Origin of the sequence: Endobacterium panacihumi (assembly GCF_050847465.1) — a bacterium.
GTDB lineage: Bacteria > Pseudomonadota > Alphaproteobacteria > Rhizobiales > Rhizobiaceae > Neorhizobium > Neorhizobium panacihumi.
In genome coordinates, this window is sequence record NZ_JBOZRA010000005.1 from 1 (window position 1) to 57671 (window position 57671).

41 protein-coding genes and 1 riboswitch (1 of these 42 running past the window's edge) are annotated in these 57671 nt (G+C 60.7%); of the genes, 25 read left to right on the plus strand and 16 right to left on the minus strand.

Annotated features, from left to right (window positions below):
- Positions 1 to 185: hypothetical protein (locus tag ACRQ1B_RS20115; protein ID WP_432295815.1), on the plus strand; the 185-nt coding region annotated here is incomplete at its 5' end.
- Positions 186 to 272: 87 nt separating this feature from the next.
- Here the strand turns inward: ACRQ1B_RS20115 and ACRQ1B_RS20120 are convergent.
- The gene (locus tag ACRQ1B_RS20120) at positions 273 to 533 is read right to left on the minus strand and encodes a helix-turn-helix domain-containing protein (protein ID WP_432295816.1); all 261 of its coding nucleotides are present in this window, start codon (positions 531 to 533) and stop codon (positions 273 to 275) included.
- A gap of 147 nt (positions 534 to 680) precedes the next feature.
- On the opposite strand from ACRQ1B_RS20120, the gene ACRQ1B_RS20125 reads away from it, so the two are divergent.
- The 8 genes from ACRQ1B_RS20125 (at position 681) to ACRQ1B_RS20160 (ending at position 11321) form a co-directional block, all read left to right on the plus strand.
- Positions 681 to 3587 carry a monovalent cation/H+ antiporter subunit A gene (locus ACRQ1B_RS20125; protein WP_432296134.1) on the plus strand — a complete coding sequence of 969 codons (2907 nt, stop codon included), beginning with the start codon at positions 681 to 683 and terminating at the stop codon, positions 3585 to 3587.
- Positions 3587 to 3925: a Na+/H+ antiporter subunit C gene (locus ACRQ1B_RS20130; protein ID WP_432295817.1), complete on the plus strand. Its 339-nt coding sequence runs from the start codon at positions 3587 to 3589 to the stop codon at positions 3923 to 3925. Before ACRQ1B_RS20125 ends, ACRQ1B_RS20130 begins: the two co-directional genes overlap by 1 nt.
- A complete protein-coding gene (locus ACRQ1B_RS20135; RefSeq protein ID WP_432295818.1) occupies positions 3922 to 5553 on the plus strand; it encodes a monovalent cation/H+ antiporter subunit D in 1632 nt (543 codons plus the stop codon). Before ACRQ1B_RS20130 ends, ACRQ1B_RS20135 begins: the two co-directional genes overlap by 4 nt.
- Positions 5553 to 6029, plus strand: coding sequence for a Na+/H+ antiporter subunit E (locus ACRQ1B_RS20140; RefSeq protein ID WP_432295819.1), 477 nt, complete (start codon positions 5553 to 5555; stop codon positions 6027 to 6029). The genes ACRQ1B_RS20135 and ACRQ1B_RS20140 overlap by 1 nt, the downstream gene beginning before the upstream one ends.
- Complete coding sequence (locus ACRQ1B_RS20145) at positions 6026 to 6307, plus strand: K+/H+ antiporter subunit F (RefSeq protein ID WP_432295820.1); 282 nt, start codon at positions 6026 to 6028, stop codon at positions 6305 to 6307. The genes ACRQ1B_RS20140 and ACRQ1B_RS20145 overlap by 4 nt, the downstream gene beginning before the upstream one ends.
- Positions 6307 to 6669 carry a monovalent cation/H(+) antiporter subunit G gene (gene mnhG / locus ACRQ1B_RS20150; protein WP_432295821.1) on the plus strand — a complete coding sequence of 121 codons (363 nt, stop codon included), beginning with the start codon at positions 6307 to 6309 and terminating at the stop codon, positions 6667 to 6669. The genes ACRQ1B_RS20145 and mnhG overlap by 1 nt, the downstream gene beginning before the upstream one ends.
- Before the next feature lie 122 nt (positions 6670 to 6791).
- Positions 6792 to 8159 carry an FAD/NAD(P)-binding protein gene (locus tag ACRQ1B_RS20155; RefSeq protein WP_432295822.1) on the plus strand — a complete coding sequence of 456 codons (1368 nt, stop codon included), beginning with the start codon at positions 6792 to 6794 and terminating at the stop codon, positions 8157 to 8159.
- Positions 8160 to 8291: 132 nt separating this feature from the next.
- Positions 8292 to 11321, plus strand: coding sequence for a PAS domain-containing protein (locus ACRQ1B_RS20160; protein ID WP_432295823.1), 3030 nt, complete (start codon positions 8292 to 8294; stop codon positions 11319 to 11321).
- 56 nt (positions 11322 to 11377) lie between these two features.
- On the opposite strand, the gene ACRQ1B_RS20165 is transcribed toward ACRQ1B_RS20160, so the two are convergent.
- On the minus strand, positions 11378 to 13408 hold the full coding sequence (locus ACRQ1B_RS20165; protein WP_432295824.1) for an O-linked N-acetylglucosamine transferase, SPINDLY family protein: 2031 nt from the start codon (positions 13406 to 13408) through the stop codon (positions 11378 to 11380).
- Positions 13409 to 13568: 160 nt separating this feature from the next.
- On the minus strand, positions 13569 to 20252 hold the full coding sequence (locus ACRQ1B_RS20170; protein WP_432295825.1) for a beta strand repeat-containing protein: 6684 nt from the start codon (positions 20250 to 20252) through the stop codon (positions 13569 to 13571).
- A gap of 339 nt (positions 20253 to 20591) precedes the next feature.
- On the opposite strand from ACRQ1B_RS20170, the gene ACRQ1B_RS20175 reads away from it, so the two are divergent.
- The 6 genes from ACRQ1B_RS20175 (at position 20592) to ACRQ1B_RS20200 (ending at position 26853) form a co-directional block, all read left to right on the plus strand.
- On the plus strand, positions 20592 to 21941 hold the full coding sequence (locus tag ACRQ1B_RS20175; RefSeq protein ID WP_432295826.1) for a substrate-binding protein: 1350 nt from the start codon (positions 20592 to 20594) through the stop codon (positions 21939 to 21941).
- 104 nt (positions 21942 to 22045) lie between these two features.
- Positions 22046 to 23071, plus strand: a complete 1026-nt coding sequence (locus tag ACRQ1B_RS20180; protein WP_432295827.1) for a branched-chain amino acid ABC transporter permease — start codon at positions 22046 to 22048, stop codon at positions 23069 to 23071.
- A gap of 4 nt (positions 23072 to 23075) precedes the next feature.
- The gene (locus tag ACRQ1B_RS20185; RefSeq protein ID WP_432295828.1) at positions 23076 to 24245 is read left to right on the plus strand and encodes a branched-chain amino acid ABC transporter permease; all 1170 of its coding nucleotides are present in this window, start codon (positions 23076 to 23078) and stop codon (positions 24243 to 24245) included.
- A 5-nt stretch (positions 24246 to 24250) separates the two neighbouring features.
- Complete coding sequence (locus tag ACRQ1B_RS20190) at positions 24251 to 25018, plus strand: ABC transporter ATP-binding protein (RefSeq protein WP_432295829.1); 768 nt, start codon at positions 24251 to 24253, stop codon at positions 25016 to 25018.
- Positions 25019 to 25059: 41 nt separating this feature from the next.
- Positions 25060 to 25782: an ABC transporter ATP-binding protein gene (locus ACRQ1B_RS20195; RefSeq protein WP_432295830.1), complete on the plus strand. Its 723-nt coding sequence runs from the start codon at positions 25060 to 25062 to the stop codon at positions 25780 to 25782.
- Between the two features lie 156 nt (positions 25783 to 25938).
- A complete protein-coding gene (locus ACRQ1B_RS20200) occupies positions 25939 to 26853 on the plus strand; it encodes a methylenetetrahydrofolate reductase (RefSeq protein WP_432295831.1) in 915 nt (304 codons plus the stop codon).
- A gap of 9 nt (positions 26854 to 26862) precedes the next feature.
- Here the strand turns inward: ACRQ1B_RS20200 and ACRQ1B_RS20205 are convergent, their stop codons facing one another.
- A complete protein-coding gene (locus tag ACRQ1B_RS20205) occupies positions 26863 to 27528 on the minus strand; it encodes a sulfite oxidase-like oxidoreductase (protein ID WP_432295832.1) in 666 nt (221 codons plus the stop codon).
- Positions 27529 to 27729: 201 nt separating this feature from the next.
- Here ACRQ1B_RS20205 and ACRQ1B_RS20210 point away from each other — a divergent pair, with 201 nt between their 5' ends.
- Both ACRQ1B_RS20210 and pbpC read left to right on the plus strand, forming a co-directional pair.
- Positions 27730 to 33180 (plus strand): alpha-2-macroglobulin family protein, encoded by a 5451-nt coding sequence (locus ACRQ1B_RS20210; RefSeq protein ID WP_432295833.1) that lies wholly within the window; start codon positions 27730 to 27732, stop codon positions 33178 to 33180.
- A complete protein-coding gene (gene pbpC / locus ACRQ1B_RS20215; RefSeq protein WP_432295834.1) occupies positions 33180 to 35264 on the plus strand; it encodes a penicillin-binding protein 1C in 2085 nt (694 codons plus the stop codon). Before ACRQ1B_RS20210 ends, pbpC begins: the two co-directional genes overlap by 1 nt.
- Before the next feature lie 146 nt (positions 35265 to 35410).
- Here pbpC and ACRQ1B_RS20220 read toward each other — a convergent pair whose 3' ends face one another.
- Positions 35411 to 36736 (minus strand): cobyrinic acid a,c-diamide synthase CobB, encoded by a 1326-nt coding sequence (locus ACRQ1B_RS20220; protein ID WP_432295835.1) that lies wholly within the window; start codon positions 36734 to 36736, stop codon positions 35411 to 35413.
- Positions 36737 to 36850: 114 nt separating this feature from the next.
- Between ACRQ1B_RS20220 and ACRQ1B_RS20225 the strand changes: the two genes are divergently transcribed.
- The gene (locus tag ACRQ1B_RS20225; protein WP_432296135.1) at positions 36851 to 37990 is read left to right on the plus strand and encodes a cobalt-precorrin-5B (C(1))-methyltransferase; all 1140 of its coding nucleotides are present in this window, start codon (positions 36851 to 36853) and stop codon (positions 37988 to 37990) included.
- Here ACRQ1B_RS20225 and cobM read toward each other — a convergent pair.
- From cobM to cbiE, 3 genes are read right to left on the minus strand one after another with little or no spacing between them, the layout of a single operon-like run.
- A complete protein-coding gene (gene cobM / locus ACRQ1B_RS20230) occupies positions 37936 to 38718 on the minus strand; it encodes a precorrin-4 C(11)-methyltransferase (RefSeq protein WP_432295836.1) in 783 nt (260 codons plus the stop codon). The two genes, ACRQ1B_RS20225 and cobM, sit on opposite strands and share 55 nt — an antisense overlap.
- Positions 38719 to 38722: 4 nt before the next feature.
- A complete protein-coding gene (locus ACRQ1B_RS20235) occupies positions 38723 to 39160 on the minus strand; it encodes a cobalamin biosynthesis protein (RefSeq protein WP_432295837.1) in 438 nt (145 codons plus the stop codon).
- Entirely contained in the window at positions 39157 to 40398 is a 1242-nt protein-coding gene (cbiE, locus tag ACRQ1B_RS20240; RefSeq protein WP_432295838.1) for a precorrin-6y C5,15-methyltransferase (decarboxylating) subunit CbiE, read from the minus strand. The genes ACRQ1B_RS20235 and cbiE overlap by 4 nt, the downstream gene beginning before the upstream one ends.
- 1 nt (position 40399) lies before the next feature.
- Between cbiE and ACRQ1B_RS20245 the strand changes: the two genes are divergently transcribed.
- Positions 40400 to 41161, plus strand: a complete 762-nt coding sequence (locus ACRQ1B_RS20245; RefSeq protein ID WP_432295839.1) for a cobalt-precorrin-6A reductase — start codon at positions 40400 to 40402, stop codon at positions 41159 to 41161.
- On the opposite strand, the gene ACRQ1B_RS20250 is transcribed toward ACRQ1B_RS20245, so the two are convergent.
- Genes ACRQ1B_RS20250 through ACRQ1B_RS20280 form a run of 7 tightly spaced genes read right to left on the minus strand, consistent with a single transcriptional unit; the run spans position 41131 to position 49484 of the window.
- Complete coding sequence (locus tag ACRQ1B_RS20250; protein ID WP_432296136.1) at positions 41131 to 41889, minus strand: precorrin-3B C(17)-methyltransferase; 759 nt, start codon at positions 41887 to 41889, stop codon at positions 41131 to 41133. The two genes, ACRQ1B_RS20245 and ACRQ1B_RS20250, sit on opposite strands and share 31 nt — an antisense overlap.
- 8 nt (positions 41890 to 41897) lie before the next feature.
- Complete coding sequence (locus ACRQ1B_RS20255) at positions 41898 to 42635, minus strand: precorrin-2 C(20)-methyltransferase (RefSeq protein ID WP_432295840.1); 738 nt, start codon at positions 42633 to 42635, stop codon at positions 41898 to 41900.
- Positions 42632 to 43264 carry a precorrin-8X methylmutase gene (locus ACRQ1B_RS20260; RefSeq protein ID WP_432295841.1) on the minus strand — a complete coding sequence of 211 codons (633 nt, stop codon included), beginning with the start codon at positions 43262 to 43264 and terminating at the stop codon, positions 42632 to 42634. The genes ACRQ1B_RS20255 and ACRQ1B_RS20260 overlap by 4 nt, the downstream gene beginning before the upstream one ends.
- The gene (gene cobG / locus ACRQ1B_RS20265; RefSeq protein ID WP_432295842.1) at positions 43261 to 44619 is read right to left on the minus strand and encodes a precorrin-3B synthase; all 1359 of its coding nucleotides are present in this window, start codon (positions 44617 to 44619) and stop codon (positions 43261 to 43263) included. Before cobG ends, ACRQ1B_RS20260 begins: the two co-directional genes overlap by 4 nt.
- Positions 44616 to 48005, minus strand: a complete 3390-nt coding sequence (cobN, locus tag ACRQ1B_RS20270; protein ID WP_432295843.1) for a cobaltochelatase subunit CobN — start codon at positions 48003 to 48005, stop codon at positions 44616 to 44618. The genes cobG and cobN overlap by 4 nt, the downstream gene beginning before the upstream one ends.
- Positions 48005 to 49042 (minus strand): cobalamin biosynthesis protein CobW, encoded by a 1038-nt coding sequence (cobW, locus tag ACRQ1B_RS20275; RefSeq protein WP_432295845.1) that lies wholly within the window; start codon positions 49040 to 49042, stop codon positions 48005 to 48007. Before cobW ends, cobN begins: the two co-directional genes overlap by 1 nt.
- Positions 49043 to 49064: 22 nt before the next feature.
- On the minus strand, positions 49065 to 49484 hold the full coding sequence (locus tag ACRQ1B_RS20280) for a DUF1636 family protein (RefSeq protein WP_432295846.1): 420 nt from the start codon (positions 49482 to 49484) through the stop codon (positions 49065 to 49067).
- 102 nt (positions 49485 to 49586) lie between these two features.
- Positions 49587 to 49793, minus strand: a riboswitch (cobalamin riboswitch).
- A gap of 114 nt (positions 49794 to 49907) precedes the next feature.
- Here ACRQ1B_RS20280 and cobO point away from each other — a divergent pair.
- Positions 49908 to 50522 carry a cob(I)yrinic acid a,c-diamide adenosyltransferase gene (gene cobO / locus ACRQ1B_RS20285; protein ID WP_432295847.1) on the plus strand — a complete coding sequence of 205 codons (615 nt, stop codon included), beginning with the start codon at positions 49908 to 49910 and terminating at the stop codon, positions 50520 to 50522.
- Between the two features lie 8 nt (positions 50523 to 50530).
- Complete coding sequence (locus ACRQ1B_RS20290; RefSeq protein ID WP_432295848.1) at positions 50531 to 51988, plus strand: cobyric acid synthase; 1458 nt, start codon at positions 50531 to 50533, stop codon at positions 51986 to 51988.
- Here the strand turns inward: ACRQ1B_RS20290 and cbiB are convergent.
- Positions 51972 to 52949: an adenosylcobinamide-phosphate synthase CbiB gene (gene cbiB / locus ACRQ1B_RS20295; protein ID WP_432295849.1), complete on the minus strand. Its 978-nt coding sequence runs from the start codon at positions 52947 to 52949 to the stop codon at positions 51972 to 51974. The genes ACRQ1B_RS20290 and cbiB overlap by 17 nt on opposite strands.
- Here cbiB and cobD point away from each other — a divergent pair.
- The 4 genes from cobD to ACRQ1B_RS20315 form a co-directional block, all read left to right on the plus strand.
- Positions 52948 to 54000, plus strand: a complete 1053-nt coding sequence (gene cobD, locus ACRQ1B_RS20300) for a threonine-phosphate decarboxylase CobD (RefSeq protein ID WP_432295850.1) — start codon at positions 52948 to 52950, stop codon at positions 53998 to 54000. The two genes, cbiB and cobD, sit on opposite strands and share 2 nt — an antisense overlap.
- A gap of 52 nt (positions 54001 to 54052) precedes the next feature.
- Positions 54053 to 55483: a M20 family metallopeptidase gene (locus ACRQ1B_RS20305; protein ID WP_432295852.1), complete on the plus strand. Its 1431-nt coding sequence runs from the start codon at positions 54053 to 54055 to the stop codon at positions 55481 to 55483.
- A gap of 71 nt (positions 55484 to 55554) precedes the next feature.
- The gene (gene cls, locus ACRQ1B_RS20310; protein ID WP_432295853.1) at positions 55555 to 57039 is read left to right on the plus strand and encodes a cardiolipin synthase; all 1485 of its coding nucleotides are present in this window, start codon (positions 55555 to 55557) and stop codon (positions 57037 to 57039) included.
- A gap of 88 nt (positions 57040 to 57127) precedes the next feature.
- Positions 57128 to 57671: the 5' portion of an endonuclease/exonuclease/phosphatase family protein gene (locus ACRQ1B_RS20315; RefSeq protein ID WP_432295854.1), read on the plus strand. 305 nt of this gene lie beyond the right edge of the window; 544 of the gene's 849 nt are visible here — the first part of the coding sequence; it begins with the start codon at positions 57128 to 57130; the stop codon falls past the right edge of the window.

Sequence of the window (57671 nt, forward strand, 5' to 3'; positions counted from 1 at the left end):
CAGGTTCAAATCCTGCCCCCGCAACCAAAACAAATATCCCCGAAAATTTAAAAAAACCAAGTCAACAAAACAAACCCAGACATCGTGCCCCTACGCCGTCGAAGCAGCGACCCAACGCTAAACACAACAGTGACAGAGGGCAGGGGCAGTTCAGCCGCTTTCATCTGGGCGTTCGTTCCGCTTGATGCGGGCGGAGGAGCCTGCCTGCATTTAGCATCGTGAGAGGCGGATGCGCCTCCCAGAAAGGCGCCTGGATGCGCAAAATGTCCCGACTATTGTTCGACGGATTTTGCACACACGCCAAAATGATCGCCGTCCATGCGTACAAAGGCCAGCCCAGCGCTTTCAAACGCCAGCCGCAGCTGTGCTTCCGTCGCGCGATGGACATCATGCCGATCTCCCTCATAGTCGCGGATGGTGCTGCGGGACACGCCTGAGCGATCCGCCAGATCCATTTGAGTCCAGTCGAGAAAGCCGCGTGCGGCCCGACACAGCGCTGGCGTCAATATCTTGCAGTGGTCGCCTTGACCCATCGTTTAAAGCTGCCCATATTGGTCAATATCTTTCATATATGGCATTTTCGATTCGCCGACCAGTGTTGCTTTTTGCAATAACGACAGGGACGGATTTTTGCCGGGACAAAAAGGGGACAGGATATTGGGATAACGTCGGGGCCATATATACTTTCACTCCTGCTGGCCTTGCCCTTTGCTGGAAGCCTGCTTTCCGCCGCCCTGCTGAACAGCTCGTCCCGCAGCCTGCCGTCCTTTATCGCTGGAATTGTTGCTCTTGGCTGTCTGGTGGCGTCTCTTGCTGCCTATCCGGCAATTGCAGCTGGCGAAATTCTGCGTGCCAACATCCAGTGGCTTCCGCAGTTCGGTCTCGAATTCGCCCTGCGCATGGATGGTTTTGCCTGGCTGTTCAGCGTGCTGATCAGCGGCATCGGTCTGCTCGTCGTCATCTATGCGCGTTATTACATGTCCGAGGATGACCCGGTTCCGCGGTTCTTCTCCTTCCTGCTTGCCTTCATGGGCGCGATGCTCGGCATCGTCATCTCCGGCAATGTCATCCTGCTCTCGGTGTTCTGGGAGCTGACCAGCATATTTTCCTTCCTTCTGATCAGCTATTGGCACAATAGTGCTGCGGCACGTGACGGTGCCCGTATGGCGCTGACCATCACCGGTATCGGTGGCTTCTGCCTGCTGATCGGCGTTCTCCTGCTCGGCAACATCGTCGGCAGTTACGATCTCGACAAAATCCTGGCCTCCGGCGACATTATCCGCAACCATCCGCTCTATCTGATGGCGCTGATCTTCATCCTGCTCGGCGCGCTGACGAAGAGCGCGCAGTTTCCCTTCCATTTCTGGCTGCCCAATGCCATGGCGGCGCCGACGCCCGTTTCCGCCTTTCTGCATTCGGCGACGATGGTGAAGGCTGGTGTCTTCCTGCTGGTGCGGTTCTGGCCGGCGCTGGCGGGTACGTATGAATGGTTCTGGATCGTTGGGGCGGCGGGCATTATCACGCTGCTGCTTGGTGCCTATTTCGCCATGTTCCAGCAGGACCTGAAGGGTCTGCTCGCCTATTCGACAATCAGCCACCTCGGTCTCATCACCACGCTTCTGAGCCTCGGCAGCCCACTTGCGACGGTCGCCGCAATCTTTCACATGGTCAATCATGCCACGTTCAAGGCGTCGCTGTTCATGGCCGCCGGCATCATCGATCATGAGACCGGCACGCGTGACATGCGGCGTTTGAGCGGGCTTTATGCGTTTCTGCCCATCACTGGCACGCTTGCCATGGTCGCAAGTGCTGCCATGGCCGGTGTGCCGCTGCTGAACGGATTTCTCTCCAAGGAAATGTTCTTTGCCGAGGCGGTGGAAACGCATGCGGATTCCATTCTCGACCGCGCTCTTCCTTATGTTGCCACGCTTGCGGGTGCGTTCAGCGTCGCCTATTCGCTGCGTTTTATCCATACGGTCTTTTTTGGCAAGCCGCCGGCCGATCTGCCGAAACCGGCACCGCACGAGCCGCCGCGCTGGATGCGTTTTCCGATCGAGTTCCTGGTCGTCATCTGCCTGATCGTCGGCATCGCGCCATCCTACTCCATCGGCCCGTTCCTGCATGTTGCCGTCATCAGCGTGCTTGGTGCTGATACGCCGGAATACAGCCTGTCCATCTGGCACGGTTTTAATATTCCGCTGATCATGAGCATTGTCGCCCTTGTGGGCGGGACCGTCATCTATTTCGTCCTGAGGCGGTATCTCGCGTCCTGTGCCGATGGTCCGCCGGTGTTTCGTCGTCTGCGCGGCCAGCGTATTTTCGAGCGTATTCTGGTCGAAGTGTCCTGGCGTTGGGCGCGTCTGGCCGAGCAGCGGCTCGGCACGCGAAAGCTGCAGCCGCAATTGCGTTGGGTTGTGTTCACCGGCTTTCTAGCAGGCATGCTTCCCCTGATCATGTCCGGCTTCGAACCGCGGCCCTTTGCCTTTTCGGGTGTCGATCCGATGTTTGCCGTGTTGTGGGCACTCGGGATCTGCCTTGCCATCGGCACAGCCTATATGGCCAAATACCACCGCCTTGCTTCACTGGTCATGCTGGGAGGCGTCGGTCTCATCGTTTGCCTTACCTTCGTCTGGCTCTCCGCTCCAGATCTGGCCGTCACCCAGCTTCTGGTGGAGATCGTCACGACGGTTCTTATTCTGCTTGGCCTGCGTTGGCTTCCCAAGCGTAACGAGGGTGTCGATGACGCGATTACATTGCGCGCGCGCTTTCGCCGTTTCCGCGACCTTGCCTTGGCCATCGTGTGTGGCGTCGGAATGACGTTCGTTTCTTATGCCGTCATGACCATGCCGGTACCGGATGCGATCGCCAACTACTTCCTCGAAAACGCCTATAGCCAAGGCGGCGGGCGCAATGTTGTCAACGTCATTCTGGTGGATTTCCGCGGCTTCGATACGTTGGGTGAAATCACCGTGCTCGGCATTGTGGCACTGACGGTTTATGCGCTGCTGCGTCGTTTCCGTCCGGCCGCCGACAGCATGAGCATGCCCGAACAGCAGTTGATCCAGAACCGTTTCGACGAGGAACGGCCGGAACGTTCGGCGGGCGATACGGTGAAGGAATACCTTCTCGTACCATCGATCATCATGCAGTGGATGTTCCCGGTGCTGATCACCTTTGCGGTCTATATCTTCATGCGCGGGCATGATCTGCCGGGCGGCGGTTTTTCCGCCGGTCTGACCATGTCGATTGCCTTCCTGCTGCAATATCTCGCCGGTGGTACCCGCTGGGCGGAAGACCGTATTCGCATCCTGCCATTGCGCTGGATGGGCGCCGGCATTCTGACGGCGACAATCACCGGCATAGGCGCATGGTTCCTCGGCTATCCGTTCCTGACCTCGCATTCGCGTTACATCGATTTGCCGGTCATCGGCAAAATGCCGGCAGCAACAGCCTTGTTGTTTGACCTCGGTGTCTTCCTGCTGGTAGTTGGTTCAACTGTGCTTATTCTCGTCGCATTGGCGCACCAATCCATTCGTATCAACCGTCTGCGTGCCATCGAGGCAGACAAGGCGAAGGGAGAGGCCTGATGGAAATCATCCTGTCCATCGCCATCGGCGTCATGACCACCTGCGGTGTCTGGCTGCTTTTGCGCCCGCGCACCTATCAGGTGATTGTCGGGCTCTCGATGCTGTCCTACGCGGTCAATCTGTTCATCTTCGGCGTCGGTGGCGTGAAAACCAATGTGCCGCCACTGCTGACGGATGACGCCGCGATCGGTGCGCTTGCCGATCCGGTCCCGCAGGCGCTGGTACTCACCGCCATCGTCATCGGTTTTGCCACGACGGCGCTGTTCCTTGTTGTACTCCTGGCATCGCGAGGCCTCACCGGCACCGACCATGTCGACGGAAGGGGAGACCGCAAATGAACGGCTGGGCTCACCATCTCATCATCGCGCCTGTTCTGCTGCCGGTGGCCGCGGCTGCGATCCTTCTCTTCATAGACGAACGCAGCCGCATGACGAAAGGGCTGATCAGCCTTGCCGCTGCCCTGCTGCTCGTCGTCATCTCTTTCGTCCTTTTCCGCATCGAAAGTGGGCCGAACGATTTCGAGGGCGTTTATCTGCTTGGCAACTGGGCCGCACCCTTCGGCATCGTGCTGGTGCTGGACGCGCTGTCGGCGCTGATGCTGCTTTTGACATCGTTACTAGGGCTTGCCGCGCTGGTGTATTCGCTGGCACGCTGGCATACGGTCGGTGCGCATTTTCACACCATGTTCCAGCTGCTGCTGATGGGCGTGAATGGCGCATTCCTGACTGGCGATCTGTTCAATCTCTTTGTCTTTTTCGAGGTCATGCTGGCGGCGTCCTATGGTCTTTTGCTGCACGGTTCCGGCCCACTTCGCGTCAAGGCCGGCATGCATTATATCGCCGTCAATCTGGCGGCGGCGTTGCTGTTCCTGATCGGTGTCAGCCTGATCTACGGGACGGCCGGCACACTCAACATGGCGGACCTCGCTGCCCGTATCCCGGATATCGAGCCGGATCGCCGCATGCTGATGGAAGCGGGTGCGGGCGTGCTTGGCATCGCCTTCCTCATCAAGGCAGGCATGTGGCCGTTGTGCTTCTGGCTGCCGACCGCCTACAACGCGGCCTCTGCTCCTGTTGCGGGCATTTTTGCCATTCTCAGCAAGCTCGGCATCTATGTCATCCTGCGCCTGACCATGCTTCTCTTCAGCGAGGGCCCTTCGGCCGGTTTCGGCTCCAACGTGCTTCTTTACGGCGGTATTGCCACGCTGATTTTCGGCACGGTCGGCGTTCTGGCATCGCAGGCACTTGGGCGACTGGCTGGTTTCTCGGTTCTCGTTTCGTCGGGAACGCTGCTGATGGTGCTCGGTATCAATGATGGCGCAGTGTCTTCGGGCGCGCTGCTCTATCTTGTCAGCTCGACACTGACGATCGGCGCCTTTTTCATGCTGATCGAGCTCGTCGAGCGTGGCCAGGATGCCGGTGCCAACGTTCTGGCCGTGACCATGGAAGCCTACGGGGATGCGGACGAGGACGAGCCGGAAGAAGGCGATGGCGTCACGATGCCCGGCACGATGGCGATCCTTGGTACATGTTTTGCCGCCTGTGGCATTCTTCTGGCAGGTCTGCCGCCACTCTCCGGCTTTGTCGCCAAATTCGCCATGCTGTCGGCCATGATGGGAACCGGTGCCATCGGCGTGCCACCCACCGCCGCGGTCTGGACGCTGGTCGTGCTCGTCATCCTGTCCGGTGTCGCATCGCTTATCGCCATGACACGTGCGGGTATTCGCACATTCTGGAGCTCGATTGAGGGTACCGTTCCACGTGTTCTCGTCATCGAGATCGTGCCGGTGATGTTCTTGCTGTCGCTGACATTGGCGCTCACGGTCCAGGCGGGACCGGCCATGCAATATATGGACACGACCATCCGCACGCTCGCCAATCCGTCGATCTATATCGATACGGTCAAAAACGCGATCGTCATCGAAGGCTACAAGGATCGGGTCAGTGCGGCAGAGGAGGCTGAATAATGCTGCCCTATCCTCTGTTGACCGTTTCCCTGTTGCTGATGTGGATGCTGTTGAACGGCTTTACACCGGGTCATTTCATTCTTGGAACCCTGGTTGCCGTCTTTGCATCCTGGGCGATGGCGTCGCTGCGTCCGGATAAGCCAAAGATTCGCAGATGGCATCTTCTGCCGAAGCTGATCATTATCGTGCTGTTCGATATCATCCGGTCCAATATTGCAGTCGCAACCGTGCTTGTTTTCGGTCGGCGCAAAGGGCGGCATTCGGCATTTCTCACCATCCACCTGGAGATCGAAGATCGGACGGCCCTGGCGGTGCTGGCCGTCATTCTGACCAGCACGCCCGGTTCTGCGTGGCTTGAATACGACCAGCATGATCGGACGGTGCTTTTGCATGTTCTGGATCTGGTCGATGAAGCGGAGTGGATCGATTTGATCAAGAACCGCTACGAAAAGCTCCTGATGGAGATATTCGCATGAGTGCAATCATCATCCTCACAGCCGTCTATATTGCACAACTGATGATCGGTGCCGCCATGGCGATCGCTGCGATCAGGATGTTCCGCGGCCCCCGTGCGCAGGACCGCATCATCGGCCTTGATACACTTTACGTGAATGCAATGCTGTTGCTGGTTACCTTCGGCATCGGTACTGGCCGCGTCATCTATTTCGAAGCGGCTCTTGTTATCGGCATGCTCGGTTTCGTCTCCACGGTGGCGCTTGCAAAATTCCTCATGCGCGGCGAGGTGATCGAATAATGGGTTTCGTCGTTGATATTCCGCTTTGGGGTGCCGTGGCCGTCGCCTTCTTCCTTCTGATCGGTGCTTCCCTCACTCTGATCGGCGCAATCGGCTTCCTGCGCTTGCCGACTTTCTACGAGCGTATTCACGCGCCGACGCTCGGCACCAGTTGGGGTATCGGCGGTATCATGCTGGCGTCGATGATATATTTCACCCTGTCATCTCAGCGACTGGTGCTGCACGAAATCCTGATCGGCATCTTTGTCACGGTCACGACGCCGGTCACCCTAATGCTGCTTGCACGCGCGGCCTTGCATCGTGACCGGGCGGAGGATGACAAGACCGTTCCCAGCAAGTCTCGGGACGATGTGGAGGACTGAGATCGGCTGGCGGATTTTTACGCCTTGAACAGCCGCTGATGCGTTCTATGCTTTTAAGAGATTTGAGAGTGACGTCGCTTCAATAACGCGATGATCCATATGCTGATAAATACGGAGAGCCGATGCTATACGATGTTGTGGTTGTCGGATCAGGCTTTTCTGCGATTGCGGTGACGATCAATCTCTTGAGGGCGATGCCAGCCGGCAGTTCCATTGCCGTGGTCGGGGACGATGCGGGCTTTGGGCGCGGCACTGCTTACCGCACCGAATTTCATCTGCACCGTCTGAATGTGCCTGCTGCCCGGATGAGCGTTTTTTGCGATGAACCGGATGATTTCCGGCAATGGCTGGCGGCGCATGGCCGAGCGGCGGACGCGCAGGTGTTTGCCTCGCGCGGCGATTATGGCCTTTACCTGCGCGACCGATTCGCGGCACTGCTGCGCGAGCGGCGCCAGGATGTGCGGCTGGACTTCGTCAGGGCCAAAGCGACGCAATGCCTGCGGCGCGACGATGGCGGCTATTCGTTCCAGCTTGCAAACGGCACGCATCTCGATGCTTCGACCGTCGTCCTTTGTCTTGGTCTTGGCAATGCGGATCTGCCGGTTTCTCACCAGAACCCCGGCGGAGACCAAGTCGTTGGCAATCCATGGCGGCTCAGTTGGTTGTCCCATGTGGAGCCGGATGAAGAGATCTGCATTCTCGGCTCCGGTCTGACGATGATCGATCAGGTCCTCGCATTGCGTGAACATGGACATAAGGGACGTATCCATGTTTTGTCCCGGCGCGGGTTGGTGCCTCTTCCGCATGCCACGGGCGGGCTGACAGTTGCACCGCCGCAATTGCCGACGGGCCGCGCTGTGAGCGCCATCCTTCATGATCTGCGTGAACAGGTGAGGGCGGGCGTAGACTGGCGTGCGGTGATGGATGGGCTGCGGCCGCAAACGCAGGCGCTCTGGCAATCCCTAAGCCAGGATCAACGCTCCCGCTTTCTGCGCCATGCCCTGCCTTGGTGGAATGTCCACCGTCACCGCCTGGCACCCCCGGTACGGCAGCGCTTCGAAGCGCTTCGTCAGGCAGGCATCGTCACAATTCATGCCGGCTACCTGCAGACAATGAAGCCCGTGGGCGAGCGCATGTCCCTGCATTTCCGCAGGCGCGGTAGCGAGGAAATGCGCGTGCTTTCTGTTGATCGTGTGGTTAACTGTACCGGTATGGAGCGGGCCGGGCTGAAACATTCGCCGCTGCTTTTGTCGATGCAGGAAGGGGGGCTTTTGCAGCCGGATCCCCTCGGCCTCGGTATCGTGGTCGACACGGTTTCACAGGTTTGCAATGGAAGAGGCGCGGCCCAGAAAGGGCTTTATGCGGTTGGCGCCCTCACCGCTGGCCAGTTTTGGGAAATTACGGCAGTGCCTGATATTCGTGTCCAGGCGAATGCCGTCGCCGAGCGTATAGCTACTATGCCGGAGCGGTTTTTTGAGAATAGTGTGTAGGCGCGGCTGACCTTAACGACATTTCTTTACCGTCGCACAGGCTTGATGCCCTGTCTTGTTGTGTGACAGGCCTGTGAATGATAATCACCGCACACTATTTTCGCCTGCATCGCTGTCAAATTTTTCAGGTCCATGGATACTCTGAATTCGCCGCCGCTCGTTTTTGTCGATGCCAACAATATCGTGACCGGCTGGTCCGAGGGTGCAAGGCGTCTCCTCGGTTATGCGGAGCAAGATGTACTCGGCAAGCCGTATGACAGCCTGAGCAATGGTTCCGATCGTTCCTTTATCGCGCATGACGGCCGGATCGTGCAACTGGTTGCAACGCCGGTGCCGGCACCCGGTGGTGCTCTGGTCGTTACCTTGCGGGCGGCCGACCGGCTTTCTATGCAGGAACAGCTCGAACTGACGCTTTCCAACACCGATGTCATCGGCTCATGGGACTGGCATCTGCCTGAAAACAAGGTTGTTGCTGACCAGCGCTTTGCCGAGACTTTTAGTGTGGATGCCCAGGCGGCCGCAGCGGGGCTGCCACTCGAATCCTTCGTGTTCAACATTCATTCGGCCGATCGTGATCGGGTGTCGTCCGAAATTGCGCACACGATGGCATCAGGCGAGCCTTTTCGCAGCGAATACCGTGTTCATCATGCGGATGGGTCTATCCGTGATGTCGCCGCGCGTGGCCGGTTGATTAGTGACGATACTGGTCAGCCCATCCGGTTCCCTGGAATGCTGTTCGATATCACTGCAAGGCGTCATGCCGAGCGGGCAGCGATGCATTCTGATGAGCGTTACCGCACACTGTTTCGCGCGTTGGATGACGGTTTCTGCGTGGTTCAGATGATATGGGACGAAAAAGGTGATCCGGTTGATTACCTTTTTCTGGAGGTTAATGCGGCTTTCGAGAACCAGACCGGCATTATTAACGCTACTGGTCGAAGGATGCGTGATATCGCGCCGGACCATGAACAACGCTGGTTCGAAATCTATGGTCAGGTTGCCCGTACCCAGGAAAAGATCGCCTTCGAGAATGCCGCCGAAGCGCTTGGAAAATATTACGATGTGCAGGCTTTTCCTGTCGATGGGCCGGAATCCGGCAATGTTGCCATCCTGTTTTCTGACCGCAGTGAGCAGAAAATTGCGGAAAATGCCTTGCGTGCGAGCGAGGCGGAGTTCCGCACTTTGTCGCAATCCGTCCTCAACCATATCTGGATCGCCAACCCGGCGGGTCAGGCGATGTGGTTCAACGACCGCGTCTATGAATATCTCGGTGTGCCGGAAGGCTCGCTGACGGACAGTATAAAGCCGTTTGTCCATCCGGATGATCTGCCGCAGGCGCTGGTCGCCTGGCAGGCATCCATCGCATCCGGCCAGATCCTGCAGACAGAATACCGCGTTCTGCGCAAGGATGGCACCTATCGCTGGCATGTCGTTCGTGCCGTGCCGGTGCGCGATGGTCAGGGTGCCATCCAGCGCTGGATCGGTACCAACACCGATATCGAGCATTCCAAGCGTAACGAAGAGGCGCTGGCCTCGCTCAACGCGACGCTCGAACAGAAGATCGATGAGCGCACGCGCGAGCTGATGGTGTCACAGAAGGCGCTGCAGCAGGCGCAGAAGATGGAAACCATCGGTCAGCTGACCGGCGGTGTCGCGCATGATTTCAATAATCTTCTGCAGGTTGTGGCAGGCAATCTCCAGCTTCTCGCCAAGGACGTGGTGGGTAATGAGCGGGCAGAGCGTCGTGTTACCAACGCCATGGCCGGGGTGAGCCGTGGTGCCAAACTGGCGAGCCAGCTTCTCGCTTTCGGTCGCCGTCAGGCGCTGGAGCCCAAGGTTATCAATGTCGGTCGTTTCCTCAACGGCATGGAAGATCTGCTGCGCCGCTCCATCGGTGAATCGGTCGAGGTCGAGGTGATTTCGGCAGGTGGTCTGTGGAACACCTACGCCGACCCGACGCAGGTCGAAAACGCCGTTCTCAATCTCGCCATCAACGCGCGCGACGCCATGCAGGGCACAGGCAAACTGACGATCGAAGTCGGCAATGCCTCGCTTGATCAGGATTATGCGCGCTCGCATTCCGAAGTCGAAGCCGGGCAGTATGTGATGATTGCCGTCACCGATACCGGTTCGGGCATGACAGCCGAAATCATGGAAAAGGTTTTCGAGCCCTTCTTCTCCACCAAGCCGGAAGGCAAGGGCACCGGCCTTGGCCTCTCGATGGTTTATGGTTTCGTCAAGCAGTCGGGCGGTCACGTCAAGATTTACAGCGAAGTCGGGCATGGTACGACGGTCCGTGTTTACCTGCCGCGCGCCGTGGCCGACGAGGACCGTGAGATCGTCGTCCATAACGGACCGATCGTAGGCGGTACCGAAACCGTTCTCGTGGTCGAGGATGATGACGAAGTTCGCGCCACCGTCATCGAGACGCTTGCCGATCTCGGTTACCGTGTCCTGACGGCACGTGACGCCCAGGCCGGCCTGACCGTCGTCGAGAGCGGCATTCCGATCGATGTCATCTTCACCGACGTGGTCATGCCGGGACCGTTGAAGAGCCGGGAAATGGCGCGCCGCGCCAAGGAGCGCCTGCCGCATCTCGTTGTGCTTTTCACCTCTGGTTATACGGAAAACTCGATCGTCCATGGCGGCAAGCTGGATGCCGGCGTCGAGCTTCTGTCCAAGCCCTATACCCGTGAAGCGCTGGCTCGCCGCCTGCGTCACCTGATCGCCAACCAGAAACAGCAGCAATTGGCATCTGCGCCGAAAGTAGCGGCCGTCTCTGCACTTTCGGTGAACCCGGCACCTGCCTCGTCGGGAGCGCCGTTGACTGTTCTTCTCGTCGAGGACGATGCGCTGATCCGCATCAATACGGCCGAAATGCTTGCAGAACTCGGGCATCAGGTGCTGGAAGCCGGTACGGCGAAGGAAGCGATGACAGTCCTGCAACGTGGCGGCGTCGATCTCCTCGTCACCGATCTCGGTCTGCCGGATATGAATGGCCATGAGCTTGCCGGAAAGGCACGCGAACTTTTGCCGGATATCGGCGTGGTTTATGCGACCGGCGATACGTCAGTTCCCGACGATCTTCCTGGAGCGGTGCTGCTTGGCAAGCCCTATGATGAAGCGACGTTGAAGGCCGCAGTTCTAAAAGCTGCCGGCTGAGAAACGCAAAACCGGCGCCCAGAGACGCCGGTTTTGCTGTATTCGCTCCGCGGATGTCAGGCTGTCGGTGCAGGCCAGAGGCGGCGGTCGAAAGGCATATGCGAAAAGCTATCCCAGCGTGAGAGCGCTTCTTGATATCGTCGGTGATAATCGGTGTCGCTCTCGAACTCAGCTATCTGTTCGGCGATTTCGGCGCCGATCTCATAATAGGTGTCGAGATTGACAAGATCCGGCACGGGTGTTTCACCGCGTTCCGCTTCGTCCTGCATCTGCCAGAACAATTCTTCCAAACGGCGGGCAAGGGCCGGGATATCGCGTAAAACGCTGGGTTCGCGCTGTTGCTGCAAGGAAATTCTGACCTTTGCGAGCGCGGTCCGGTCATCGAAATAGCCGATGGCGCGCGTGACATAGTCTTCCGGCGTGGCGCAGGCCATTTCGGGAATGCCGGCAGCGGTGATGATGCTGCCGCAGAAGCGGGCGGCAAAACTCTTGCCTGGCATGGTCAGGATCGGCAAACCCGACGTGATGGCATCGGCTGCGGTCGAATGCGCCCCGTAAGGGAACGTGTCGAGGAAAAGGTCGGCGAGGCCGATACGGGCAAGATGTTTCGGGTTTGGCGCCTTGGGCGCGAAGATGATGCGGCTGGCATCGATACCCGCCTTTTCCGCCTCGTCGAGGAGCCGTCTGTTGACGTCGTCCTCTCCCGAAAGCAGCCACAACAGACTGCCGGGCGTCGCTTCAAGGATCTTCATCCAGCGGGCGAAACAATCGGCGGTAATCTTCTGCATGCCATTGAAGCATGCGTAAACAAAGGCATCCTGCGGCAGGTCCGCATCGGCGCGGGTCATGCCTGTGGCGATCTCGCGTTTGCGGTCGAGCGGCTGATTGCAGGCGATACGCAGCACCTTTTCCGAATAAAATACCTCATCTTCAGGTCGCACGATAAACGGATCGGCGATGATGTAGTGATGGAACGGGCTGCCCATCGAGCCGGGGTAACCACAGAAATTGACGATGACCGGCGCCGGGCGATAGGCAAAAATCTTCGTGCGCGCGTGTTTGGTATAGCCGTTCACGTCGACCAGGATGTCGATCTCGTCATCGGCGATCTGGCGGGCTGCATCCTCGTCGGTGAGAGTGGCGATCTCGCGCCAGCAATCGACGGCATTCTTCATCCTCGTCTGCGTGGCATCGCCCCGCACCGGGTCGCCGCAGTAATAGGCGTAGATCTCGACACTCGTCTTGTCATGTAATTCCAGCACCTCGCGCAAGGCAAAGCCGACCGCGTGGTCACGCAGGTCAGAAGAAACATAGCCGATGCGCAGGCGCTCGCTGGTGCCGGTCTTCTGCTTGACCACCTTGCGGGGAAAAGCGCTGATATCGGGTCGGCCAACCAGCGATCTGTTGTAGCGATAGGCCTTGGCCAACTGGAACATGGGGTCATCGGAATAACAACCAAGCGCCAGCGGCGACATCGAATCGAGCAATTGCCGTTTGGTAACGTGGTCGGAAGAAACGATGATCGGCCATTTGCATTGGCGCTGCCTGAGTGCCGTCCAATGCTGTCCGGCCTCTGTCTTGTCGGGACGAAGTTCGATCGCCTGCCAGAGCGTCGTTTCCGCATCCTCCAGAAGATTGGCGTTCTCCATCACCCGGCCAACATGCTGCAGCGCCATCAGACGATAGGAAACACGCTCGGCGGTGCTGTCGGCGGTTTGCTCGATGAACTTGCGCCATTGCTGGATCGCTTGCACGGCAAGTCCAGAATCCTCATAGGCACGACCGAGATTGATATGTCCGGGACCAAACCGTCCGTCCAGCGTGATGCAGTTTCGGAGCGCATTGATGGCACCGGTCACATCACCAAGTTGGCGCAGGATGACGGAATAATTGAAGCATGCCAGATGCACGAAAGGATTGCCGTCGTTGAAGGCGATCCAGGCTTTGTAGATTTCCGCCGCTTCCGCCTTGTGGCCGGCGGCGCTGCGTCCCTCCGCAACCCGGAAGAGATCGGCCAGCGTCATCTTCTGTGTGCGGGCAAGTTCGATAATGTCAGTGAGAGTTGGGGCGGTCGTATTGGCGGCCATGAATGTCAGGTCCCACGTTGTGCGACCTGACGGCCGGCGTTGCAACCACATGCGATAGGTTGGAACGCTGTAACCGGGCTGGCTTGCCCAAGGCAAGCGCGCAATGGCCGGATGCGAAATCTAGCCATTGCGTTAATCGGTCACATGCTCGTGGTTTTTGTCACACCGCGAGGTAGGAAGAGATGATCGAAGCGACGTCGTCGGACTGGGTGCTGGAGCGCGCCTGCGTGGTGTTGCCGGTCGCGTCGGCTTCGCTTTCGCCCTTGGCCTCGGTTGTGTTGTCGGCTTCGTCCGAAGAATAGGACGCAAGGCTGGCCGTGCGGTAGGACGATGTCGCGCTGGACGTGGAAACGCTTCCCGCATCGTTTCTCTGCAATGCTGCAACTTGCGCTGAGGTCATCGCACCGATCTGGCCGGCGGTGAATGCGCGTGCCTGTTCGGTTGGCAGTGCTGCAAGAACGGCAGTACTCAGGCCGGATATAGCAGTCGAGCTGAGCGACATGATGTTTTCCGGTGTGAATGCCGACAGGTCGTCGGCGCCCAGCGCCGCGGCCTGGATGGCCGTCAACGCGCCGACCTGCGTCATGGTCAGCGAGCCAAGTTGGTTCGGCGTCATCGCGACCACCTGATTGTAGCCGAGCGCCGCCATCTGGCCCGTCGTCAGTGCAGCGATATCCGTCGTCGTCAGCGCGGCGACGACGGCGGTCGGCAGGCCTCGGATCGCCGCAGTGTTGATGGCCGCCAGTTCCGCGGTCGAGAACGTCGTCAGCTGTGACGTTGTCAGACCCGCGAGGCCGGAGGACCCCAGTGCGGCGATCTGGGTGAGTGACAATGCATCCAGCTGATCGTTGCTGAGCGCATGGATCTGATCGCTGCTGAGCCCGGCGATGCCGGCTGTGCCCAGTGCGGCGATCTCACCGGTCGAAAGAGTTACGATAAAGGCGGTGGAAAGCCCCTTCATGCCGGCCGAGCTGATTGCCGCCAGCTTTTCCGGCGTCAGGACATCAAGCGCTGCGACACTGAAGCCACTCAACGCCTCCGAGGTCAGGCTGGCGATCTGTGCCGTCGACAAGGCGTTGACCTGCTCCAGCGTCAGGCCGCTTGCCTGGGCGTTGCCGAGCCCGGCTATACCGCTGGTGCTCATCGCGGCGATCTGTGCCGTCGAAAGAGCGGCAATGTCGTCTGCGCCGAGTGCCGCCACCTGCTTGGAACCAAGCGCGGCGATCTGCAGGGTGGAAAGCGATTCCACCTGATCGACGCTCAACGCAGCGACCTGGGCTGTCGTCAGTCCGGAAATACCGCCGGCGCTCAGTGCCGCGATCTGGTTATTCGTCAGGCCGGCGATCGCGGCTGTAGAAAGGCCGGAGATGGCATTCGAGCTGATGGCGCCCAGTTCTGCGGTCGTGAATGTCGCGAGGTCATCGGCGCCAAGCGCAGCAATCTGGCGGGAATTCAGCGCGCCGATCTGTGTGCTGGTCAGGGCTTCGACCTGATGGCTGCTGAGTGCGGCGATCTGGTCTGTCGTGAGCGCCGAGGCACCGGCCGCGCTCAATGCGGCAACCTGTGCCGTTGAGAGGCTTGCGATCACGTCCGTCGAGAGGCCGGAAATGGCCATTGAACTGATGGCGGCAATCTCGGCGGTCGTGAATGTCTCGATAGCGTCGGCGCTGAGCGCTGCAATCTGCTTCGACGACAGGGCGCCGATCTGTGCGGCGTTCAGCGCTTCAACCTGATCGATCTTCAACGCGCCGATCTGCGTGCTGGAAAGACCAGCGATACCACCGGTGCTCAAGGCGGCCACCTGCGCGGTCGACAATGCGCCAAGGTCATCCGTGCCAAGTGCCGCCACCTGGCGCGATGTCAGGGCGGCAATCTGTGATGTTGTAAGTGCCTCGATCTGATGGCTGCTGAGGGCGGCGATCTGTGCCGTCGTCAGGCCGGAAATGGCCGATGCGCTCAAGGCCGCGATCTGGGCTGTCGAAAGCGCTGCAATTGCCGATGTGGGAAGACCGGCGATCGCACCGGATGTAATGGCTCCCATCTCGCCCGGCGTGAACGTGTCGATGGCGCCGGGTGTAAGGCCGCCCATCTGCGAGGATTGCAAGGCCGCGATCTGTGCGCTGACCAGCGCCTCCGCCTGGCTGGTGCTCAGTGCGGCGATCTGTGTGCTGGATAGACCGGCAATACCGTCGGAGCCAAGAGCGGCAATCTGTGCTGTCGAAAGCGAAGCGATGTCGTCGGTACCGAATGCCGCGATCTGTTTCGAGCTCAGCGCATGAACCTGCGCCGTCGTCAATGCCTCGATTTGGTTGCTGGTCAAAGCCGCGATCAGGTCTGTCGTCAGGCCGGCGATGCTTGACGCCTTGAGTGCTGCGATCTGCTCCGTGGACAACGATGCCAGCACCGCGGTGGAAAGACCGGAAAGGGCCCCGGATGTGATGGCAGCGATATCCTCATCGGAAAATCGGCTCAGATCGTCGGTTCCGAACGCAGCGAGTTGCTTGGAGCTCAGGGCTGCAACCTGGCTGCTGGTCAGGGCGGCCGCCTGATCGGTGGACAGCGCCGCAATCTGTTCGGGCGTCAGGCCGGCGATGCCGCCGGCGCTCAAGGCAGCGATCTGACTGGTCGAAAGTGTGGCGATATCGTCCGTGCCCAAAGCCGAAACCTGCCGGGAGGTCAGTGCGCTGAGCTGAGCTGTCGTCAGCGCCTTCAGCTGGTCGCTGCTGAGCACGGCAATGCGGTCGGTGCCGAGAGCCGCCGTGCTCGCTGTACTCAAGGCGGCGATTTGCGCCGTCGTCAGCGAGGCCAGCGTTTCTGCAGTGATCCCGCCAATCGCACCAGCGCCGATCGCGGCAATCTCGCGTGTCGAGAACGTGGCCAGATCGTCGCTGCCGAAGGCGGCAATCTGCGTGGCACTGAATGCGGCAATCTGGGCGGTGGTCAAGGCTTCGGCCTGATCGGTCCCCAGCGCCGCGATCTGCCGCGTCGTCAGGCCGCTGATGCCGGCTGTGCTGAGCGCCGCGATCTGACCCGTGGTCAACATGGCAAGCGTTTCCGTGGACAGGCCGGAAATCGCGTTGGCGCTGATGGCTGCGATCTCGCGCGTCGTGAATGTGGCCAGATCGTCGGTGCCCAGTGCTGCGAATTGTGCGGAATTCAGCGCACCGATCTGGGCGCTGGTCAGTGCCTCGACCTGGGCAGTGCTGAGCGCTGCAATCTGCCTGGTGGTCAGGCCGGTGATGCCGGCTGTGCTGAGCGCCGCGATCTGCGCGGTGGACAAGGAAGCAATGGTTTCGGTCGGCAGGCCGGCGATCACGCCGGGCGTGATGGCAGCAATATCCTTGCTGGAAAATTGGGCGATTTCTTCCGGACCCAGAACAGCCAACTGCTTGGAGGTGAGGGCGGCAACCTGGGCACTCGTCAAAGCCTCGGCCTGAGCGGTGGTGAGGGTGGCAATCTGCTGTGACGTCAGGCCGTTGATTCCCGATGAACTCAGGGCTGCAATCTGCACCGTCGACAGCGCGGCAATGTCGTCAGTCCCAAGCGCGCCGATTTGTGCCGATTGCAGTGCATTCATCTGCCGCGTCGTGAGTGCGGCGATCTGGCCGGTGCCGAGACTGTCGATCTGTTTCGAAGACAAGCCGGTAATACCAGAGTTGCTGATGGCGGCGATCTGCGCGGTCGTCAGAGCGGCGAGGTCGATCGTCTCGAAAGCGGCGATCTGCCTGGAGCTGAGCGCTGCAATCTGCGCGGTTGTCAGTGCTGCGACCTGTGCCGTGCTCAAGGACTCGATCTGCTGGCTGCTCAAGCCCTGCAGCCCTGAAGCACTGAGCGCAGCGATCTGGGCAGGCGAGAGGAGTTCGATATCGTCACTCAGGGCGCCGACCTGCGATGCGTTGAGTGCCTTGATCTGGGCCGTCGACAGTGCCACGATCTGGGCGCTGGCAAGCGCGTCCACCTGGGCGGTATTCAGGCCGGTGATCGCAAGCGTGCTCAATGCCGCGATCTGCGCCGTTGAAAGTGCGGCGATTGCGGCTTCGCTCAGGCCGCCTATGGCTCTGTTGCTGATCGCGGCAATGCCTTCTGTCGAAAATGCCGCGATATCATCGGGTTCCAGCGCGGCGAGTTGCGCCGAACTCAGCGTCCGGATTTGCGCCGGAGACAGCGCAGTCAGCTGGGCGGAGGATAGGATGTCGATCTGGTCGGGCGTCAGGCCGGCGATGGCCGTGGTGCTCAATGCCGCAATCTGCGCAGGCGACAGCGCCTGGAAGGCTGTGGCATTGAGGCCTGCTGCTGCTTTGTTGCTGAGCACGGCGATTTCGGCCGTCGAGAAAGTGGCGATGTCATCGGCACTGAGGCCCATGGCCTGATTGGCGGTCATCGCCTTGATCTGGCTAATCGTGAAAGCATCTACCTGGGCCGTGCCGAGCGCTGCAACCTGATCCGATGTCAGGCCGGTGATCGCGCCGGCGCTGAGCGCTGCGATCTGCGCCGTGGACAGGCTGGCAAAAACTTCGGGGCTCAGGCCCGATACGGCGCCAACCGACAATGCGGCTATGTCGGCCGTGGAAAACGTGGCGATATCGTTTTTGTCGAGGACCGATAGCTGATCCGACGTCATCACCCTGATCTGATTGAGCGACAGCGCCTCGATCTGTGCGGGGCTCATGGTATCGATCTGGTCGGCGCTCAGCCGCGCGATCGCCGTTGTGCTCAATGCTGCGATCTGTGCTGTAGAGAGTGCCGCGATGAAGTCCGCGTCGATAACCGCAATCTGGGCGGTTGTGAGCGCCATGACGGCGCTGGTGTTGAGAGCGGCCACCTGGGCGGTAGAGAAGGCGGCCAGAGCAGCGGTGCTGAGACCGGGCATGGCACGATTGGTAATGGCGGCGATGTCATCTGTCGAGAATTTGGCGATGTCGTCTTCACCGAGCGCCGCAAGCTGCTTGGACGACAGCGCCTTGACCTGCGCGGGCGTCAGGGCTTCGGCCTGGTCGACTGTCAGCGCGGTGACATGGGCCGGCGTCAATGCTGCAACCTGAGCGGTCGTCAAGGCCGCAATTTGCGCTGTGGTGAGAGAAGCAATGGTTGCCGTGCTCAGACCCGCCATCGCACTGCTGGCAATCGAGGCGATTTCCGCCCCCGACAAAAGGGCGAGTTTCTCCGTACCCAATGCGGCGATCTGCGTGGCACGCATGGCTTTGAAGTGTGTGGTCGACAATGCGTCCACCTGAGCCGTGGCGAGTGCCGCAATCTGAACGGTGCTGAGTGCGGCCGCCTGCGCCGCTGTCAAAGCCGCAATCTGTGCGGTCGACAGATCGGCGATGCGCGCCAGGCCGGGCAATGCCTTGGGGGTGATCGACGCGATTTCCTCGGCAGACAGGGTGGCCAGCTGATCACTTGTCAGAGCGGAAATCTGGCCGGCATTCATGGCTCTAATCTGAGAAGCCGACAGCGCATCTGCCTGTGCCGTGGTCAACGCCGCAATCTGTGTTGTGCTCAACCGGGTGATCGAGCCCGTGCTTATGGAGGCGATCTGTGCAGGCGAAAGTGCTGTAAGCGCTGCCGTCGTCAGGCCTGAAATCGACCGGCTGGCGATTGCGGCGATTTCCGCATTGGTGAACCTTGCAAGATCATCGCCATCCAGCATGGAAAGATGCGCCGCGCTGAGCACCTTTACCTGTTGGATGGTCAGTGCTTCCACCTGGGCCGGGGACATTGCCTTGATCTGCGCCGTCGTCAGGCCGGCAATGGCACCGGTGCTCAATGCCGCTATCTGCTCGGGCGTCAGCTTTTCGATGGCATCTTCGGATAGGCCTGCCACGGCGCGGGTGTTAAGAGCGGCAATCTCCGCTGTCGTAAAAGTCGCGATGCCGTCGGCGCCGAGAACCGCAACCTGCGCCGAATTCAACGCCTTTACCTGCGGAATGGACAGGGCTTCGATCTGCGCCGTGCTCATGGCTCCGATCTGGCCTGTCGTCAGGGTGGTGATGGCACCGGTGTTGAAGGCCGCCATCTGGTCGGTCGACAACATAGCAATGAAGCCGGTTCCCAGCGTCGGGATCTGCGCCGCCTTGAGGGCGTTGATCTGTGCGGTCGTCAATGCCGCAACCTGGGTCGAGCCGAGACCCGCCAATACGGTTGCTGCAACGCCGCCGATCGCACTGCCGCTGAGCGCGGCGATTTCCTCTGAGGAAAACCTGGATAGGCCGTCAGCTCCGAGTGCGCCCAGCTGTGCCGCCGTCAGCTCCCTTGCCTGCGTAACGGACAGCGCCTCGACCTGCCCGGCGGTCAGCGCCGATACCTGCGCGGTGGTCAGGTTGCCAACCGCTTTGGGGCTGATTGCGGCAATCTGCGCGGTCGTCAGCGAAGCCAGGGTTTCGGTCGTCAGGCCGACAATCGCCCTGCTGTTGATCGACGCCATGTCGGCTGTCGAGAAGGTCGCGAGTTCTTTGGGACCAAGTGCTGCGAGCTGCGCCGAGGTCAGTGAGCCGACCTGCGATTCCGTCAGCGCTTCGGCTTGGGCTGTCGACAGGCCACCGATTTGCGTCGCCGTCATGGCCGCCACCTGTGTCGAACTCAGGCTTTCGATCGCATGTGTATCGAGTACGGCCAGTTGATCCAGCGAGAGGCCGACGATCGCCATCTGGGAAATGGCGCGAAGCTGCTGTGAACCGAGAACCTCCACGTCTTCCTTGTCCAGTGCGGCGATCTGCGCGGAGGAGAGCGCGTTGATCTGACCGGTCGAAAGCGAGGCCACGTCTTCGGTTGACCATGCGGCAACCGATGCCGTCGAAAGAGATCTGATCTGGTTTGGGCTCAGATTGGATACGATCGAAGTCATATGAGCAGATCCCGGGCTAAAGCGAACGAAAAAACGGACTATTCAAAGCATAATCAGGCTTCAATCCGGCGTCGGCACATCCCGTGGATGTGCAAAAGCAACCCCGACCCTCACCCAATTGCGCTGGAACCTATGGTCCGTGGCTTGCCTGAGCCTGAACTTGACACAGAATCACAAACTGATTTTTGCACCTTTGAGTGTGTGGTCGGCAGCGGCGTGCTGCCTAGACGATAGTCGTAAGACCAATGTTGGATTGGTTATTTTCGGGTTGAGGGTAGCCTTTCACCCTGCGCTCTTGAGGAGGGGTGCGACGTTTTCACCGACTTTGGGAGGAGTCACATGTCCAGTTTCATCACTACCCGTCGTGGTCTGTTGCGCACCGGCGCCTTGTCCGGTCTGGCGCTGGCAGCACCGATGCATTTCGTGCGTGGTGCTTATGCTCAGGACAAACTGTCCTGCAACGTGCCGACCGGCGATACCGTCACCTTCGGTTTCAACGTGCCGCTGTCCGGCCCTTACGCTGATGAAGGGCAGGATGAACTGAAAGCCTACAAGCTGGCCGTGAAACATCTGAACGGCGAAGGCGATGGCGGCATGCTGCCGACCTTTTCGTCGAAGGCGCTGAAGGGCAACGGCATTTTGGGCAAGAAGGTCGCCTTTGTCTCAGGCGATACCCAGACCAAAGCCGATGCGGCGCGTGACAGCGCCAAGCGCATGGTGGAAAAGGACGGCGCTGTCGTCATCACCGGTGGTTCGTCGTCGGCCGAAGCCGTTGCCGTGCAGAGCCTCTGCCAGGATCTCGGCGTCATCTTCATGACCGGCCTCACCCATTCCAACGATACGACCGGCAAGGATAAGAAGCGTTATGGCTTCCGCCACTTCTTCAATGCCTACATGTCCGGTATCGGTCTCGGCCCTGTCATCGGCGAAGCCTATGGCGCCGATCGCAAGGCCTATCACCTGACGGCCGATTATACCTGGGGCTGGACACAGGAAGAATCGATGAAGGCCGCCACCGAAAAGCTCGGCTGGCAGACTGTGAAGGCCGTGCGCACGCCGCTCGGCATCGGCGACTATTCCCAGTACATCACGCCGGTCCTCAATTCCGGCGCCGATGTGCTGATCCTCAATCACTACGGCAAGGATATGATCAACTCGCTGACCCAGGCTGTGCAGTTCGGCCTGCGTGACAAGCAGGTCAACGGCAAGTCTTTCGAGATCGTCGTGCCGCTGTTTTCGGAGTTGATGGCGCAGGGCGCGGGCGAGGCGATCAAGGGCATTTACGGCACGGCCAACTGGGACTGGAAGCTAACCGACCCCGGCACCAAGGCTTTCACTCAGTCCTTTGGCAAGGAATACGGTACGCCGCCCTCGCAGGCCGCCCATACCTGCTATGTGCAGGCCCTGCTGTACGCCGATGCCTGTGAACGCGCCGGCACCTTCTATGCGCCCGAAGTCATCAAGGCGCTCGAAGGTTTCGATTTCGACGGTCTCGGCAACGGCCCAACCCTTTATCGCGCCGATGATCACCAGTGCTTCAAGGACATCCTCGTCGTGCAGGGCAAGGAAGCGCCGAAGGACAAGTTCGATCTTCTCGAAGTCCGCAAGGTCATCCCGGCCAAGGATGTCACCTATGACGCGAAGATCTTTGGCGGTGATCTCGGCCCGGCCGACGCCAAGAAGTGCTGACCCTGGTCTGACCTAAGCTTGTTCGGGCCTGATGGTCGTATGGTGACCGTCGGACGCGTGAGCGTCCGGCGGGCTTGTCGCAATCCTCTTTTCATGGCGGTCTTATGGACGCGATACTGCTGCAGATCCTGAACGGGCTCGACAAGGGCGGCGCTTACGCCCTGATTGCGCTCGGCCTCACACTTGTTTTCGGAACGCTTGGCGTCGTCAATTTCGCCCATGGTGCGCTCTTCATGATGGGTGCCTTCTGTGCCGTCGGCTTCAACAAGCTGTTGACGCTGCAATCGGTCACCATCGATCCAAGCCAGACGACACCCTGGGGCTCACCGATGGAAGTGCGCCAGCCCTATGTCGAGGCATGGCTCGGTGAGAGCGGAAAGTTTCTGGTCGATTATTCGGTGCCGGCATCGATCCTGCTGGCCATCCCGGTCATGCTGCTGGTCGGCATTGCCATGGAACGCGGTCTGATCCGCCATTTCTACAAACGCCCGCATTCCGAACAGATCCTTGTCACCTTCGGTCTGGCGATCGTCATTCAGGAAATCATCAAGCATTATTTCGGTGCCAATCCGATCCCGCAGCCGGCGCCGAGCGCCTTTCGCGGCACGGCGGCAGTGGGTGAAATGATCGGCCTCGGCCAGGGTCTGCCTTACCCGTGGTGGCGGCTGATCTACCTGGCTTTCTCATTGTCGATCATTGGCGCCGTCTTTGCCTTCCTGCGGTTCACCACCTATGGCATGGTCGTGCGTGCCGGCATGCGGGATCGCGAAACGGTCGGCTTGCTCGGCATCAATATCGAGCGGCGCTTTACCGTGGTCTTCGGCATCGCCGCCGTCGTCGCCGGCGTTGCCGGCGTCATGTATACGCCGATCCTGCCGCCGGATTATCATATCGGCATGGAATTCCTCGTCCTGTCCTTCGTCGTGGTCGTGGTCGGCGGCATGGGGTCGCTGGGTGGCGCGGTTCTGGCCGGCTTCCTGCTCGGTATCCTGCAATCCTTTGCCTCGATGAACGAAGTGAAGGCGATCATTCCCGGCATCGACCAGATCATCATCTATCTCGTGGCAGTCGTCGTGCTGCTCACCCTGCCGCGTGGCCTGATGGGGCGCGCCGGCGTCATGGAGGAGTGAACCGATGGCCCTCAATCTTTCGAAACAGGACTGGCTGCTGTTCCTCGGTTTTGCCCTTGTCGTGCTGACCATGCCGATTACGTTGCAGCCACTCGGCGCCGCATATCCGGCGCTGATGCAGAAATTCTGCATTTTTGGCATTTTCGCGCTCGGCTTCAACATCCTGTTCGGGCTGACCGGTTATCTCTCCTTCGGTCACGCCGCCTTTATCGGCATCGGCTCCTACGCCGCCGTGTGGATGTTTAAGCTTCTCACCATGAATGCTTTGCCGGCTATCTTCTTTTCGATGATCGTTGCCGGTCTGGTGGCGGTGGTCATCGGTTATGTGGCTCTGCGCCGGTCCGGCATCTATTTCTCCATCCTCACGCTCGCCTTCGCGCAGATGTTCTATAACCTTGCCTATTCGGTTTTGACGCCGCTCACCAATGGCGAGACCGGATTACAGCTGACGCTGAGTGATCCGCGTGTTCTCGATCAGATGGCAGGTGCGGCAACGGGTGGCCTGCCACGTGTCGAATTGTTTGGCATCGGCCTGAGCGGCGGCGGTTATGCCGGCTTCTATTTCTGTGCCGTCATGCTGATCCTCTGTTTTTTCTTCGCCATCAAAATTTTTCGCTCGCCCTTCGGCCTGATGTTGCGGGCGCTGAAATCCAACCAGAACCGCATGCGCTACACCGGTTTTCACAACCGGCCTTATCTGCTCGCCGCTTTCGTCATTTCGGGCGTTTACGCGGGGCTAGCCGGTTCGCTGATGGCTGTCACCGATCCGCTGGCCGGTGCCGAGCGCATGCAGTGGACGGCCTCGGGCGAAGTGGTGCTGATGACCATTCTTGGCGGCGCCGGCACGCTGGTCGGCCCGATCCTCGGTGCGGCTGTCATCAAATATTTCGAGAACATCTTTTCCGCCTTCAATGAACAGACCCTGCACCGCATTTTCGATTTCCTGCCCGACAGTATCGAAAACCCGCTTGTCAGCGTTCTGTCGCTGTTCGTCGGCGAGGGCTGGCACTTGACGCTCGGCGTCATCTTCGTGCTGATCGTCATCTTCCTGCCCGGCGGCATCATGGAAGGTTTCCGTCGGATTTCCGGCCTCTTCAATCGTGGCGGGGGAGGCGGTAAACCCGCCGTCGCTTCTCATCCTCAATCGGCCCAACCGGTCCAGCCTGCGGAGTAACGGCCATGTCAGACAAGAATATCGTTCTCCATGTCGCCGATGTCAGCAAGCGCTTCGGTGGCCTAAAGGCGCTCTCGGATGTCGACCTGAGCGTTGCCGAAGGCACCGTCCACGCCATTATCGGCCCCAATGGCGCGGGAAAATCGACACTGCTGAATGTCTGCATCGGCCGGATCCGGCCTGATCAGGGCCATGTCGTGTTCGCCGGTACCACGCTCGATCAGCAGCGTCCGCACGAAATCAACCAGCTCGGCGTTAGCCGCGTGTTCCAGACGCCTGAAATCTTTCCGGATCTCTCGCTTCTGGATAATGTCATGATACCGGCCTTCGCCAAACGCGATGGCGCCTATCGTTTCCACGCTCTGCAATCTGTCGAGAGCGAGAGTGAAATTCGTGAGGCCGCGGAATTCCATCTCGGTGACGTCGGCCTTCTGGAACGGCGCCACCAACTGGCCGGCTCACTGTCACGCGGCGACAAACGCCGGCTGGAACTCGCCATGTGCCTGATCCAGAAACCAAAACTTCTGCTGCTGGACGAGCCGACCGCCGGCATGTCTCGTCACGATACCAATATGACCATCGAGCTTCTGAAACGCATCAAGGCGCGCGGCATGACCAAGGTCATCATCGAGCACGACATGCATGTGGTGTTTTCGCTTGCCGATCGCGTCAGCGTGCTGGCGCAAGGCAGGATCATTGCCGATGGTCTGCCGGACGAGGTGAGGGGCAATCCCAAGGTCAAGGAAGCCTATCTCGGAGAAGCGCACGCATGAACGCCATGACCCGCCATAGTGACTTGAAAGGAGCCCAAAGCATGGAGCCGAGCCAGGAGAGGGCCTTTTTCAGCGTCGAGGATATCCATGCATGGTACGGCGAATCCTATATCGTGCAGGGTGTCTCCTTCTCTATTGCCAAGGGTGAGGTCCTGTCGCTGCTCGGCCGCAACGGCGCCGGCAAGACCTCGACTTTGCGCACACTGGCGCGCGCCGACAGCCCGCTCTTGAAAAGCGGCGAGATCTGGCTCGATGGCCAGCCGCTGCACAAGATGAAATCCTATCAGGCCGCACAGGCGGGTGTTCAGCTTGTACCGGAGGATCGCCGCATCATTGGCGGGTTGACTGTGGAGGAGAATCTTCTGCTCGCGCAAGTGTCCGGGCAGAAGGGCTGGTCGGTCGAAAAGATCTACGACCATTTCCCGCGCCTTGCCGAACGTCGTACGCAGGAAGCCACCACCATGTCGGGCGGCGAACAGCAGATGTTGGCAGTTGCACGTGCACTGGCGCGTGATCTGAAAATCCTGTTTCTCGATGAGCCTTATGAGGGCCTCGCGCCGGTCATCGTGCAGGAGATCGAAAAGATCGTCCGGCAGATCCGCGATCTCGGCATCACCACCATCATCGTCGAGCAGAATGCTGTTGCCGCCCTGCGTTTCTCCGACCGGGCCGTGATCATGGATACCGGCACCGTCGTTTACAGCGGTGCCGCCGCCGATGTTCTGGAGAATGCGGAACTGCGACACAATTATCTGGCTGTCTGATCCGCTCGGCGGCTTACCGCATGCATGGGCGCAAATCTGCCCATGCATGTCGGCCCTGCGGCATGTGCAAAAGACAGTGCGCCTTTATCCTGATAACAAATGCAAAGACGTTCCGCCCACAGGTGGATTGAAAAGTTATCGGATACGGGAAACTTCATGGCCATTGCAGTGACGGAACAGGATACGGATGCCACAATGGCATCTGAGGCGATCAACCTGCTTTCGCATTTCTCCATCGAAGTCACACCGCGCACCGCTGCAAAGGTTGAGGATTTTCGCTCTCTCCTGCCGGCAGGCACGCGTGTTTACATCGCTCATATTGAAGGCACGCCGATCGACGACATGGTGGCGACCGCGCGTCGGCTGACCGGCGAAGGTTTTGTCCCGATGCCGCATATCCCGGCGCGAGGCATTGCCGATGTTTCGACGCTCGATACGTGGATCAAACGTTACCGCGAGGAGGCCGGTGTCGAACAGGCTTTGCTGCTTGGCGGTGGCAATGCTCGCCCGACTGGCGACCTCGATAGCGTCATGGCCATGCTCGAAACCGGCCTGTTCGACCGGTATGGTTTCAAGCGCCTGCATGTCGCCGGTCATCCGGAAGGCAATCGCGATATCGATCGCGACGGCGGCACGACCAATGTCGATGCCGCCCTTCGCTCAAAGAATGATTACGCCCGGCGCACCGATGCAAAGATGGCGATTGTCACGCAGTTTGCCTTCGATGCCAAACCGGTCATCGCCTGGGCGGAACGTATCTTTGCCGATGGTATCGACCTGCCCATTCATCTCGGCATCGCAGGACCGACCAAACTGCAGACGCTGATCAAATTCGCGATCTCCTGCGGCGTTGGTCCGTCGCTTGCCATTTTGCAGAAGCGCGCGCTGGATTTTCGCAAGCTGCTGGTGCCGTTCGAACCGACCGATCTGGTGAATGAGATCGAAGCCTATTGCGCAACACATCCGCAAAGTCGGATTGAGCAATGTCACGTCTTTCCGCTCGGCGGCATTTCCGCCAGTGCTGTCTGGGCCAATGCGCGGGTGAAAAACGGTTTGGCGGACGCGATCTGATCGAAGCGATCAATCTTCCGAATAGCGCTCCTCGGCCCACGGGTCGCCGCGCATGTGATAGCCATTCTTCTCCCAGAAGCCCGGCCTGTCCTCGCGGATGAATTCGATCAGGTTCAGCCATTTGGCGCTTTTCCAGAAATAGAGATGTGGCACCACAAGCCGCACCGGTCCGCCATGCTCTTCCGTCAGTGGCTGACCTTCCCATTCGGTCACCAGCATCGCCCCTTCAGAGGCGAAGTCGGCCAGGGGAAGGTTGGTCGTGTAGCCGTCATAGCTCGTCAGCATCACCGCGTTTGCCTCATCCTTCGGCAAGATGAAATCGAGCAGGTCGCGTGTCTTCACGCCCCGCCAGTGGTTGTCGTAACGCGACCACGTGGTGACACAGTGGATGTCGGACAGGCCGTCGCTCTGCGGCAGTTCGTGGAGAGCCGCCCAGTCCAGCGTCATCGCATGCATCACCAGACCACGCACATCCAGCCGCCAGCGCTCTTTCGAAATAGCCGGCTGTTGGCCGAGATCGAGAACCGGCCAGTTTTTCACGAGATGCTGGCCGGGCGGCAAGCGTTCCGTATCCGGTCGGGACGGGTGGCCGGTCAAAAATCTGCCTTCCGCTGCCCATTTGCGTTTCGTGGTCGTAAGCTTGGTCACTTCGGGCTCGGACATATCGTCACTCATCGGCAAAGACCTGTCGCTGATTTGAGAAAGCGCAATTCTGCGCCGCAACCGCACCGATGTCCATTGCGCTGCAATCTCGGTAAATTTCCCATCTTGAGCTTGCAACATAGCTGGCGCATACCTGCGGCGAAGATTGACAAGCACTCGTCAAATTAGAAGATTGCATACCGGCTCACGGCTTCGCGTTGGGGAGGACCTTTGATGTCTAAACGCGCCTTTTTCCGCATCTCTGCTTTTGTCCTTGGCGCGCTGGCTTTTGCAGCACCGCTTGTTGCGCAGGAAACGCGACGCCAGGTCATCACCAGCGAAAACAGCGATTATACCGGCTTCGACCTCCGCACGGTCAAAAATATCGATGTCAACCAGTGCCAGGCGGCCTGCGTCGACGATCGCTCCTGCCGTGCCTTTACCTACAATACCAAGGCAAAATGGTGCTTTCTGAAATCAGACTTCAACCAGCTGAACGCCGCTCCCGGCGCGATCGCCGGCAAGGTCGTTGAGGTCGCCGCCGAGTCGGATATCGGGGCTGCCCCGCGTCTCGGTTTTCTCTCCGACGAGCTGATCCAGCAGGCCCGCGAATTCAAGGATGGGCTTGCACCCACTCCGGCCTTGCAGGGGCAGGGGCTGGAAAGCCTGAAGGCTCTGGCGCAGCTGGAAGTGGTCGGCAATGACATCGGTGCGGCATTGCCTGCCTATCAGGCCGCACTTGCCATCAACCCGGATGATGGTGCGCTGTGGCTTGAAATGGCGCGTGCCGCCGGCAGCGTCGAAGGCAATAGCGAATTTGCCCGTCAGGCCGTCATGGCCGCCATCAATGGTTACCAGCTGAGCCGCAGTACCCAGAGCCGCGCTGAAGCGCTCGCTCTTCTCGGTGGCGGGTTGGAGCGTCAGGCCAGTCATCGTGCCGCCATCAATGCGCTCAAGGAAAGTCTGGCTCTGGTCAATGCCAAGACGGTGCAGGCGGTTTATCAGGATCTCGTGCAGCGTTTCGGGTTCCGCGTGGTCGGCAACACGGTCGATGCCGACAGCGCCGAAGCGCGCGCCTGCGTGCAGTTCTCCGAGCCACTGGTGAAGGCCGGTGTCGATTATGCCCCCTTCGTCACGCTGGATGGCGCCGCCCCGAAGGCGATGGAAGCCAAGGACAACCAGATCTGCGTCGAGGGCCTGACCCATGGCCAGCGTTACAAGCTGACGCTGCGTCGCGGCCTGCCGTCCTCCGTTGATGAAAACCTCGCAGCCGCCGTCGATATCGACATCTATGTGAAGGACCGTTCGCCGTCGCTGCGTTTCACCGGCGACAGTTTTGTGCTGCCCTCCACGGCCCGCCGTGGCATTCCGCTCGTTTCCGTCAACACGCCGAGCGCCGCGCTCAAACTGTATCGGATCGGCGAGCGCGGTATCGCGCCGCTTCTCACCTCGTCGCAGTTCCTTACCCAGATGGATGGCTACAGTGCCAACCGCATTCAGGAAGAGAGCGGCGAACTGGTCTGGGAAGGTTCGCTCGACATCGGCCAGGAGATGAACAGGGACGTCGTCACCAGCTTCCCGGTTGACGAAGCGCTACCTGAGCGCAAGCCCGGCGTCTACGTGATGACCGCCAGCCTGCCGACTGCCGATGAAGACAGCTGGGAAAACAAGGCGACGCAGTGGTTCGTGGTCTCGGATCTCGGCATCTCCACCTATGCCGGCACGGATGGCCTCAACGTCTTCATCCGCTCGCTTTCGACGGCCAAGCCGGTCGCGGATGTCGAGTTGCAGCTTCTCGCCAAGAACAACGAAATTCTCGGCACACTGAAAACCGATGCCGATGGTCGCGCCAATTTCACTGCCGGCCTGATGCGCGGCACCGCCGCCATGGTGCCTGCCGTACTGACTGCCAAGAACGGCGAGACGGATTACGTCTTCCTCGACATGACCCGCGCCGGTTTCGATCTGTCCGACCGCGGCGTCACCGGTCGTGCCGCACCGGGCGCGATCGATGTGTTCGCCTTCACCGAACGCGGCATCTACCGCGCCGGCGAAACCGTGCATGCCTCGGCGCTGACGCGTGATGTCGATTCCAACGCGATCGAAAACCTGCCGCTGACCTTCGTTTTCCTGCGCCCGGATGGTGTGGAAGATCGCCGTTTGGTCGAAAACGGTCAGCTTGGCGGTTACACGCTCGATCTGCCCCTGCAGGAAACTTCTATGCGCGGCACCTGGACCATGCAGGTGTTTACCGATCCCAAGGGCACGGCGATCGCTTCGAAGGAATTCCTTGTCGACGATTTCGTGCCGGACCGTATCGAGTTCGATCTGACCAGCGACGTTTCGACGATCACGGTCGGCGAAGCGCTGCCGGTCAATGTCGATGGCCGTTATCTTTACGGCGCACCGGCTGCCGGGCTTAATCTCGAAGGCGAAGTGGTTCTGAAACCGTCACGCGAGACGGAAGCTTTTAAAGGCTATTTCTTCGGCCTTGCCGATGAGGAGGCCGCGGAAGCCACCCGCCTGCCGCTCGAAGGGCTCGACCCTCTCGATGAAAACGGCAAGGCAACATTTGATGCAGCCATTGCCGAAATCCCCTCCACCACGCAGCTCGTCTCGGCAGATATCGTCGTGCGCATGCAGGAAGGCGGCGGCCGCGCCGTTGAGCGCAAGCTGACGCTTCCGGTACGCGCCGATGGTCCGCGTCTCGGCATCAAGCCGGAATTTTCCGGCGATCTGCCCGAAAATGCGGTCGGCAAATTCCATGTCGTGATGGTCGATGAGGCCGGCAACAAGGTCGCCTCGCAAGGCGCGTTGTGGAAGCTCGTCAAGCTGGAGCGCCGTTACCAGTGGTATCGCGAGGGTGGTTCCTGGCGCTATGAGCCGATCACGCGCACCGAGTTGGTGTCCAATGGCAAGGTCGATCTTTCGGCTGATGGCGGTGAGATTTCCGTTCAGGCCGCATGGGGTCGCTATCGTCTCGAAGTCGAAACGCCGGATGCCGGTGGCCCGCAGTCGAGCGTCGAATTCGATGCCGGCTGGTTCGTCACCGCCAGCTCCACCGAAACCCCGGATGCCTTGGAAATCGCGCTCGACAAGCCGAGCTACAAGGTCGGCGAGACAGCGAAACTGAAAATCGCGTCGCGTTATGCCGGTTCGCTGATGGTCATGGGCGGCGCTGAGCAGTTGATCTCGGTCGACAATGTCGATATCGGCGAAAACGGCGGGGAGGTCGAAATCCCTGTCACGGAAAACTGGGGCGCCGGTTCCTATGTCACCGCCACGCTGTATCGTCCCGGAGAAGCGCAGGACAGCCGCATGCCGATGCGCGCCATCGGCATCACCTGGCTGAAGGTCGATCCGGAGCTGCGCGATCTTGCGATCAAGCTGACCGCACCGGAAAAGACCCTGCCGCGCCAGCCGCTTGAGGTCGCAGTCAATGTCGCCGGTGCCGGTGTGGGCGAAGAGGCCTATGTCACGGTTGCCGCCGTCGATGTCGGCATTCTCAACCTGACGCGTTATGAACCGCCGGCCCCGGACGATTTTTACTTTGGCCAGCGTCGCCTCGGTCTGGAAATCCGCGATCTCTATGGTCGTCTGATCGACGGTTCGCTCGGTGCCATGGGCCGGATCCGCACCGGTGGCGATGGCGGCAGCATGGCGCTGCAGGCCAGCCCGCCGAAGGAAAAGCTCGTCGCCTTCTTCTCCGGCCCCGTCAAGCTGGACGCGGATGGTAATGCAAAAGTCAGTTTCGATATTCCGCAGTTCAACGGCACGGCCCGTGTCATGGCGGTGGCATGGTCCAAGACCGGTGTCGGCCATGGCGTGACGGAAGTCATCATCCGCGATCCGGTCGTCGTTACCGCCAGCCTGCCGCGTTTCCTCGCCCCCGGCGATGAAGCCAACCTGCGTCTCGATATCGCCAATACCGATGCGCCCGCCGGCAATTATCGCCTGTCGGTCAACGGCAATGATGCGATTTCGGTGGCAGCGCCGGAACAGACGTTGCAATTGCAGCCTGGCGGCAAACAGGATGTGGCCCTGAAAATCTCCGGCGTCGAACCCGGTGATGGCCAGATCAATATCCGCCTGACGAACGATAGCGGCATGGCCTTGGAACAGGCGCTGTATCTGCCTGTTCGTCCGGCCACCCTGCCGGTCACCACCCGCCGCGTCATCTCGCTCGCCCCCGGCAGCAGCCTCACGGTGAATGGCGATCTGTTTGCCGACAGCATTCTGCCGGGCGCCTCGATCGCGCTTAATGTCAGCCGTTCGGCCGAGTTCGATATCCCGTCGCTGCTGACCAGCCTCGACCGTTATCCTTACGGATGCGCCGAACAGACCACCAGCCGGGCACTGCCGCTGCTTTACCTCAGCGAACTCGCCCAGAAGAACGGTCTGGCCGACGAAACCGAGATCAAGAAGCGGGTGCAGGATGCCATCTACCGCGTCCTCTCCTACCAGTCGTCCTCGGGCAGTTTTGGCCTGTGGTCGCCGGGCTCGGGTGATCTGTGGCTGGATTCCTATGTCACCGATTTTCTGAGCCGGGCCCGCGAACAGGGATATACTGTGCCGGATCAGGCGCTGGTGCAGGCGCTGGAAAACCTCCAGAACGGTCTCGGTTACGACAACAGCGTCCGCGACAAGGGCAACGAGATCGCCTATGCGCTCTACGTTCTGTCGCGCAACCGCAAGGCCGCGATCAGCGACCTGCGTTATTACGCCGATACGATGCTGGCGGAATTCCCCACCCCGCTCGCCAAGGCGCATCTCGCCGCATCGCTTGCGCTTTACGGCGATGCCCAGCGTTCGAAAACCATCTTTGCCCACTCGCTGCAGATGTCTCAGGATGCGCAGGTCCACAAGGTCAGCCTCGCGCGTTCGGATTACGGTTCATCGCTGCGTGATGGTGCGGCGGTTCTCGCCCTTGCAGCCGAAAGCCGTCCGGTTCCGGCCATCGTGCCGGAGCTTGCAAAGGTTGTTGCCAAGGAATGGACCGCCAAGAAATACACTAGCACCCAGGAACAGGCCTGGATGCTGCTCGCCGCCCGCGCTTTGCAGCAAGGTGACGATGGTATTGCCCTTCAGGTCAATGGTGCCGCCCACAAGGGTGCGTACATGTCCCGCATCGAAGGTGCGGCACTGGCCGATCACCCGGTCACGCTCGCCAATCGCAGCCCTGATCCGCTCTCGGCGGTGCTGACCACGGTTGCCGCACCGGTCGTGCCGCTGCCGGCCGGCGGCGACGGTTTTCAGATTTCCCGCGCCTATTACACGCTGGAAGGTGAGGAAATCAGCGTGACCGAAGCCGAGCAGAACCAGCGTTACGTGGTGGTGCTGACGGTGACGGAAAGCAATGACTGGGCCTCGCGTATCGTCATCACCGATCTCCTGCCCGCCGGTTTCGAGATCGACAACCCAAGCCTGGTCGACAGCGCGCAGTTGACCAATTTCGAATGGATCGGCGACACGCAGGCCGCCCATACGGAATTCCGCAACGACCGTTTTGTCGCCGCCTTCGATCGCAGCGGTGGCGATAACCGCGAAATCTCTTTGGCCTATGTGGTGCGCGCGGTCTCGCCCGGCGTTTATGATCACCCGGCGGCTTACGTCGAGGACATGTACCGCCCGCAGTTTTCGGCGCGCACCGCGACAGGCCGCATGGAGGTGAAGGCGGCGCAATAATGCGGTTTTGGTCAAAACTTGCCATCGGTACCGCTGCTATCGCCCTTCTTGGCGTAGCGGCGGTCTATGGTCTGGAAGCCGTCGACCGTGCTTATCCACCGCCTTTGGAAAAGGCCGGTGTGATCTCGCGCGAGGTCGTGGATGCCGATGGCCAGCTTTTGCGCGCCTTCGCCACGCCGGATGGGCGCTGGCGGCTGGGCACGAAGGTTGCGGACGTCGATCCGCAATTTTTACGCATGCTGGTGGCCTATGAGGATCAGCGTTTTTACGACCATGCCGGTGTCGATCCCTGGGCACTGTTAAGGGCGGCCACGCAGTTCGTCACCAATGGCCGTATCGTCTCTGGCGCCTCTACGCTTTCCATGCAGGTGGCGCGGCTGATCGAACCGCGTGAAAACCGCTCCTTCACCGCCAAATTCGTGCAGCTTGCCCGCGCCATCCAGATCGAACGGAGGCTGTCGAAGGCAGACATTCTTGATCTCTATCTGACGCTTGCGCCCTATGGCGGCAATCTTGAAGGCGTGCGCGCCGCAAGCCTTGCCTATTTCGGCAAGGAGCCGCGTCGGCTTTCGGTGTCGGAGGCAGCGCTTCTCGTCGCCCTGCCGCAATCGCCGGAAGCACGACGCCCCGATCGTCGCTCTCAGACGGCCACCGCCGCACGTCAACGCGTGCTCGATCGTGAGCCGGTGAGGGAAACAGTCGGCAAGGCAGCGGCCGAACAGGCTGCACTTCACACGGTTCCATCGCGTCGCCTGCAATTGCCAGCCTACGCGGCACATCTGGCGGAAGCTGCCATCCGTAAACAGCCGACGGAGACCCGTCACGTCACGACCCTGCGGCGGGACGTGCAGCGCGGATTGGAAGATGCGGCGCGCGCTGCCGTACAGAAACTCGGGCCAAAGATATCGCTCGCCATGGTCATGGCCGATGCTCGCACCGGCGAGATTGTCGGCGAAGTTGGCTCGGCCGACTATTTTGATGCCAGCCGCTCCGGCTGGGTGGATATGACCCGCGTCAACCGTTCGCCGGGTTCGACGCTCAAACCCTTTATCTATGGCCTCGCCTTCGAACAGGGGCTGGTGTCGCAGGAAACGGTGATCGAGGACCGCCCCTCCGATTTCCACGGCTATCGGCCGCGCAATTTCGACATGAGCTATCAGGGCGACGTGTCCATCCGTCAGGCGCTGCAACTGTCGCTCAACGTTCCGGCCGTGCGCCTTCTCGATGTCGTTGGCCCCAGCCGGTTGATGATGCGGTTTCGCCGTTCGGATGTAAAACCGGCGCTACCGATCGGCGAGGCACCGGGACTTGCCATCGGGCTTGGCGGCGTCGGGGTGTCGCTGAAGGATCTGGTGCAGCTTTATGCCGGGCTTGCCAATCGTGGCCAGCCGGTGCGGCTGGGCGATGGTGTGCGTGAAAAACCGGGCATCGACCCCGCCGATCCGCTGCTCGAACCGGTCGCCACATGGAATGTCACGGACATTCTTTCCGATGTCCTGCCGCCGCAGGGCAGCCGACGCCTCGGCATCGCCTATAAGACCGGCACCAGTTACGGGTATCGCGATGCCTGGTCGATTGGGTACGATGGTCGCCATGTGCTCGGCGTCTGGGTCGGCCGACCGGATAATGGCGCCGTGCCCGGCATTGCCGGTTATGCAACGGCGGCCCCGATTTTGTTCGAAGCCTTTTCCCGCTCGGGCTTGGCCATCACGCCGATGCCTCCGGCACCTGCGGGCGCAGTGCGCGTGGCGCAGGCCGATCTGCCGATCAGCCAGCGGCGTTTCTCCATGACGGCATCCGGCCTGATTTCGGCCTCGGCCCGCGAACCGGCGCCGCAGATCGTTTATCCGCCGGAAGGTGCACGGGTCGATCTCGGCGCCGCCTCGGGCAACACGCTGGAACCGCTGACATTGAAACTGCAGGGCGGCCGCGCGCCGTTCCGCTGGCTGGCCAATGGCGAGCCGCTGTCGGACCTGTCGCGCCGTCGCACCAGCGAGTGGAAACCGGATGGTGGCGGTTATTCGACGCTGACGGTGATTGATGCGGTCGGGCGTGCCGCGACGGTTCGGGTGTTTGTGGAATAGGGGCGACCAATTTTCTCCGTCATTCCGGCCTCGTGCCGGAATCCAGCCAGCCCAAGTCCTTGGGCTGAAATGACTCTTCAGCCACGCAGACGCGTGGCTGCTGGATCCCGGCTCAAGGCCGGGATGACGACGAACAAGGAGCAGGCTTAGGCTTCACTCACCCGCGCGATTGCATGAAAGAACGTGCCGCTGACAAAACCGCGCCGCCCGCCGGATGTGCCAAGCGGCTTGCCGGTACCATCCGCAATCGTCGCAAAGGCCTCGTCCGACCCGGCATCGGTGACGCTGGCATAATGGAATTCATGGCCTCGGATGCGGCTGCCTGCTTTACCCAGTGGGCCATCGGTGGCAATCGTCGCCTGACGGTAGCCGAGGTTCATGCGGCGTTTGGCAAAGCTGGTCTGGTGCGACAGAAGCCCGGTCATCCGGTGGGTAACGCCATCTGCATCCTCCAGCGCCTCACCCAGAACCATATATCCCCCGCATTCGCCATGCACCGGCCGCGTTTTTGCAAACTCCGCCAGCTTTGAGCGAAAGTTTTCAGCAGTCGCAATCGTTTCGGCATGCAGTTCGGGATAACCGCCCGGCAGCCAGCACACATCGCAATCTTTAGGCGGGGCTTCATCGGCAAGGGGCGAGAAGGGCACGATTTCCGCACCCAAAGCGCGCCAATGGGCAGCGACATGTGGGTAAAGAAACGTGAAGGCCGCATCCTGCGCCAGGGCAATGCGTTGGCCGGGTGGCTTGAGATTGGCGTCAGGAGACATGGCGGCCATCTGCGTCAGCGGCACGGCCAGATCGAAAATCGCATCGAGATCAAGCGAGGCTTCCATCGCATCGGCCAGTTTTTCGATATGGCCTTCGATCTGCGGATGTTCGCTCGCCTGTACCAGTCCCAGATGGCGTTCCGGCAAGACGAGGTCCGGGTTGCGCAGAACCGCACCCACCAGCGGCAGGCCGGTCGCGGTGATGGCATCACCCGAAAGCCGCACATGCCGTTCGCTACCCGCCCGGTTCATGATCACGCCTGCGATTTTGACTGCCGGATCATAATGTTTGAACCCGACAGCCACCGCCGCCGCCGTCTGCGACTGGCCGGAAACATCCAGCACCAGCAAAACCGGAATGCCGAGCAGGCGCGCCAGATCCGCAGCCGAGCCGGTGCGGCCGTCGCCGCCGTTGATGCCGTCAAAAAGACCCATGGCGCTTTCGATCAACACCAGATCGGTATCTTTTGCCGCATCGTTCAGCAGATGGGCCACCAATGCCGGTTCCATCGCCCAGGTATCGAGGTTGAGGCCGGGCAGGTGGGTGGCAGCATGGTGAAAACCGGGATCGATATAATCCGGGCCCGATTTGACACCGCGCACCTTGATGCCGCGCCGGGCAAAGGCACGCAAAAGGCTGATGGTCACGCTGGTCTTGCCTGAACCAGACCGTGGTGCGCCAATTATGAGAGCCCGTGCCGTCATGCAAAAATTCCTTTAGCGGAAATACGGATGAAAACACTTGTCATGCGAAAAACCTTATTACCGGTGACGGCGGCCGGGGGCAGCGTTATAGAAGCGGTCATGAGTGAAGCTGGCATCGAAGCGGATGGCAAGAACCTGCGGCGTGGCTGGACCACCGGCACCTGTGCCGCGGCCGCCGCCAAGGCTGCCTGTGCAGCGCTTGTAACGGGCAAATTTCCCGATCCTGTCGAGGTCGGCCTGCCCGGGGGGCAGCGTCCGGCTTTTGCACTGGCTGGCGAGGACATCGGAGAAAATTTTGCCCGTGCCTCGATTGTAAAGGATGCCGGGGATGACCCCGATGTCACCCACGGCGCCTTGATCTCGTCGACCGTCCGGCGCGGTCGCCCCGGCAGCGGCATCACGTTCAAGGCTGGCTCCGGCGTGGGCACGGTCACCCGGCCCGGACTGCCGCTCGGGATCGGCGAGCCGTCGATCAATCCCGTTCCCCGTCAGATGATTGCCGCTGCCATCGCCGAAGTGGCGGGCGGCGAGACGGATTTCGAGGTCGAAGTGTCTGTCGCGGATGGCGAAAGGATCGCAGCAAAAACGCTGAACGGCCGACTCGGCATTTTGGGCGGTATCTCGATCCTCGGCACGACCGGCATCGTCATTCCGTTTTCCTGCGCCGCCTGGATCCATTCCATCTGGCGCGGCATCGATGTGTCGCGCGCCGAAGGCCTCACCCATGTCGCCGGTTCCACCGGCATGACCTCGGAAAAGGCCGTGCAGCAGCGCCACAATCTGCCTGAAGTTGCCCTTCTCGATATGGGTGATTTTGTCGGCGGCATGTTGAAATACCTCAAAACCCACCCCGTACCGCGCGTTACCATTGCCGGAGGCGTGGCAAAAATGACCAAGCTGGCGCAGGGCATGCTCGACCTGCATTCCAAGCGTGGCCTTGCCGACCTCGACGGACTGGCAAAGGTTGCGATAGAAGCTGGCGCCAACGCCGATCTGGCGGATCGCATCCGCGCCGCCAACACCGTGCTGCACGCGTTCGAGATTGCCGCGGAAAATGGCCTGGCGCTCGGCCCGGTCATTGCCGCGCAGGCATGGCAGACGGCGGCCAAGGTGCTCGACACACCAGACATGGCACTTGAAATCCTGATTTTTGATCGTCAGGGCAATTTCGTTGCCGAAGCGCCGTTCACACCGTCCGATCAAGTGGCGCCATCCGATCCGGGGGCCTCTCCGCCCCTGAACCGGCGCACATAATCGGCGCTGTAAAGCGCACTCTCTCTAAAGTCTTCTGCGGCCAATCCCGGCCCGACGAGAATGAGTGCCGTGCGTTCCACCGGATCAGCCGCCAGCTTTTCCTCGATGGTCGAAAGCGTGGCGCGAATAACCCGTTCATCCGGCCATGTTGCCCGCACCACTACCGCTACGGGGCAATCGGCGCCATAAAGCGGTTTCAGCTCTTCCACGACCTTGGCTATAGCATGGATGGCCAGATGAATGGCGAGCGTCGCACCGGTGGCGCCAAAGGCTTTCAGGTTTTCCCCCTCCGGCATTTTTGAAGCGCGGCCGGAAATGCGGGTGAGAACAAGGCTCTGCGCCACTTCCGGAATGGTGAGTTCGCGTTTCAGCGCTGAGGCCGCCGCCGCAAAGGAAGGCACGCCGGGGGTCATCGTATAATCGATGCCGTTCTTTTCCAGCCGGCGAATCTGCTCGGCCACCGCGCTCCAGACGGAGAGATCGCCGGAATGCAGGCGGGCGACGTCCTTGCCCTCCGCACGCGCCTTCACATATTCGGCCTCGATCTGGTCCAGCGACAAGGAAGCCGTATCGACGATGCGAGCATCCGGCGGGCAATAGGCCAGAAGTTCGCGCGGCACGATAGAGCCGGCAAACAGGCAGACCGGGCATTTTCCGATCAGGTCGCGGCCGCGCACGGTAATCAGGTCTGCCGCGCCGGGGCCGGCGCCGATGAAATGAACGGTCATGATCTCAGGTCTTTCCAGTCTCGGTATTCGGGCCAGTCTCGGTATTTTCGATGGCAATGGCGCAGGTCACGCCGTCGCGCACAAATCTAGGGGCGACCAATAAAGCTGCATCACCTGCCGCGGCAAGGGCGGCTGCCTCGCAGAGGCTCGGTGTGCCGGCATAGGCAAGGCTCATTTCCGAAACGGTCAGGGTGCGCGGTGCTGCCGCCTCCAGCGCTCTCTGGTCGACGACTATCATTGAAATGCCGAGCTTTTCGGCCGCCGCGATTATTCCGGCTTCGTGCGCTTTCATCACGCCCGTTGCCAGCATGTCCGGCCAGCATCCGGCAAAACCCGTCTGCGCCATTGTCTCGCCCAGCACGCGCAGAATCGTTTGCGTTGGCGTATCCTTGCGGCAGCCAATCCCGGCAACGATCCACCGTGTGGTCACAGCTTCGCTCACGGTTTGGCCCAGACCCACTGCGTTATAGGCATGGCCGGCCGCCACCCGAACATGGAGCCGATTGGCGCAACGCGCGAAACTTCTAGCCGGCTAAGGGATCCGCCCAATCTTGCATGCGCAGCCAGAAGCACGGCCTCCATTTCGAGCGTCACAGCATTGGCCACAAGCCGCCCATCGGCACCAAGCGCCTCCATGGCAGCGTCGAACACACCCGGCTCACTGCCGCCGCCGCCGATAAAGATCGCATCGGGCCTTGGCAGTCCGTCAAGCGCATCCGGTGCCGTCCCTTTGATGATCCGCAGCCCGGGCACACCCATTGCCGTCGCGTTATGGCCGATCTGCACTGCACGTCCCGCGTGGCTCTCGATGGCGATGGCCCGCATGGACGAATGCCGCAACATCCATTCGATGCCGATCGAACCCGATCCGGCACCGATATCCCACAGCAGTTCCCCACGCCGGGGGCTGAGGGCGGAGAGGGTCAATGCCCGGATTTCCCGCTTGCTGATCTGCCCGTCGTGACCGAACAGAGCGTCCTCCAGACCGCAAGCCAGCGGCAAAATTCTGGCGTCCTTGGACGCGACCACGTCAATGGCGACAATATTCAGCACATGGATATCGTCCAGTGCAAAATCATCAGCCATGGTGGCACGGACACGTTCCTGCTCACCGCCGAGCGCTTCCAGCACCGTCAGTCGAGATTGTCCGAAGCCGTTTCCGCTCAATAATGTCGCCAAGGCCGCCGGTCCCGTTTCATCCGATGTCAGCGCCAGCACCTTGCGGCCCGGATGCAGCAGCGGCCGCACCAGATCGAGCGAACGGCCATGCAGCGAGACCGTCTCGATATCCTGCAGCGCCCAGCCCAGCCGTGACGCCGCCAGCGAAAAAGCGGAGGGTGAGGGGATGGCGATATATTCCTGCGCGTCGACATGCCGAGAAAGCGTGACGCCGACGCCGAAAAAGAACGGATCGCCTGAGGCCAGCACGCACACCTTTTGCCCACGCAAAGCGATGACCGCCTGCATGGCGGTATCGAAAGGTTGGGGCCATGGCCGCGCCTCGCCGGCGATCAAAGGGGTGGCCAGTTCCAGATGCCGTTTGCCGCCGAACACGATGGTGGCGGCTGAAATCGCCGCACGCGCCCGTTCGCCGAGGCCCGAAACACCATCTTCGCCGATGCCGATGATGGACAACCAGGGCGCTGTCGTTCCATGGTGTGGCTCTGATTCAGGAGACATCGTGCAACACTCCATTCTCATTCTGGGCGGTACCACCGAGGCCCGGCTTTTGGCCGAAGTGCTGGCAGGTTTGCCTCGTTTCGCCACCACGCTGTCGCTTGCCGGTCGCACGCGCGCGCCGATCGCCATGCCCGTACCGGTTCGCACCGGCGGTTTTGGTGGCGCGCAAGGTCTCGCCGCTTACCTGTCCGATAACCGGATTGATCTGTTGATCGACGCCACCCATCCTTATGCCGCCCGTATTTCGGCCAATGCTGCCGAGGCGAGCCGCCTTTCCGGCATCTCGCTGATCGCCCTGCGCCGAGACGGATGGACCGAACAGGCGGCCGATCGCTGGAGCCATGTGGCAAGCGTCGAAGATGCGGTCACCGCCTTGGGACAGAGCCCGCGCCATGCCTTTCTGGCGCTCGGACGGCAGGAATTGTTGCCCTTCGAACAGGCCCCGCAACACGCATATACTGTCCGTAGCGTCGATCCGGTGGAACCGCCGCTGTCGGTTCCATCCGCACGATATATCACGGCACGCGGTCCGTTTCGTGAGGCCGACGAACGGACGCTTCTCACTGACAACGGTATTGATGCCATCGTCTCGAAAAATTCGGGCGGCACGGCCAGTTATGGAAAAATCGCGGCGGCACGAGCGCTCGGAATTGAAGTGATCATGATACGCCGGCCTGAACTGCCTGCGGCAAAATCCTTCGAAAGCGTGCAGGCCGTGCTCGCCCATCTCGGTCACATCTTTCCTGCAGAGCGCGGCGAATAAACCAGTGGCCTCTGTCCGGGGCGGTCGATCAGGCGTGTTTCCGTCGAACCAACGATAATGCAGGTCGCCATATCGGCCATGTCGGAATGCGCGTTGGAGAGTGGTTCGATGCGCATTCTTTCGTCAGGCCGTCCGGCTGCGCGGCCAAACACGACCGGCACGGTTCCGGGCAGATGTGCCCGCAGCACATCGAAGGCGCGCGAAAGCTGGTGCGGTCGGGCCTTGCTAACCGGGTTGTAGAAGGCCATCACGAAACCGGCGTCTGCCGCCGCAATCAGCCGTTTTTCGATCAACTTCCACGGCTTCAGATTGTCCGACAGCGAAATAGCGCAGAAATCATGGCCGAGCGGTGCGCCGACGCGCGCGGCAACGGCCAGCATGGCAGTAATGCCGGGAATGACTGAAAACTCGATATCGCGCCATTCGGCGGGACCGGCCTCGATCGCCTCGCACATGGCCGCTGCCATGGCAAACACGCCGGCATCGCCACCCGAAACGACGCAAACCTTTCCGCCCTTGGCCGCCAGCATCAGCGCGGCCTGCGCACGCGAAATTTCCTCGCGGTTGTCCGAGGCGTGGCGACGCTGATCGTCGCGTAAATTCAGCCGGTCAACATAAGGCACATAACCGAAAAAATCCTCGCCGGCTTCGATCGCCCTCAGCGCTTCCGGTGTCACTTGGGCGGCATTGCCGGGGCCAAGCCCGATGACCGTCAGCGATCCACGCAGTGCTCTACTCATGGCCGTGCCTTCCAGCCGGGAACCAGCACGATGGAAAAATAGGGTGCCGGGCTTTCGTCGCGTTCCGCAAGCGGCGTCATCGCCGCCGTCGCCATCGTGCCGCGTTCCACATACATGGCGCCATCAAGCTTGCCGGTGGAGACAAGCGCACGGCGAATTTTGGGCAAGTTGCGGCCAACCTTCATGATCACGGCGCCATCGGTGCCGGAAAGCCGTTCAGCGAGAATGTCTTCCGCAAGCGTGCCCGGCAGCACGCTCAAAATGTCGTCGCCCTGCACAAGCGGCAGACCGGCCATGGACCAGCAACCGCTCATGGCGGTCACGCCCGGCACCACCTCGGCTTCGTAACGGGTCACCAGCCGCAGATGCAGATGCATATAGGAGCCGTAAAACAGCGGGTCGCCTTCGCTCAGCACTGCAACGTTGCGCCCGGCCTCCAGATGTGCGGCAATCTCTTGCGCCGACCGATCGAAGAACTCGGCAATGGCATTGCGATAATCATCGCCATCCTTGTCCATCTCGACCGTGACGGGATAGATCAGCGGCAGTTCGATCGTGCCGGGGCGCACATGTGCTTCCACGATGGCGCGGCCATTTCCATGGCCACCCTTCTTGGTGAAGAAGGCAATCACATCAGCTTCCCCGATGGAGCGAACCGCCTTTAAGGTCAGCAGCTCCGGATCACCCGGCCCTGTGCCGACGCCGATGACGCGGCCTTTCGTAACGGTGCTCACAGTCCGGCCCTCGCAAGCGCATTGATGGCCGCTGCTGTCATTGCCGAACCGCCCATGCGGCCGGAAACGATGGCGTAAGGGATTTTGTGGTGGCTGATTGCCAGCGCTTCCTTGGATTCCGCAGCCCCGACAAAACCGACCGGCATGCCGATGATGGCCGCCGGTCGTGGTCCACCGGCGTCAAGCATTTCGAGAAGGTGAAACAGTGCCGTCGGCGCATTGCCGATTGCCACAAGCGCGCCTTCCAGCTGATCGACCCAGAGGTCGAGCGCTGCAGCGGAGCGCGTATTGCCGATCGCCTTTGCCAGTTCCGGCGTGCGTGGATCCTGCAATGTGCAGATCACGGCGTTGTCGGCAGGCAGGCGGGCGCGGGTCACGCCATGCGCCACCATCTGCGCGTCGCAGAAAATCGGCTTTCCGGCCTTCAGCGCGCCGCGTGCGGCGGTCACGAAATCACTGGAAAAATGAAAGTGCTGCGCCGCCTCCACCTGTCCGCAGGCATGGATCATGCGGATGGCGACTTCGGCCTCGTCTTCGGAAAAGCGCGACAGATCGGCTTCCGCGCGAATGATGGCGAAAGATTTTCGATAGATGGCATCGCCTTCGCGAATGTAATCGTATTCAGTCATGACAGTCCTTGCGAAAGCGCCTGTTCCAGCCGGGCAGGGCCCAAACGGGTCAGGCACTTGGCCGTGGTTTCGCCAATTCCTCTTTCGAGGCGGACGAGGTCAGCCAAAGCGCCGAGCGCTTTGGCTTCCTCTCCGTGGCGGATGAGTTTGAGCGGCATATCGCTTGTTTTGCCCCCGAAGATCAATGCCGTCCCTTCATTCATCCCGACAAGGTTCAACAATGCCTGTGCGGGGTGCGCGCAACCTTTCGTGCAGCCGGAAAGATGCAGGGTCAGAGAGCCATCCAGCAGGTCACCGACGTCTTGCGCTGTAACCTCGCCGAGCGCATGGGTGTGGAGCGATGCGGATTGGCAGGCGGATTTGCCGGGACAGGCGGCGATTTTGGCACGTGGGTCGTTTTGCGAAAGGATCAGTCCCTGTGAGAAGGCAGTCATCGCGCGGCAGGCGTCGTTGTCTCCGAAGAAAACAAGTGAGTGGTCAATGGCGGGGCGAATGTGTGTGATGCCAGCCGTTTCGGCCTGCTGCCCGAGGTCGATCAGTGTGTCGGCGGAGCATTGTCCGAAGGGGATGCCGATGCGGGCCGCGATTGTCTGAACTCCTGCCAGCGGCAACAGACCAAGGGGCAAAAGCCGGGTCGCCACATGCGAAACGGCATCCTCCAGCAATATTGGGGCAAGCCAGGTCTTGACCTCGGCCGGATCAAGTTCCCGTCCCCGCAGCGGAATGTCCATCGCGGCAATGCGCGTCAATATCAGCGTCACACAGGTTCTGGCGTCCGTATCGCCCACCAATCCGAGGGAGCGCCCCGTCGCCGCAGTGCCGCCCAAAAATATCTGCCAGAACAGTCCGCTCTCACGGCGTATGGCCGAAAGCCGGATGTCCGCCAGTAATCCATGCAACGGCAATTGCCCGCCGCCATCCACCACGACAGTGAATTTTGCTGCCAATCGCCGGGATAGGCCGTGTTCGCTGACAAATGTGCGAATGGCAGAAGCCAGCGGTTCCGGGTCGGCGACTTCAAGCGGATCCAGCCCTGCCAATGCGCCGGTTTCCACCGGCACGCCATCGCGCAGAGGCAGGTTCATTCGCAGAATGTCGGCCTCCAGTGCGCGCGCGCTTGCCGCCGTCAAACCCCGCACCTGAAAATTGCCGCGTGCCGAAATGTCGATCAGGCCATTGCCGTGACGTTTCGCCAGTTCGCCTATGCGCACGAGATTTTCTGGCGAAATCGCTCCGTCGAGGCCGATGCGTGCCAAAAGCCCGTCGCCGGTCATCATCGGTGTCGACAGTGCCGGACAGGCACCGCGCACCATGGGCGATTTTTGGGTTACTGGATCAAGCACGGTCGCCGTCATGCCTGCACCTTCGCGTCATCGCGGACGGCATCCGCCAAAAATATCTCGAGTTCGCCATCGACGGAATTGCGGCGCGGATGCCACAGGCCACGGCGGCGGGCTGACAGAAAGCGTTCGGCAATCGCCTTGGCCGCCTGCCGGTTCTGGTCGAGAATAAAGTTTTTCACATCCTCATCGGCAACATAGGCCTGATAGACCGCCTCGATCAGCGAGCCGGGAATGGCATCGGTCGTTTCGGCAAAACCCACCAGCCGGTCGACGGTTTCGGCGAATTCGGACGCGCCGCGTGGCCCGTGCCGCATCTGTCCGGCGATGAAACGCGGATTTGTGGCGCGGGCGCGCACGATGCGGGTGACCGCCTCCACCATGGAGCGGGCGCGCGGCCGATCCGGATCGGTGGTGTCGAGCGCAATCACATCCGCCTTGCCGCCGAGTGCGGCGACGGCTGCTGAAAAACCGCCGATAAAGGCAACGTCAGCCGAACCATCCAGAAGATCGCGGCCGGGGTCGTCGCCGGTATGCACCAGCAGGTCGGCGGCGCGAATGCGTTCGGCAAATTGTCCCTGCGCTTCGAAACCTTCACCTTCGGCACCGCCAAAAGCGTGGCTAGTGGCATCCAGATACAGTTTTCCGAGTTCTTCGCGCTCGCGCCATTCACCATCGGAAAGACGCTCCTCAATGCCGGCGCCATAGGTGCCGGGGGCGGAACCAAAAATGCGTTGTGGTGCCTTGCCTTCCGCCTGTGCCGTTTCCGAAAGGGGGTTGTCGCCGGGCGCTTCCTCACGTGTGGCAATGGCGCGGGTGGCGGCGTCCAGCAGGGTGATCAGCGGCGCAAACATGTCGCGAAACAGGCCGGAAATACGGAAGCTTACATCCACACGCGGTCGCCCGAGGCTTGCCGGTGGCAGGATATCGATGCCGGTGACACGTCCCGTTGCGGGGTCCTGCACAGGTCTGGCACCCATCAGCGCCAGTCCCTGCGCCACTTCCTCGCCGCCGCTGCGCAAGGTTGCGCTGCCCCAGAGATCGATGATCAGGCTTTTGGGCCAGTCGCCATGGTCCTGCAGATAACGCCGCAGCACTTCGTCGGCGGCGCGCTTGCCGAGTTCGAACGCGGTCGGTGTCGGCATGGTGCGGGGATCGGACGCGTAGAGATTGCGGCCGGTCGGCAGAACATCACGGCGTCCACGCGCCGGCGCACCGGAAGGCCCGGCGGTAATATGGCGACCGTCCAGTGCCTCCAGCAACGCCTTGCATTCCCCGTCCGCACTTTGTTTGCGAAGCGGGTCCGGGGCGTCTGTGTTGATATCCGTATCGCGGCCAAACACGTGCTGGCCGTCCTTGATGGCCAGATCCTTCAGGTCGCATAGAAACGCATCGATGCGCGTCAGCGCCGCATCGGCATCCTCGCCGGCCGTGACGCCGGCATCGCTGGCCAATCCGGTTTCGTGCGCCATCTCGACAATCAGCTTTGCCAGACGGTCACGGCGGCGGCGATCCAATCCATCGGCCTGTGCATATTCATCGACCAGCAGTTCCAGCTTTTTCTGCGCGTCGGACAAGCCTGCTTCCGTCAAGGGGGGTGGCAGGTGGCCGATGGTGACGGCAGAAATCCGTCGTTTGGCGACGGCTGCCTCGCCCGGATTGGAAACGATGAACGGATAGATGACCGGCAGGCCGCCGAGTACGATTTCCGGGAAACAGTTTTGGGAGAGCGCGACGGTCTTGCCCGGCAGCCATTCCAGCGTGCCATGCGCACCGACGTGGACCACAGCATGCACATCAAGCTTTTGCCGAAGCCAGGCACCAAAGGCGATCAACCCGTGTCGCGGCGGCCGCTCGGGATCGTGATAATCCGTGCGGCGATCCGCTTCCCGGCCGCGATCCGGCGCCAGTGTCACGGTTACGTTGCCGAAACGGGCAGCACGAAAACCAAAGGCACCATCCCGCAAGGTTTCATCGTCTTGCGGCTCTCCCCATGTGCCCGTCACGGCTGCCCGCCCTTCCTGTGGCAGTGTTTCGAAAAACGCGCTGTAATCCCGCAGTAAACAGTTTTCGCCGGCTCCATCGAGACGATGCAGCAATTCCCTTGCATCCTCAGGAATGTCACGCACCTCGTAACCAGCATCCCGCAACTGGATCAGCATTTCCAGCACGCTTTGCGGCACATCCAGCCCGACGGCATACCCGGTGCGGCCCGGCGCTCCCGGATAGTCCGGTATGATGATGACGATGCGGCGATCTTTCCGATCTGCCTTCTGCAGACGCAACAGGCTGGCGATGCGCTCAGTGACCTTTTCCACGCGGTCGGGCTCCGGCCGGTTGATCAGGCCGGAAAAGCCCAGTTCGTCCTCGTTGCGCGCATCCTTGAACGACACGGCACCGGCGAGTATCCGCCCATCCAGTTCCGGTAGAACCACATGCATGGCCAGATCCGCAGGCCCCAGCCCGCGTCGGTTTTCGAGCCATGCATCTCGTCGTGTGGTGGCAACAATGACCTGCAGAACCGGCACGCCCAGACGATCGAAAAAGGTTTTGCCCTCGTCATCCGCGCCGCTGGCAAAGGCGGTGGCGGTGATGATCGCGGACGGCTTCATGCCGTTCATCGCCGCTTCGACAAAGGCCAGCGATGTCTTGTCCTTGAGGCCAGCCACAAAGACCGGAACGGCCAGAATGTTTTTCTCGCGCAGCGCGTCGAACAGGGCATCGATCGGCGCTACGTCACTGGCCAGAAGCATGGAACGGTAAAAAAGGATCGGCACGATGGCCGCCCCCGGCATCGTGGACAGAAGCGGATCGGGTGTTTCAAGGACGCCTTGGCCGGGATGATAAAACCCGGCCTTTGGTACGCTCACGGCATCGGCCATATCAGCCGTTTCGCCTCTCGCAAGCCTGATCAGCCGCGTGGCCAGAAGCGTCAAATTCTGCGGACCACCTTCGCGAAAATACGAAAGAAGCCGGTCGAGTTCCTCCGTCGAAACTGTGGATCCCGCCGCCAGCCTGGCATCGCGCTCGCTGCATTCGCCGGGCAACATGACCAGCGTCACGCCACGCGCGCGCGCCATGCGGGCCAGTTCGTCGGCGCCGTAAGGCCAACGGTCATGGCCGCCGAGAACCCGCACGAGAATGAGTTTTGCGAACCGCGCCACCTTATCGATCCAAAGGTCGACCGACATCGGGTGGCGCAGTTCGGAAATATTGGCGAGCCTGAGCGACGGCATTGTGTCGCCACCGCTGCCTGCCTCGGCTTTTGCCCATGCGGAGGCAATGCCGTTCAGATCGCTGTCGGTAAAGGACAGCACCACCACGTCGCCCGGCGTCTGGTCGAGATCGACCGGTTCGATCAGGTCGTCAAGCGACGAAGACGTGGTGGCGAGAATGTGCATCAGGCTGCCAGGATCTTTTCGATCTTTGCTGCATCGATGCCCTTTTCGCCGATGATGACGAGACGCGAACGACGCTCTTCATTGGCAGCCCAGGGGCGGTCGAAATAATGGTTCACGCGCGGGCCGACAGCCTGCACCAGAAGCCGCATCGGCTTGCCGGCCACTTCCACATAGCCCTTGATACGCAGAACCTTTTCGGCAGCCGTCACATCGGCGATGCGCTGGCTCAGCTCCGCCGGATCGGCAATTGCCGGCACATCCAGCACGAAGCTGTCGAAATCGTCGTGTTCGTGGTCCAGTTCGTCGTCGTGATGGGTCTTGCGGTTCTCGATGTCGTCTTCGACGGCAAGGCCAAGGCCGATGAACACGGCCGGATCGACGACTCCATTGGCGGCCGGCACGATGCGCACGGCGCGTGGCAAGTGTTCGGTCACATGTGCGGTGGCGATTTCCAGGCCCTTTGCGTCCAGAAGGTCGGCCTTGGTGAGAATAACGAGATCGGCGCAGGCGATCTGATCTTCAAACACCTCTTCCACCGGGTTGTCATGATCCAGGCTATCGTCTTCAGCCCGCTGGGCGGCCAGCGCTTCCATGTCGTCGGCGACACGGCCTTCCGCTAGAGCCAGGCCATCGACCACAGCGACAACGCCATCGACCGTCACGCGGCTTTTCACGCTAGGCCATTGAAAGGCCTGCACGAGCGGCTTGGGCAGGGCGAGACCCGAGGTTTCGATGAGGATGTGGTCGACCTTTGGCTCAAGCGCCAGAATCCTGTCGATCGCCGGCACAAAATCGTCGGCAACGGTGCAGCAGATGCAGCCGTTTGCCAGCTCGACGATGTTGTCGTCCGGGCAGTTTTCGATGCCGCAGCTTTTCAGGATCTCGCCGTCGATGCCGACATCGCCGAACTCGTTGACGATGACGGCAAGGCGCTTGCCTTCAAGGTTCTGCAATGTGTGGCGCAGAAGCGTGGTTTTGCCGGCGCCGAGAAAACCGGTGACGACGGTGCAGGGAATACGGGCGAGATTGGCGGTCATGAGCTTTTTCCTGAATGTCGGTCTATGCGTTGAAGTCGAAAGGCGGAATACGGGCGATCATGTTGCGTTTCAGACAGTCCGGGCGGCCTTTCCAGGGCATCAGGCCGTCGGCGGATGTGGCGATCAGTTCGGCACCGGTGATCAGGTCGGCGGCATTTTCCAGCGCCAAATGGCCAAACACATAGGTCCAGCCATCCTGCCTTGCGATGACCGCGCTCGGCCCACGCTTGCAGTTGGAAAGACAGTTGACGCTCTTGATGGTGATGTCGGGGGCCTGCTCGGCCGCCGCACCCATGGTGGCATTGAGCAGGTGCGTGCCCTGCCGCGGCTCTTCCGTGGACCCTTCGCTGGTACGACAGCTGGCGCACACAAAAATAGTCACCGACGGTTTTGCCGCCGTGATGTCGTTTTGCTGCCTGTCATTGGACTGAATAAAATCCAAGTCTCTACCCCGTTGGTTCAAAACATGCGGGGTGCCGAGCGCGAAAACCTGATGGTTGCCGTGCCTTGAAAACATCCTTGCCGGAGCACCCCGCCCGGTCGGATTCTTTTGTCTGTGACGGCAGGTCTCCTGGCTTGCGGATCGTCGCCCTATCGCCGCCTTCCCGAAATCGCTTTCAGTGGCGTGGTGCGGGGCTAACCGCCTACAGTTGCGGGGGCAGCCGTGGTTTGAAGCCGGAAAATCGACGTTACCACGTTCCCTCTTAGCTTTTCCCGTTGCCGGGAAAAGACCGTCACCCTTTCCCTAGGCGTCGGTGCCTGCACTGTCAATGCAAACGCTCTTATGGAAGGCCCGGATTGCCGCGCGAAACGAATCCCCTATAGTCCGCGCTTCGCCGCAAGCAGCCACCACGGGAGCACACAGATGAAAGATATCGACCAGCAGGAAGCCGAGCGCCATCAGCGCAAAATGGCCAACCGCAAGGCGGTTCAGGATGCCGAAGTGGCGGAAAAGACCATCGAAAAGGGCCTTCTCATCGTCAATACAGGTCCCGGCAAAGGCAAGTCGACGGCGGCTTTCGGCCTGGCCCTGCGCATGCTCGGAAACGGGCGTCGCGTTGGTGTCGTGCAGTTCATCAAGGGGGCATGGGAAACCGGCGAGCGCCCGGCACTGGAACTGTTTGGCGATCGCGTCGAATGGCATACGATGGGCGAGGGGTTTACTTGGGAAACGCAGGATCTGAAGCGCGATGTCGCCGCTGCCGAACGCGCCTGGGCCAAGGCCGAGGAACTGATGGCCGATCCGACCATCGGCCTTCTGCTGCTCGATGAACTCAACATCGCCCTGCGTTACGATTATCTTGATCTCGACGCCGTCATCGCGTCGTTGAAAGCCCGTCGCGAAGATTTGCACGTGGTCATCACCGGCCGCAACGCCAAGCCGGCGCTGATCGAGGCGGCCGACACGGTCACTGAAATGTCGCTGGTCAAACATCATTTTAAAGCGGGCGTAAAAGCCCAGTCCGGCATCGAGTTTTGAGAAAAGCCATGACTGCACGCGCGCTGATGTTTCAGGGAACCGGCTCGGATGTCGGCAAGTCGCTGCTTGTCGCAGGCCTTGCGCGTGCGCTGACCAATCGCGGTTTGAAGGTGCAGCCGTTCAAGCCGCAGAACATGTCCAACAATGCCGCCGTTACGGCCGATGGCGGCGAGATTGGCCGGGCACAGGCGTTGCAGGCGCGGGCGGCAAAAGTGCCGCTGTCGGTGCATATGAACCCAGTTTTGTTGAAACCGCAGAGCGAGGTTGGTGCACAGGTCGTCGTGCAGGGGCGTGTGCAGGGCAATGCGAAGGCCTCGGAATATCAGGGCATGAAGGCGTCCCTGATGCCGCGTGTCATGGAAAGCTTCGAACTACTGAAATCACAGGCCGATATCGTGCTGGTCGAAGGGGCGGGCAGTGCCTCGGAAGTCAATCTGCGTGGCAACGATATCGCCAATATGGGTTTTGCCCGCGCCGCCGATGTGCCGGTCATCCTGATCGGCGATATCGATCGTGGCGGTGTGATCGCCAGCATTTCCGGCACCAAACTGGTGCTGGATACCGACGACGCGGCGATGATCCGCGGATTCATCGTCAACCGGTTTCGTGGGGATCCCACCCTGTTTGCCGATGGCATGGCGATGATCGAAGCGCATACCGGCTGGCAGAGAATTGGCCTTTTGCCGTTCTTTTCCGAAGCCCGCCGTCTGCCAGCAGAAGATGCTCTGGCGCTGGATAGCCTCGCCATCGACAAGACGGGGGCAAAAATTCGAATTGCCGTGCCGGTCCTGCCGCATATTTCCAATTTCGACGATCTCGATCCGCTCGATGCCGAACCGGATGTCGATGTGGTGCGCGTGCGTCCGGGGCAGCCTCTGCCAGCTGATGCCAATCTTGTGCTTTTGCCGGGATCGAAGGCGACCATCGCCGATCTCGCCGCCTTCAAGGCCGCCGGTTTCGATATCGATCTTGCTGGCCATGTGCGTCGCGGCGGTTATGTGCTTGGTCTCTGTGGCGGTTACCAGATGCTCGGCCGCACGGTGCGCGATCCTGATGGCATGGAAGGCGAGGCCGCAACGGTCGAAGGCCTTGGCCTGCTCGATGTCGAGACAACGCTATCCGGTGACAAGCGTCTTGAAGCGGTAACGGGAACCAGCGCCGATGGTGTTTCCTTTGCCGGCTATGAAATGCATATTGGACGGACGATCGGACCGGATTGCGACCGGCCTTTTGCCCGCATTTCCGGGCATGCCGATGGCGCGGTATCGAAAAGCGGCCGCGTCTTCGGCACCTATGTCCACGGCCTTTTTGCCGATGACCGCCAGCGTTCCGCATGGCTGCAACGCCTCGGCGGCAAGGCATCGGATATCGATTACGAAGCCGGAGTCGATGAGGTGCTGGACCGTTTGGCACAGCATATGGAAAAACATCTTGATATCGAGGCGCTGCTCAGGATCGCGAGATAACCCAGCCGACAACCGCCAGCAGACCGAATAGCGCGATCATCAGAATATCGGCGGCCCGTCCCAGCTTCAGCGCTTTTCGGATGTCGGTTGCAGTTGCCTCACGCCGTCCGCCGGCTCCCATAAAATGGTCTGGCACCAGCATGCCGCCATAAACGCGCGGCCCGGCAAGTGCCAGACCCAAGGCCCCGGCCATCGCCGCCTCCGGCCAGCCCGCATTGGGTGAACGGTGCCTTTTCGCATCTCGCCACACGGTTGCCCATGCATTTTTCGAGGAAGTACCGGGCACAAAAAAACAGGCGAGAACGAACAGAAATGCCGTCAGCCGCGAAGCAGGAAGATTGATCAGGTCATCGAAGCGCGCTGCGGCCCAGCCAAAAGCTTCGTGGCGTTCGGTGCGGTGCCCTATCATGCTGTCTGCCGTATTGGCTGCCTTGTAAGCCGCGCCTCCCGCGAGCCCACCGATCCCGAGCCACAAGGCCGGCGCGGTAATGCCGTCCGAAAAATTCTCGGCCAGACTTTCGATTGCGGCGCGACAGACGGCGGGTTCGTCCAGTTGGTCGGGATCACGCCCGACAATCATCGATACGGCCTTGCGCCCGGCCGCCAGTCCGTCTGCATCCAGGGCATTCGCCACGGCCAACACATGGTCTTCAAGGCTTTTCTGCGCCGTCAGGCTGGAGGCGATCACTGAAAGCATCGCCAATGCGAGCAATGAGGTGCCCAGCACCCAATTGATGATGCCGGTAATAAAAATCACGCTGCCAAGAATGCAGATCAGTGCCAGCACGCCCATCAGCTTTCGCCGCGCAAAACTCTGGTCCGCCCGGTTCAATCTCTTGTCCAGTGCGCCGATCAACGCACCGATCCAAATGACGGGATGGCCGATTGCCCGCACCAGCCATTGCGGATAACCGCAGAGCCGTTCAATAAGCAGGGAGAAAAAGGCGAGCGTAAAAAACATGCAGCAAAACGTTGAACCGGACCCGAAAATAGATCACGGCGGCAATCTTGCCGGAGCTTCGGCACGTTTTCCCAATGCGCCAAAACCCTGGATCGATCTGTCCACCGGTATCAATCCGCATGCCTACCCGCATTCGGACATCGCTTCCACCGCTTTCTCGCGTCTCCCGGAACCGTCGGCCCTGCAGGAACTCAAAGCGGGCGCCGCAGCCGTTTATGGTGCTCCATCTGCGCAAAATGTTGCGGCGGCACCCGGCACGCAGATCCTTCTACCGCTTCTGGTCGAGGCCGCGTTCGGTGGCAGCATGCCGCCCGGTGCAAAAGCAGCCATCCTGTCGCCTACCTATGCCGAACATGCCCGCATGGCGAGGCTCGCCGGTTTTGATCTCACAGAGACGCGAAATTTCGAGAATCTGTTTGCCGCCGATCTCGCTCTCGTCGTCAATCCCAACAATCCGGATGGGCGGCTGATCGAACGCCATGACCTTTTGCGCCTTGCGGCCCATATGGCGGCAAAAGGCGGGCTTGTGGTGGTCGATGAAGCTTTCATGGATGTGATGCCGGCAGGGCACAGTGTGGCAGGCGACATTGGCCCGGGCCTCGCTGTGCTGCGCTCCTTCGGCAAATTTTATGGCCTTGCCGGCCTGCGTCTCGGTTTTGCCTTGGCATCCCTCGAAGATGCGCGTCGCATCGAGGCGCGTCTCGGCCCATGGGCAATTTCCGGCCCGGCTCTGACCGTCGCCACCCGCGCACTGGCCGACAGCAACTGGCAGAACACCATGCGACAAACGCTGCAGGCTGAGGCGGCGCGATTGAACGACATGCTCACGGAAGCCGGCTTGGATGTGGTTGGCGGCACGACGCTGTTCCGGCTGGTTCGCCATCACCAGGCCGCCATCTTGTTCGAGCAACTCGGAGAGGCGGGCATTCTGGTGCGCCCGTTCACTGAGCGTCCCCATGACATGCGGTTCGGCCTGCCCTGCGGCGAGGGCTGGGAACGTCTGCAAAAACTGTTGGTATCAAAAGCATTTCGCCAGTTGGCCACAGCCTGACGGTAGGCTACGGTTCGGCTCCCTTACTATTTTCACATGCAGGTGACACCCCATGACGACGAGCAGCAACCTCCCTCAGGTCTTCGACACGATCGAAAAGAAGAAGGAGGTTTTTACCGAGCTTGCCAATCGCGTCTGGGAAACACCTGAAACCTGCTACATGGAAACGCTCTCCGCTGCCGCTCACCGCGAAATGCTGGAAGCCCAGGGTTTTGCCATCACCGATAACGTGGCCGGCATACCGACCGCGCTGATCGGTGAAGCGGGCGAGGGCGGTCCGGTCATCGCCTTCCTTGGTGAATTCGATGCGCTGGCCGGCCTCAGCCAGAAGGCCGGAGAGATTTCGCATAATCCGTTGGTTGCCGGTGCCAACGGCCATGGCTGCGGTCATAACCTCCTGGGTTCCGCCTCCATGCTGGCCGCCACGGCACTGAAGGATTGGCTGGAAGCGACCGGCACACCCGGCCGCGTGCGGTATTACGGCTGCCCGGCGGAAGAAGGTGGTGCGGCAAAGGCCTTCATGGTGCGCTCTGGCGCATTCGAGGATGTCGATATCGCCATCAGCTGGCATCCCAGCAATTTTGCCGGTGTGCAGCGCGAAACCTCGCTTGCCAATTGCCGTGTGGATTTTGTCTTTCATGGGCGCGCCGCGCATGCCGCCGCCGTGCCGGAACTGGGCCGTTCGGCGCTCGATGCCGTCGAACTGATGAATGTCGGCGTCAATTATCTGCGTGAACATATGCAGCAGGATTGCCGTATCCATTACGCCGTGCTCGACACCGGCGGCATTTCGCCCAATGTCGTTCAGGCCTATGCGAAGGTTCGTTATGTCGTGCGTGCGCCGGATCTGCCGGGCCTGATCGCGCTGATCGCGCGCGTCAGAAAGGTTGCGGAAGGTGCGGCCCTGATGACTGAAACCCGCATGGAAAGCACCATTCTGGCCGGCGTTTCCAACCTGATGGTCAACACGCCCCTGATGGACACGATGCAGGACATATGGGACAGCGTCGGCACACCGGAATTCGACGCTGCCGATATTGCCTTTGCGGAAAAAATCCGCGCCACGTTGTCACCGGAGGACATTGCCGCCAGCTGGCGTCAGGAGGAACTGGACGAGCGTGACATCCCGCTCGCCAATTTCGTCCTGCCCGCCCATAACCGCCTGAAGCAGATGGGCGGCTCCACCGATGTCGGCGATGTCAGCTGGGTCGTTCCGACTGTTCAGGCTTATGGCCCCACACTGGCCATCGGCACGCAGCTGCACACATGGCAGGTCGTTTCGCAGGGTAAGAGCCCGCTTGCTCACAAGGGTATGGTAACGACTGCCAAGGTCATGGCCGCCACGGGTCTTGCCGCCATGCAGAGCGAACAGCTGCGCGAAGCCGCCTGGGCAGATCTGAAGCGCCGCCAGAAGGGGATCGTCTATACCAGCCCGATGCCGGAAGGCACCGAGCCGCCGGTTGCCGCGATGTCCGGCAAGTAAACCGATCGAACTAAAAACCGTCTTGTGATCGGGCCGCGTGACGATGTCATGCGGCCCGCATTGCAGGCTAGATGGCCGCGCCTATATTGGCCGTCATGCTTGAAACCTTTTACGCCTACTGGCCGCATATCTTTCTTGTCCTGTCGATCGTGATGGGGGTGCCGGCCGCCATCCATGCCACGATGACCAAGGAAGAAGTCCGTTCCGCCATAGGCTGGGTTGGCGTCATCATCCTGTCGCCCTTCATCGGTGCACTTCTGTACCTCATCGCCGGCGTCAACCGCATCCGTCGCAATGTTCTGGGGTTCCAGCGCGCACGAGTCCAGTATGGCGCATTCGCGCATTTGGAAGCCTATGACGTCGCCTCTGAAACGGTGGCGACCTCTTTCGGTCACCGCTTTCTTGCCATGAAGACGCTGGGCGATCGGGTCGCCCGCCATGCGTTTACCACCGGCAACACGATCGAGGTGTTTGATACCGGCGACAAGGCCTATGGCGAAATGCTCAAGGCGATCGCCTCGGCAAAACGCAGCATTCTCCTGGAAACCTACATTTTCGACCGTGACCGTATCGGCACCCGGTTCGCTGAAGCTCTGATTACTGCCGCCCGGCGAGGCGTCGAGGTGCGGGTGCTGATCGATGCCGTTGGTGCCCGTTATTCGGTCCCCAGCATTCTCGGCATGCTGCGCGATGGCGGCGTCAGGGTGGAGGTGTTCAATGGCAATGTCATCATGGGCCTGCGCCTGCCATACGCGAACCTTCGCACCCACCGAAAGATCATCATCATCGATGGCATGCTGGCCTTCACCGGCGGCATGAATATCCGCGAGGGCTTTTCGCAGGAAATCTCCGGCGATGATTGTGCATTCGATACGCATTTCCGCGTTACCGGCCCCGTCGTGACCGACCTTTTTGCGATTGCCTCGGAAGACTGGCAGTTCGAATCCGGCGAGGCTCTCAATGGCGAAGCCTGGCAGATCACTGCGCCTGCGCGCGCTCCCGGTGATCCGGTCCTCGTGCGCGCCGTCGGCTCGGGGCCTGACCGCAGCAACGAGACCAATCACAAGATGCTGATGGGGGCGTTTTCGATCGCGCGAAAATCCATCCGCATCGTCTCGCCCTATTTCCTGCCCGATCGCGAATTGATCACGGCGCTGATTACCGCTGCCCGTCGCGGTGTCACGGTCGATATCGTTGTACCGGATGCCAACAATCTGACGCTCGTTGACCGCGCCATGACCGCGCAGTTCGATCAGATCCTGAAAAATTACTGCCGCATCTGGCGCGCCACCGGTGCCTTCAACCACTCCAAGCTGATGGCGATCGATGGCTGTTGGGCCTATGTCGGCTCGTCCAATCTCGATCCACGATCCTTGCGCCTGAATTTCGAGGTCGATCTTGAAGTGCTGGACCGCGATTTTGCGCAAGCGTTGGAAAAGCGCATTGACGAGACGATTGAAACCGCCTCTGCCGTCACCTTGGAAGGCCTGCGAAACCGGCCCTTCGTCGTGCGCCTCATGGAAAGAATTCTCTGGCTCGGTTCGCCTTATCTTTGACCCAACCTGCCGTTAACCACGCTGGCATTTAACGAATATGGAACGCTCGGGCGGCTAGGGTATTTTATCAGTCAAAGGATTGCCAGCGATGACCAAACCCATGCGCAGCAAGCGTGACAATCTTCCGGCAAGCATCATTGCCTCCATACGCAATCGCAAGAAACGCGATCTCAATGGCACTCAGCCGCACGATCCTGCAGAGGGCATGCTGGTTGCCTCCTACAACGTCCACAAATGCGTCGGCGTCGATGGCCGTTTCGATCCGGAACGCACCAGCCATGTGATCCGTGAAATCGGCGCGGATGTGATGGCCCTGCAGGAGGCCGATACGCGGTTCGGCGAACGTCGGGGCCTGCTCGACCTGCATTGGCTGGAACGTGAAACGGGGCTGACACCGGTGCCGGTGTCCGGCGTCACGCGGGCACATGGGTGGCACGGCAATGTCATCCTGTTCCGTGAGGGTCTGGTGCGTGATGTACATCAGGTGAAGCTGCCGGGGCTTGAGCCACGCGGCTGCCTGGTCACTGAAATCCAGTTCAACAATGGCGCGACGCTGCGTATCATTGCTGCCCATCTCGGCCTGCTGCACCGTTCCCGCCACCAGCAGACGAAGATGATCCTTGAAATCATGG

Excerpts from the sequence above, each read along its gene's own strand:
- ACRQ1B_RS20120 (WP_432295816.1), bottom strand. The coding sequence starts at position 533 with ATGGGTCAAGGCGACCACTGCAAGATATTGACGCCAGCGCTGTGTCGG.
- ACRQ1B_RS20130 (WP_432295817.1), top strand. The coding sequence starts at position 3,587 with ATGGAAATCATCCTGTCCATCGCCATCGGCGTCATGACCACCTGCGGT.
- ACRQ1B_RS20135 (WP_432295818.1), top strand. The coding sequence starts at position 3,922 with ATGAACGGCTGGGCTCACCATCTCATCATCGCGCCTGTTCTGCTGCCG.
- ACRQ1B_RS20140 (WP_432295819.1), top strand. The coding sequence starts at position 5,553 with ATGCTGCCCTATCCTCTGTTGACCGTTTCCCTGTTGCTGATGTGGATG.
- ACRQ1B_RS20145 (WP_432295820.1), top strand. The coding sequence starts at position 6,026 with ATGAGTGCAATCATCATCCTCACAGCCGTCTATATTGCACAACTGATG.
- mnhG (WP_432295821.1), top strand. The coding sequence starts at position 6,307 with ATGGGTTTCGTCGTTGATATTCCGCTTTGGGGTGCCGTGGCCGTCGCC.
- ACRQ1B_RS20155 (WP_432295822.1), top strand. The coding sequence starts at position 6,792 with ATGCTATACGATGTTGTGGTTGTCGGATCAGGCTTTTCTGCGATTGCG.
- ACRQ1B_RS20160 (WP_432295823.1), top strand. The coding sequence starts at position 8,292 with ATGGATACTCTGAATTCGCCGCCGCTCGTTTTTGTCGATGCCAACAAT.
- ACRQ1B_RS20165 (WP_432295824.1), bottom strand. The coding sequence starts at position 13,408 with ATGGCCGCCAATACGACCGCCCCAACTCTCACTGACATTATCGAACTT.
- ACRQ1B_RS20170 (WP_432295825.1), bottom strand. The coding sequence starts at position 20,252 with ATGACTTCGATCGTATCCAATCTGAGCCCAAACCAGATCAGATCTCTT.
- ACRQ1B_RS20175 (WP_432295826.1), top strand. The coding sequence starts at position 20,592 with ATGTCCAGTTTCATCACTACCCGTCGTGGTCTGTTGCGCACCGGCGCC.
- ACRQ1B_RS20180 (WP_432295827.1), top strand. The coding sequence starts at position 22,046 with ATGGACGCGATACTGCTGCAGATCCTGAACGGGCTCGACAAGGGCGGC.
- ACRQ1B_RS20185 (WP_432295828.1), top strand. The coding sequence starts at position 23,076 with ATGGCCCTCAATCTTTCGAAACAGGACTGGCTGCTGTTCCTCGGTTTT.
- ACRQ1B_RS20190 (WP_432295829.1), top strand. The coding sequence starts at position 24,251 with ATGTCAGACAAGAATATCGTTCTCCATGTCGCCGATGTCAGCAAGCGC.
- ACRQ1B_RS20195 (WP_432295830.1), top strand. The coding sequence starts at position 25,060 with ATGGAGCCGAGCCAGGAGAGGGCCTTTTTCAGCGTCGAGGATATCCAT.
- ACRQ1B_RS20200 (WP_432295831.1), top strand. The coding sequence starts at position 25,939 with ATGGCCATTGCAGTGACGGAACAGGATACGGATGCCACAATGGCATCT.
- ACRQ1B_RS20205 (WP_432295832.1), bottom strand. The coding sequence starts at position 27,528 with ATGAGTGACGATATGTCCGAGCCCGAAGTGACCAAGCTTACGACCACG.
- ACRQ1B_RS20210 (WP_432295833.1), top strand. The coding sequence starts at position 27,730 with ATGTCTAAACGCGCCTTTTTCCGCATCTCTGCTTTTGTCCTTGGCGCG.
- pbpC (WP_432295834.1), top strand. The coding sequence starts at position 33,180 with ATGCGGTTTTGGTCAAAACTTGCCATCGGTACCGCTGCTATCGCCCTT.
- ACRQ1B_RS20220 (WP_432295835.1), bottom strand. The coding sequence starts at position 36,736 with ATGACGGCACGGGCTCTCATAATTGGCGCACCACGGTCTGGTTCAGGC.
- cobM (WP_432295836.1), bottom strand. The coding sequence starts at position 38,718 with ATGACCGTTCATTTCATCGGCGCCGGCCCCGGCGCGGCAGACCTGATT.
- cbiE (WP_432295838.1), bottom strand. The coding sequence starts at position 40,398 with ATGTCTCCTGAATCAGAGCCACACCATGGAACGACAGCGCCCTGGTTG.
- ACRQ1B_RS20260 (WP_432295841.1), bottom strand. The coding sequence starts at position 43,264 with ATGACTGAATACGATTACATTCGCGAAGGCGATGCCATCTATCGAAAA.
- cobG (WP_432295842.1), bottom strand. The coding sequence starts at position 44,619 with ATGACGGCGACCGTGCTTGATCCAGTAACCCAAAAATCGCCCATGGTG.
- cobN (WP_432295843.1), bottom strand. The coding sequence starts at position 48,005 with ATGCACATTCTCGCCACCACGTCTTCGTCGCTTGACGACCTGATCGAA.
- cobW (WP_432295845.1), bottom strand. The coding sequence starts at position 49,042 with ATGACCGCCAATCTCGCCCGTATTCCCTGCACCGTCGTCACCGGTTTT.
- cobO (WP_432295847.1), top strand. The coding sequence starts at position 49,908 with ATGAAAGATATCGACCAGCAGGAAGCCGAGCGCCATCAGCGCAAAATG.
- ACRQ1B_RS20290 (WP_432295848.1), top strand. The coding sequence starts at position 50,531 with ATGACTGCACGCGCGCTGATGTTTCAGGGAACCGGCTCGGATGTCGGC.
- cobD (WP_432295850.1), top strand. The coding sequence starts at position 52,948 with ATGCAGCAAAACGTTGAACCGGACCCGAAAATAGATCACGGCGGCAAT.
- cbiB (WP_432295849.1), bottom strand. The coding sequence starts at position 52,949 with ATGTTTTTTACGCTCGCCTTTTTCTCCCTGCTTATTGAACGGCTCTGC.
- ACRQ1B_RS20305 (WP_432295852.1), top strand. The coding sequence starts at position 54,053 with ATGACGACGAGCAGCAACCTCCCTCAGGTCTTCGACACGATCGAAAAG.
- cls (WP_432295853.1), top strand. The coding sequence starts at position 55,555 with ATGGCCGCGCCTATATTGGCCGTCATGCTTGAAACCTTTTACGCCTAC.